The organism is Bradyrhizobium sp. LB8.2 (genome assembly GCF_040548035.1).
Lineage (GTDB): Bacteria > Pseudomonadota > Alphaproteobacteria > Rhizobiales > Xanthobacteraceae > Bradyrhizobium.
On the sequence record NZ_JBEPQV010000026.1, the window covers coordinates 1 to 56,962 of the forward strand.

At 64.1% G+C, this 56,962-nt stretch carries 52 protein-coding genes (1 of these 52 cut by a window edge); 13 read left to right on the forward strand and 39 right to left on the reverse strand.

Annotated features, from left to right (window positions below):
• Positions 1–129: 129 nt before the first annotated feature.
• The 9 genes from ABIB06_RS26965 to ABIB06_RS27005 form a co-directional block, all read right to left on the reverse strand.
• Positions 130–1,299: a Gfo/Idh/MocA family protein gene (locus tag ABIB06_RS26965; protein WP_354051117.1), complete on the reverse strand. Its 1,170-nt coding sequence runs from the start codon at positions 1,297–1,299 to the stop codon at positions 130–132.
• 49 nt (positions 1,300–1,348) lie between these two features.
• The gene (locus ABIB06_RS26970; protein ID WP_247341471.1) at positions 1,349–1,660 is read right to left on the reverse strand and encodes a septal ring lytic transglycosylase RlpA family protein; all 312 of its coding nucleotides are present in this window, start codon (positions 1,658–1,660) and stop codon (positions 1,349–1,351) included.
• Positions 1,661–1,764: 104 nt separating this feature from the next.
• Positions 1,765–2,610, reverse strand: coding sequence for a CmcJ/NvfI family oxidoreductase (locus tag ABIB06_RS26975; protein WP_354069477.1), 846 nt, complete (start codon positions 2,608–2,610; stop codon positions 1,765–1,767).
• A 333-nt stretch (positions 2,611–2,943) separates the two neighbouring features.
• The gene (locus ABIB06_RS26980; protein WP_354051113.1) at positions 2,944–3,882 is read right to left on the reverse strand and encodes an ABC transporter substrate-binding protein; all 939 of its coding nucleotides are present in this window, start codon (positions 3,880–3,882) and stop codon (positions 2,944–2,946) included.
• Positions 3,879–4,979 carry an LLM class flavin-dependent oxidoreductase gene (locus ABIB06_RS26985; RefSeq protein WP_354051111.1) on the reverse strand — a complete coding sequence of 367 codons (1,101 nt, stop codon included), beginning with the start codon at positions 4,977–4,979 and terminating at the stop codon, positions 3,879–3,881. The genes ABIB06_RS26980 and ABIB06_RS26985 overlap by 4 nt, the downstream gene beginning before the upstream one ends.
• 28 nt (positions 4,980–5,007) lie before the next feature.
• Entirely contained in the window at positions 5,008–6,180 is a 1,173-nt protein-coding gene (locus ABIB06_RS26990; protein ID WP_354051110.1) for an acyl-CoA dehydrogenase family protein, read from the reverse strand.
• Positions 6,174–6,974 (reverse strand): ABC transporter ATP-binding protein, encoded by an 801-nt coding sequence (locus ABIB06_RS26995; protein WP_354051108.1) that lies wholly within the window; start codon positions 6,972–6,974, stop codon positions 6,174–6,176. The genes ABIB06_RS26990 and ABIB06_RS26995 overlap by 7 nt, the downstream gene beginning before the upstream one ends.
• On the reverse strand, positions 6,968–7,990 hold the full coding sequence (locus tag ABIB06_RS27000; RefSeq protein ID WP_354051106.1) for an ABC transporter permease: 1,023 nt from the start codon (positions 7,988–7,990) through the stop codon (positions 6,968–6,970). Before ABIB06_RS27000 ends, ABIB06_RS26995 begins: the two co-directional genes overlap by 7 nt.
• A complete protein-coding gene (locus ABIB06_RS27005; RefSeq protein WP_354051104.1) occupies positions 7,968–9,071 on the reverse strand; it encodes an ABC transporter substrate-binding protein in 1,104 nt (367 codons plus the stop codon). The genes ABIB06_RS27000 and ABIB06_RS27005 overlap by 23 nt, the downstream gene beginning before the upstream one ends.
• Positions 9,072–9,546: 475 nt before the next feature.
• On the opposite strand from ABIB06_RS27005, the gene ABIB06_RS27010 reads away from it, so the two are divergent.
• Both ABIB06_RS27010 and ABIB06_RS27015 read left to right on the forward strand, forming a co-directional pair.
• Complete coding sequence (locus tag ABIB06_RS27010; RefSeq protein WP_354051103.1) at positions 9,547–10,527, forward strand: ABC transporter substrate-binding protein; 981 nt, start codon at positions 9,547–9,549, stop codon at positions 10,525–10,527.
• 426 nt (positions 10,528–10,953) lie between these two features.
• Positions 10,954–12,003 (forward strand): catalase family protein, encoded by a 1,050-nt coding sequence (locus ABIB06_RS27015; RefSeq protein WP_354051122.1) that lies wholly within the window; start codon positions 10,954–10,956, stop codon positions 12,001–12,003.
• A 6-nt stretch (positions 12,004–12,009) separates the two neighbouring features.
• Here ABIB06_RS27015 and ABIB06_RS27020 read toward each other — a convergent pair whose 3' ends face one another.
• Positions 12,010–15,081, reverse strand: coding sequence for an ATP-binding protein (locus ABIB06_RS27020; RefSeq protein WP_354051101.1), 3,072 nt, complete (start codon positions 15,079–15,081; stop codon positions 12,010–12,012).
• Between the two features lie 202 nt (positions 15,082–15,283).
• On the opposite strand from ABIB06_RS27020, the gene ABIB06_RS27025 reads away from it, so the two are divergent.
• On the forward strand, positions 15,284–15,463 hold the full coding sequence (locus ABIB06_RS27025) for a hypothetical protein (RefSeq protein ID WP_354051099.1): 180 nt from the start codon (positions 15,284–15,286) through the stop codon (positions 15,461–15,463).
• Positions 15,464–15,667: 204 nt separating this feature from the next.
• Here ABIB06_RS27025 and ABIB06_RS27030 read toward each other — a convergent pair whose 3' ends face one another.
• Entirely contained in the window at positions 15,668–16,144 is a 477-nt protein-coding gene (locus tag ABIB06_RS27030; protein ID WP_354051097.1) for a hypothetical protein, read from the reverse strand.
• Positions 16,145–16,437: 293 nt separating this feature from the next.
• On the opposite strand from ABIB06_RS27030, the gene glgC reads away from it, so the two are divergent.
• The 3 genes from glgC to ABIB06_RS27045 are packed head-to-tail and all read left to right on the forward strand — an operon-like array spanning position 16,438 to position 19,452.
• Positions 16,438–17,700 carry a glucose-1-phosphate adenylyltransferase gene (gene glgC, locus ABIB06_RS27035; RefSeq protein ID WP_354051095.1) on the forward strand — a complete coding sequence of 421 codons (1,263 nt, stop codon included), beginning with the start codon at positions 16,438–16,440 and terminating at the stop codon, positions 17,698–17,700.
• The gene (glgA, locus tag ABIB06_RS27040) at positions 17,697–19,154 is read left to right on the forward strand and encodes a glycogen synthase GlgA (protein WP_354051093.1); all 1,458 of its coding nucleotides are present in this window, start codon (positions 17,697–17,699) and stop codon (positions 19,152–19,154) included. Before glgC ends, glgA begins: the two co-directional genes overlap by 4 nt.
• Positions 19,155–19,191: 37 nt before the next feature.
• Positions 19,192–19,452: a SemiSWEET transporter gene (locus tag ABIB06_RS27045; protein ID WP_247341438.1), complete on the forward strand. Its 261-nt coding sequence runs from the start codon at positions 19,192–19,194 to the stop codon at positions 19,450–19,452.
• Between the two features lie 51 nt (positions 19,453–19,503).
• Here ABIB06_RS27045 and ABIB06_RS27050 read toward each other — a convergent pair whose 3' ends face one another.
• Positions 19,504–20,298: a DODA-type extradiol aromatic ring-opening family dioxygenase gene (locus ABIB06_RS27050; protein ID WP_354051090.1), complete on the reverse strand. Its 795-nt coding sequence runs from the start codon at positions 20,296–20,298 to the stop codon at positions 19,504–19,506.
• Positions 20,299–20,454: 156 nt separating this feature from the next.
• On the opposite strand from ABIB06_RS27050, the gene ABIB06_RS27055 reads away from it, so the two are divergent.
• Positions 20,455–20,634, forward strand: a complete 180-nt coding sequence (locus ABIB06_RS27055; protein ID WP_247329577.1) for a hypothetical protein — start codon at positions 20,455–20,457, stop codon at positions 20,632–20,634.
• Between the two features lie 11 nt (positions 20,635–20,645).
• Here the strand turns inward: ABIB06_RS27055 and ABIB06_RS27060 are convergent, their stop codons facing one another.
• Together ABIB06_RS27060 and ABIB06_RS27065 are read right to left on the reverse strand one after the other, a co-directional pair.
• The gene (locus ABIB06_RS27060; protein WP_354051088.1) at positions 20,646–22,106 is read right to left on the reverse strand and encodes a carboxylesterase/lipase family protein; all 1,461 of its coding nucleotides are present in this window, start codon (positions 22,104–22,106) and stop codon (positions 20,646–20,648) included.
• Between the two features lie 80 nt (positions 22,107–22,186).
• Entirely contained in the window at positions 22,187–22,363 is a 177-nt protein-coding gene (locus ABIB06_RS27065) for a hypothetical protein (RefSeq protein ID WP_247341430.1), read from the reverse strand.
• 261 nt (positions 22,364–22,624) lie between these two features.
• Here ABIB06_RS27065 and ABIB06_RS27070 point away from each other — a divergent pair, with 261 nt between their 5' ends.
• From ABIB06_RS27070 to ABIB06_RS27080, 3 genes are all read left to right on the forward strand, one after another.
• Positions 22,625–25,315 carry a flavin-containing monooxygenase gene (locus ABIB06_RS27070; RefSeq protein ID WP_354051086.1) on the forward strand — a complete coding sequence of 897 codons (2,691 nt, stop codon included), beginning with the start codon at positions 22,625–22,627 and terminating at the stop codon, positions 25,313–25,315.
• Between the two features lie 92 nt (positions 25,316–25,407).
• Positions 25,408–25,680: a hypothetical protein gene (locus ABIB06_RS27075; protein WP_247442320.1), complete on the forward strand. Its 273-nt coding sequence runs from the start codon at positions 25,408–25,410 to the stop codon at positions 25,678–25,680.
• A gap of 112 nt (positions 25,681–25,792) precedes the next feature.
• Positions 25,793–26,098, forward strand: a complete 306-nt coding sequence (locus ABIB06_RS27080) for a hypothetical protein (RefSeq protein ID WP_247341423.1) — start codon at positions 25,793–25,795, stop codon at positions 26,096–26,098.
• A gap of 68 nt (positions 26,099–26,166) precedes the next feature.
• On the opposite strand, the gene ABIB06_RS27085 is transcribed toward ABIB06_RS27080, so the two are convergent.
• From ABIB06_RS27085 to ABIB06_RS27175, 19 genes are all read right to left on the reverse strand, one after another.
• A complete protein-coding gene (locus ABIB06_RS27085; RefSeq protein WP_247341420.1) occupies positions 26,167–26,322 on the reverse strand; it encodes a hypothetical protein in 156 nt (51 codons plus the stop codon).
• A gap of 116 nt (positions 26,323–26,438) precedes the next feature.
• Entirely contained in the window at positions 26,439–26,957 is a 519-nt protein-coding gene (locus ABIB06_RS27090) for a septal ring lytic transglycosylase RlpA family protein (RefSeq protein WP_354051083.1), read from the reverse strand.
• A gap of 93 nt (positions 26,958–27,050) precedes the next feature.
• Complete coding sequence (locus tag ABIB06_RS27095; protein ID WP_247442325.1) at positions 27,051–27,269, reverse strand: hypothetical protein; 219 nt, start codon at positions 27,267–27,269, stop codon at positions 27,051–27,053.
• A 32-nt stretch (positions 27,270–27,301) separates the two neighbouring features.
• Positions 27,302–28,549 carry a DUF1501 domain-containing protein gene (locus ABIB06_RS27100; RefSeq protein WP_354051080.1) on the reverse strand — a complete coding sequence of 416 codons (1,248 nt, stop codon included), beginning with the start codon at positions 28,547–28,549 and terminating at the stop codon, positions 27,302–27,304.
• A gap of 2 nt (positions 28,550–28,551) precedes the next feature.
• A complete protein-coding gene (locus ABIB06_RS27105) occupies positions 28,552–30,015 on the reverse strand; it encodes a DUF1800 domain-containing protein (protein ID WP_354051078.1) in 1,464 nt (487 codons plus the stop codon).
• Positions 30,016–30,176: 161 nt separating this feature from the next.
• Positions 30,177–32,696, reverse strand: a complete 2,520-nt coding sequence (locus tag ABIB06_RS27110; RefSeq protein WP_354051076.1) for a M56 family metallopeptidase — start codon at positions 32,694–32,696, stop codon at positions 30,177–30,179.
• Complete coding sequence (locus ABIB06_RS27115; RefSeq protein WP_354051074.1) at positions 32,693–33,085, reverse strand: BlaI/MecI/CopY family transcriptional regulator; 393 nt, start codon at positions 33,083–33,085, stop codon at positions 32,693–32,695. The genes ABIB06_RS27110 and ABIB06_RS27115 overlap by 4 nt, the downstream gene beginning before the upstream one ends.
• A gap of 304 nt (positions 33,086–33,389) precedes the next feature.
• Positions 33,390–35,042: an NAD-dependent malic enzyme gene (locus ABIB06_RS27120; RefSeq protein ID WP_354051072.1), complete on the reverse strand. Its 1,653-nt coding sequence runs from the start codon at positions 35,040–35,042 to the stop codon at positions 33,390–33,392.
• Between the two features lie 285 nt (positions 35,043–35,327).
• Positions 35,328–36,326, reverse strand: a complete 999-nt coding sequence (locus tag ABIB06_RS27125; protein WP_354051070.1) for a tripartite tricarboxylate transporter substrate-binding protein — start codon at positions 36,324–36,326, stop codon at positions 35,328–35,330.
• A gap of 103 nt (positions 36,327–36,429) precedes the next feature.
• Entirely contained in the window at positions 36,430–38,754 is a 2,325-nt protein-coding gene (locus ABIB06_RS27130; protein ID WP_354051068.1) for a mechanosensitive ion channel domain-containing protein, read from the reverse strand.
• Between the two features lie 931 nt (positions 38,755–39,685).
• Positions 39,686–40,615, reverse strand: a complete 930-nt coding sequence (locus tag ABIB06_RS27135) for a polyphosphate kinase 2 family protein (protein ID WP_354051066.1) — start codon at positions 40,613–40,615, stop codon at positions 39,686–39,688.
• Entirely contained in the window at positions 40,575–41,594 is a 1,020-nt protein-coding gene (locus tag ABIB06_RS27140; protein ID WP_354125682.1) for a branched-chain amino acid ABC transporter permease, read from the reverse strand. The genes ABIB06_RS27135 and ABIB06_RS27140 overlap by 41 nt, the downstream gene beginning before the upstream one ends.
• Positions 41,591–42,472: a branched-chain amino acid ABC transporter permease gene (locus ABIB06_RS27145; RefSeq protein WP_247341396.1), complete on the reverse strand. Its 882-nt coding sequence runs from the start codon at positions 42,470–42,472 to the stop codon at positions 41,591–41,593. Before ABIB06_RS27145 ends, ABIB06_RS27140 begins: the two co-directional genes overlap by 4 nt.
• Before the next feature lie 13 nt (positions 42,473–42,485).
• On the reverse strand, positions 42,486–43,190 hold the full coding sequence (locus ABIB06_RS27150; protein WP_354051062.1) for an ABC transporter ATP-binding protein: 705 nt from the start codon (positions 43,188–43,190) through the stop codon (positions 42,486–42,488).
• 3 nt (positions 43,191–43,193) lie between these two features.
• On the reverse strand, positions 43,194–43,961 hold the full coding sequence (locus ABIB06_RS27155; protein ID WP_354051060.1) for an ABC transporter ATP-binding protein: 768 nt from the start codon (positions 43,959–43,961) through the stop codon (positions 43,194–43,196).
• Positions 43,962–43,992: 31 nt separating this feature from the next.
• Positions 43,993–45,303 carry an ABC transporter substrate-binding protein gene (locus ABIB06_RS27160; RefSeq protein ID WP_354051058.1) on the reverse strand — a complete coding sequence of 437 codons (1,311 nt, stop codon included), beginning with the start codon at positions 45,301–45,303 and terminating at the stop codon, positions 43,993–43,995.
• A 95-nt stretch (positions 45,304–45,398) separates the two neighbouring features.
• Complete coding sequence (locus tag ABIB06_RS27165) at positions 45,399–46,103, reverse strand: NUDIX hydrolase (protein WP_354051057.1); 705 nt, start codon at positions 46,101–46,103, stop codon at positions 45,399–45,401.
• Positions 46,104–46,132: 29 nt separating this feature from the next.
• Positions 46,133–47,158 carry an ABC transporter substrate-binding protein gene (locus ABIB06_RS27170; protein ID WP_354051056.1) on the reverse strand — a complete coding sequence of 342 codons (1,026 nt, stop codon included), beginning with the start codon at positions 47,156–47,158 and terminating at the stop codon, positions 46,133–46,135.
• 77 nt (positions 47,159–47,235) lie between these two features.
• Positions 47,236–50,019, reverse strand: coding sequence for an autotransporter outer membrane beta-barrel domain-containing protein (locus ABIB06_RS27175; RefSeq protein ID WP_354051054.1), 2,784 nt, complete (start codon positions 50,017–50,019; stop codon positions 47,236–47,238).
• A gap of 326 nt (positions 50,020–50,345) precedes the next feature.
• Between ABIB06_RS27175 and ABIB06_RS27180 the strand changes: the two genes are divergently transcribed.
• Positions 50,346–50,795, forward strand: coding sequence for a cupin domain-containing protein (locus ABIB06_RS27180; RefSeq protein ID WP_247341381.1), 450 nt, complete (start codon positions 50,346–50,348; stop codon positions 50,793–50,795).
• A gap of 54 nt (positions 50,796–50,849) precedes the next feature.
• Here ABIB06_RS27180 and ABIB06_RS27185 read toward each other — a convergent pair whose 3' ends face one another.
• The 6 genes from ABIB06_RS27185 to ABIB06_RS27210 all read right to left on the reverse strand — a co-directional run bounded on the left by ABIB06_RS27185 (position 50,850) and on the right by ABIB06_RS27210 (position 55,906).
• On the reverse strand, positions 50,850–51,623 hold the full coding sequence (locus ABIB06_RS27185; protein WP_354051051.1) for an anti-sigma factor family protein: 774 nt from the start codon (positions 51,621–51,623) through the stop codon (positions 50,850–50,852).
• Positions 51,620–52,138, reverse strand: a complete 519-nt coding sequence (locus ABIB06_RS27190) for a sigma-70 family RNA polymerase sigma factor (protein WP_247341376.1) — start codon at positions 52,136–52,138, stop codon at positions 51,620–51,622. Before ABIB06_RS27190 ends, ABIB06_RS27185 begins: the two co-directional genes overlap by 4 nt.
• Positions 52,139–52,178: 40 nt before the next feature.
• The gene (locus ABIB06_RS27195) at positions 52,179–53,648 is read right to left on the reverse strand and encodes a YncE family protein (RefSeq protein WP_354051049.1); all 1,470 of its coding nucleotides are present in this window, start codon (positions 53,646–53,648) and stop codon (positions 52,179–52,181) included.
• A gap of 9 nt (positions 53,649–53,657) precedes the next feature.
• Positions 53,658–54,200 carry a DUF305 domain-containing protein gene (locus ABIB06_RS27200; protein ID WP_247341372.1) on the reverse strand — a complete coding sequence of 181 codons (543 nt, stop codon included), beginning with the start codon at positions 54,198–54,200 and terminating at the stop codon, positions 53,658–53,660.
• 102 nt (positions 54,201–54,302) lie between these two features.
• Positions 54,303–55,088, reverse strand: coding sequence for an ABC transporter permease (locus ABIB06_RS27205; protein ID WP_247341370.1), 786 nt, complete (start codon positions 55,086–55,088; stop codon positions 54,303–54,305).
• The gene (locus ABIB06_RS27210) at positions 55,088–55,906 is read right to left on the reverse strand and encodes an ABC transporter ATP-binding protein (RefSeq protein WP_247341368.1); all 819 of its coding nucleotides are present in this window, start codon (positions 55,904–55,906) and stop codon (positions 55,088–55,090) included. The genes ABIB06_RS27205 and ABIB06_RS27210 overlap by 1 nt, the downstream gene beginning before the upstream one ends.
• Positions 55,907–56,039: 133 nt before the next feature.
• On the opposite strand from ABIB06_RS27210, the gene ABIB06_RS27215 reads away from it, so the two are divergent.
• Both ABIB06_RS27215 and ABIB06_RS27220 read left to right on the forward strand, forming a co-directional pair.
• Positions 56,040–56,822 (forward strand): ATP-binding cassette domain-containing protein, encoded by a 783-nt coding sequence (locus tag ABIB06_RS27215; protein ID WP_247442349.1) that lies wholly within the window; start codon positions 56,040–56,042, stop codon positions 56,820–56,822.
• On the forward strand, positions 56,819–56,962 hold the start of the coding sequence (locus tag ABIB06_RS27220; protein ID WP_247442352.1) for a glycine betaine ABC transporter substrate-binding protein. It continues 1,413 nt past the right edge of the window; only the first 144 of its 1,557 coding nucleotides appear in the window; its start codon is at positions 56,819–56,821; its stop codon lies beyond the right edge, outside the window. Before ABIB06_RS27215 ends, ABIB06_RS27220 begins: the two co-directional genes overlap by 4 nt.

Below are 56,962 nucleotides of genomic sequence, written 5' to 3' on the forward strand. Positions count from 1 at the left end.
GTAATCCATCCCAGACATCGCTCGCTCCCGCGAATCATCACTCAACTCACGGAATCAGCAATCAAATTCCTCCGCAATATGTGTGAATTCGATAGTCCCCTTGTGGGAGAGGGTGGCTCGCCGCTCGCCCTACAACACCACCCTTCGCCCCTCCTCCGCCGCCCAATAGCCGGCGTAGTTCACCTTGATCGTCTCATACGCCAGCGCCAGGTCGGACAGCGGCGGCCTTCCGCTCGCGGCGCATTCCATGAAGTCCTGGATTTCCTGGAGATAGCCGCGCGTCCATTCCTCCTCGAGGCAGACATATTGCCAGCCGGTCTTGCGGTCGACTTTTTCGGTGATGTAGACCGAGGCGAGCTTCTCTTCGGAGGTCTGGTAGCTCATCAGATGCGTGTTCGGCGTGATGTTGGCGAACAGCGAGCCGCCTGACGTATAGGTCTCGATCAGATTGCGCACGCCGCCCATGATCATGTCGCCGGAGAACACGGTGGCCTTGGTGCCGTCCGAGAAGGTGGCGGTGAGTGTGCCCCAATCCTCGACGTCGACGGGATTGGCCTTGATGTAAGTGCGCTCCTCCGGCTTGAGGTTGGCCGTGACATTGCCGACATCGCCGGTGACGCTGGCGACGCGGATAGTCTCGCCACGCGCCTTGGCTTCAACCTGCTTGAGATACAGCACGGCGGAGAGCGGATGGCAGCCCATCCGGATCAACGAGCCGCCGCCGGTCATCGCCCATTGCGCGGCATGGGCCGCATGCGAGCCGGAATGACTCTCCTCGCCCTTCATGAACAGGATTTTGTCTTTCGTCGCCCTGATGATCTCCGCGGTCTTGGTCACCGCGGGTGCGTAGATCCAGTCCTCGGCATACATGAAGAGCTTTCCGGTACGTTCGATCGCAGCCCGTGTCGCGTCCATCTCCTCCAGCACGCGCTCGTACATCAGCGCCTTCGGCACATGCTTGCCGATCGGCTGCTCGTCGCCCGCGCGGCCAAAATAGCCGGCGAAGGGTTTTTCACAGATCACGTGCTTGCCGGCTTGCATGGCGGCCACGATCATTTCGGCATGCAGATTGGGCGGCGTGCAGATGTCGATGACGTCGAGTTCGCGGTCTGCGATCAGCTCAGTGAAGCTGCGATAGACCCGCGGGATCTGGTGGCGGCCGGCGAATTCGACGACGCGGTCGCCGCGCGCAGCGACCGCCGCGACCTCGACATCCACGCCGTAGACGCGCCGGAACGCATACATATGCAGCTCCGACACGAAGCCGCAGCCGACGAGTCCCACCCTGATCTTTGCCATAGCGCCCCCTTACCCATGCTTTGGGCCGCACTATAGCGCGCCGGCAGGTCTATTCCACCGAGACCCGCACCACGCCGGCGCTCATCATGCCGAGCGCACGAGCGGCGGGAACGGAGAGGTCAACGATACGGCCGCGGATGAACGGGCCGCGATCGTTGACGCGGCACTGAATCGAGCGGCTCCCGTAAGACACCCTCAGCACGCTTCCGAAGGGCCGCGTCCGGTGCGCGCAGGTCAGCTCGCCTTTCCCGGCTTTTCCGTATCCGTAATAGGAGGCAAGCCCGCTCTCGGCGTGGGCAAAGGAAACAGCAGAAAGCGAAAAAGTGGCAAGGCAAGAAAATAGCGTGGTCTGCGCTCGCACGGCACCGCTCCCGGTTGGCCCTGGCCCGCGCAGCAAACGTTTGTTGGTTCCCGTGGGTTCCTGAGCCGTTGCCGGGCGACGCCCGGCAGCGCCATCACACATTGTTACCGTTTGTGGAACACGAGCGTCCGGACCTCGATGCTCTCGCGCGGCGCCGCATCCGCCGGCGTGGTCGGATCGACGAAGGCCGTGTGAGGCCCGAAGCGCGTGCGGCCATCGGTTGCGGAATCGTAGCACTTGAGCAGCAGCGCTTCCTCGGCCGTCATCTTGGGGAAATAGAACCAGCGATGGTTCGGATTGTATTTCACCGAATAAGTCTCGCCGCGACGGTTGGGATAGATCAGATCGGAGGCGACGAGATCGTCGGGCGCAACCGTCGTGCCGTCGGCCATCGCCAAGGGTGAATCGCGCAAGGGACCGCGAATCGGCCGCCAGAGGTTGATCACTTGCACGCGTCCCTTCAGCAGCTCTTCGGCTTCGTCGGGCAGATGTTCGCGCACGCGATTGGCGCCGGAGATCGCGGTCTGGTCGACATGGACGCGCGTTGCCGGCTGACGCGGACCGCCGTCGCGAATGTCCGCGGCGCCCTCGACCCGCCTGCGCACGGTATGGTCGAAGATGAAGACGCGGCCGGCTTTCAGCGTTGCGCGCAGAAAGGCCTCGACGACGGGATAGTAGACCGCCCTCACCTCTTCATCGTTGTTGAAATCCTTCACCAGGCTCGGATGCCGCACCAGCGCAAAGCCTTCGCGATCGAGCGAGATATTTTGCGCGATCAGGCGCGCATCGAAGATCGGCACCTGATGCGGCTCCGGCAACGACGTGCTCTTGGGCTCGCCCGGCGGCGGATCGAAGGCGTAGGTGCGCGGTTTGCCCGAAACCGGCGCGAGATAGTTGAGTTCGGCGGTGACGAAGGGAAGCGATTCGATCTTTGTTTCTTGCAGGCCCATGGCCGGTCTCCCGATGTGGTCGTCTGGAAGATTTTTGAGGGGACCGCGCGTGGCGCAAGGGAGACGGTGCAAATAGCAATGGAGGTGTTGTCGGGAGCAAGGAATGCAGAAGGAACGTTTCGAAGAAGGCAATCGGATTAGGAGGTGCTCTCTCCGCTTCACGGACACTTGAGAGGCATGTGAGGTTTCGTGCCCCGGACGCAGCGCAGCGCTTCTTCAGCGGTGCGCTGCTGAGCCGGGGCCCATATCGCCGAGCATTTCTGTGCAACATGGGTCCCGGCTCTGCGGAGCAGCGTTGCACGCTGCGCCGCGTCCGGGACACGAGAGCTGTTCCTACAACCCTGCCTTCGCGATCGCATCCGAGAACGAGCGATCCACGATCTCGGTCGCATCCAGCTTCTGCTTGATCAGGCCCCAGCGAAAATAGAGATCGATCGTGCTCTGCTCGTCCGCGACCACGCCGTCGTCGATCGGCGCGATCCTGATCTTTGCGCGTGACAGCCAATTCTGCGGCACGGCGGTCGGGATGTTCATCAGCCTGCCCCACGTCGCGGCATAGCTCTCGACATTGTTCAGCGACCACGCCCGCGCCGCGGTGAGGCGCCGGATGAAGTCGGTCAGCTCCGCGCGCTTGGCGCGGATGGCATCGGGCCGCGCCACTTGAAAGCTCAGCCCCGGTGTCAGGCCCTCCGAGGTGATGACGCGGCGCGATTTGAACAGCACCTCCTCCTGGCTGACATAAGGCTCCCAGGTCGACCACGCGTCGACGGAGCCTTGCGTGTAGGCGATCTTGGCGTCCGATGGCGCCAGGAAGGCAATCTGCACGTCGGCCGCACTCCAGCCGTTCTTCTCGATCGCGGCCAGGATCAGTTGATGGCCGATCGAGCCACGGCCGGTTGCGATCTTCTTGCCGCGCAGATCGGCGAAACTCTTGATCGGCGAGTTCTCGGGCACGAGAATGGCGAGGCCCTCGCGCGTCTGCCGGATCGCGGCAATCGCTTTCACCGGCGCGCCAGAGGCGGCGGCGAAGGTGAAGGGTGCGTCGCCCACGAGCCCGGTCTCGATCGCGCCAGCGCTCAGCGCTTCCAGCAGTGGCGCGGCCGCCGGAAACTCCTTCCACTCGATCTTGTATGGAACGTCCTTCAGCACGCCGGCCGCTTCCATGACCGCCTGCGAATTGCCCTTCTGGTCGCCGACGCGCAAGGTGGTCTGCGCCGCCGCCAGCTCGAGCGAGCCGAACAGCAGCGCGCCGGCCAGCATGAGGCGGATCATTCCGCCGCCTCGCCGCGAACGGCCTGACGCTTGGCGACCAGCTCGCGCGTCAGCGGGATCAGCTCGCGGCCATATTCGATGGCGTCGATCAGGGGATCGAAGCCGCGGATCAGGAAATGGCTGATGCCGAGGTCGTAATAGTCGCCGAAGACTTCCGCGACCTGCTCCGGCGTACCGACCAGCGCCGTGGTGTTGCTGTTGGCGCCGGTGAGCTTTGCGATCTCCGTCCAGAGCCGTTTGTCGATGCGGCTGCCCTGGTCGGCGAGCGAGAGCAGGCGCCGTGCGCCGGCCGTGGCGTGGCCGTCGGCGGGCTTGCGATAGCCGGTCTTGTCCTGGAGCGCGGTGGCGCGCGCAAGAATCTCTTCCGCCTTTTCCCAGGCCTGCTTCTCGGTCGGGGCAATGATCGGCCGCACCGAGAGGCTGAAGCGTGGCGTCGGACGGCCCTGCCTGACGGCCGCGTTATGGACGCGTGAGGTGACGTCGCGCACCTGCGCATAGGATTCACCCCACAGCGCAAAGGTGTCGGCGTGCTTGCCGGCGACGTCGATCGCCGCATCCGAGGCGCCGCCGAAATAGATCCGGATGCCCTCTGGGCGATACGGCTTCACCTGCGAAAAAGCGTTCTCGACCTGATAGTGCTTGCCCTTGTAGGTGAAGGGCTTGTCGCTGGTCCATTCCAGCTTGAGGACATCAAGAAATTCCGAGGTGCGCGCGTAGCGCTCGTCCTTGTCGTCCAGCGTATTGCCGTCCTGCCGCAGCTCGGTGGCGTTCCCGCCGGTGATGACGTGGAGCGCGACGCGTCCGCGGGAGAACTGGTCGAGCGCCGCAAATTGCCGCGCCAACAAGGTCGGGGCGGTGAAGCCCGGGCGCTGCGCGATCAGCACGTTGAGGCGGCCGGTCGCACCGAGGACGTGCTGGGCGACCTGAAGCGCATCGGGCGTCGTTGAATGAAACGCCAGCAGCGCGCGGTCGAAGCCGGCATTCTCATGCGCCTTCGCCACCGTCTCGATGTGGGTCGGGTTGAGGATCGGTCCCTCGCGAACGACGGTCTCGGACGAATTGTTGTTGCTGATGAAACCGATGAACTCGATCGACATGATCGTCTCCCTGTTTGTTTTCTGAAAGCTAGAATCCCAATGCGGCACGGCCGAGGCCGGTGCGCGTGGAATCGTCCTGCGGCGTGTGCACGCGGCCGCACAGGACGTCGCGATAGTGCCGCTCCACCGGATTGGCGCGGGAGAGGCCATGATTTCCGGTCAGCGACAAGGCGTCCTCGACCGCAGCGACGGCGTTGTTGGTCACCGTCAGCTTGATGACATTGGACTCGGCCGCCGAGAGCGCGATGCCGTCATCGAAATCACCGGCGAAGGATGCGATCAGCCGCGCATTGACCGCGAGCCGTGCCTCGATCGCGCCGAGGATCTCCTGCGCGCGCGGCAAGGTCGCAAGCGGCGCACCGAGGTTGGCCGGCACCCGCTGCTTCAGGAACGCGACCAGCCAGTCGCGTGCAGCCCGAGCCACGCCGTCATAGATCGCAGCGACGAAGATTGTATGCACGGTCGCCTGCGCGACATCAGGTGCGCGCCAGTCCGCCGGCTTGCGCACATCGGCTTCCGCATCGAGGGGGATCACGACGTCGTCGAAGATGACGTCGTGGCTGCCGCTGGCGCGCAGGCCGTGATGATCCCAGGTTTCGACGATGCGGGTGCCCGGCAGGCCCGCCGACACCAAAAACTGTCCGACGCGCGGCTCGGCTTCGTCCGTCCGCGCCCACACCAGATACCATTTCAGGATCGGCGAGCCCGTCGAATAGATCTTGTGGCCGGAAAGCCGCCAGCCGGTTTCGGTGCGACGTGCAATGGTCGCGGGCAGTCCGCCGCGCGCAGGCGAGCCCAGTTCGGGCTCGACGCGAAGCGCGTTGACGAGCGCAAGGCCTTCGACGCTCTCGCGCGCAAGCTTGCGCGACAGTCGCGCCGGCCAGGTCGGGCTCCGTGCCATCACCAGATGATTGATGTAGTGCATCGACAACACCAGCGCGGTCGACGGATCAGCCTTGCCGATGATGCCGAGGACGCGTGCGGCATATTGTGCGCCCGCTCCGGCCCCGCCATGGGCGGCCGGCACCGTCAGCGACAGCAGGCCTGCGTCGGACAGCTCGCGAAAATTCTCGAACGGGAAGCTGCCGGTGCGGTCGTGTTCGGCCGCGCGCGCGGCGAAGGCCCCGGCCAGCGCCTCGGCACGTGCGATGTAGTCGGGCTCGCTATGGCCCACGGGCCCCTTGGCTATCGAACTCACCATGTGGCGTCCAGTCCCAGCAGGCCAAGAATCTGGCGGCGCAGATCGGCCAGATACGGATCGCCGCGATGGCGCGGATAGGGCCGGTCGACACGGATGTCGGCCTTGACCCGCGCCGGGCGGTCGCTGAACACGATGAGGCGGTTGGCGAGCACCAGCGCCTCCTCGGCGTCATGCGTCACCAGCAGCGTGGTAAAACCCTTGCGCTGCCACAACGAGACCAACTCGGCCTGCATGGTGATGCGGGTCAGCGAATCGAGCTTTCCGAGCGGTTCGTCGAGGATGAGGATTTTGGGATCGTTGACCAGCGCGCGGGCCAGCGCGACGCGCTGCGCCATGCCGCCTGAGAGCTGGTGCGGATAGGCATTGCGGAAGGACGATAGCCCCACGAGATCGAGCGCGGCATCGACGCGATGACGCTGGCTCTTCAAGATGCCCTGCGCCTCCAGCCCCAGTGCGACGTTGTCCCACACCGTACGCCAGGGAAACAATGTCGGATCCTGGAACACGACAACGCGCGACGGGTGCGGTCGCGTGATGCGAGCCTTGTCCTCGCGCAGCGTTCCGGACCTGGGCTTGTCGAGGCCTGCGACGAGGCGCAGCAAGGTCGACTTGCCGCAGCCGGAGGGGCCGAGCAGCGCGACGAACTCGCCCGGCTCCACGGAGAGGCTGACGTCGCTGAGCACCGGCAACTCGGCACCGTCGATGTCGAAGGCGTGGCTGACCTGCTCGATGTCGAGCGCGGCACCTGCGGCCGGGTGAGCGTCGATTTCGGCCAGTGCAGTTGCGGCTACCATTTTACGGTTCCCCTCTGCCAGACCAGCAGGCGATCGCGGATCGCGAACAACAGCGTGATCGCGCCGGAGCAGAGCAGCGACATCACGATCAGCGCCGCATACATGTTGGCGTAGGCCGCCCAGCCCTGCGCCCATTGCAGGTACCAGCCGAGCCCGGCCTTGACGCCGATCATCTCGGCGACGACCAATACGGCAAAGGACGAGCCGAGCCCCATGAACAGGCCGACGAAGACATGCGGCAATGCCGCGGGGATCGCGACCTTCAGCACCAGGAAGGACGGCTTTGCGCCGAGTGTCCGCGCGACGTCGTAATAGGCGTTGCTCACACTCGCGACGCCCGACCAGGTCAGCACGGTGACCGGGAAGCCGGTTGCCAGCGCAATCAGAAAGGTCGAGGCGCTCCAGCTCGACGGGAAGGTGAAGAAGGCGATCGGCAGCCAGGCGGTCGCCGGCAGCGGGCCGATGAAGCGCAGCACCGGATGCACCCAATAGCCGACGGCGCGCGACCAACCGATCGAGACGCCGGTCAGGAAGCCGACTGTCGCGCCGATCAGATAGCCGCCGAGCTGGAGCTTGACCGAGGCGAACACGCTGTCGAGCAGTTTTGGCAGATCGTCGGTATAGACCTCGATGATCGACTGTGGCGGCGGGAAGAACGGCAATGGCAGCCAGGCGAATTTCGCGGTCGCGACTTCCCACAGGGTCATCAAAACGCCGAGCACGACGAGCCACGGCGCACGCTGGCGCAAGGCTCGGCCGGCCGAGCCGAGATAGTCGGCGGCGACGGTCCCGAACAGCGCGACGGCCGCGATGACAAAGGCGGCAATGCCGAGCGAATGGGTTCGCGACCAATCGCCGACGTCCTCCCACCACAGGCAGGACAGGCCGAAGGCGATCCACGCCACGCTGGCGAGAATGCCAACGCTGGATTCACGGACCCAGCTCGCAAGCAGCGGCGCGCGAGAGAGAGGCGGCGCGCCGGACGCAAGGCCGTCAGACAGCGAATACGTCGACATAAATGCGCTCCGCGAATTTGGCCGTATCGGTACTCTGTTTGAAGACCTGCACGCTCTTGAGATCGTCGGCATAGGCCTTGAGCTCGCGCTTCAGGACTTCGCCGACGGGGTGATGGTGGTGAGTGTGGTAGCGCACCATGCCTTCGATATCGGCGAGCGATGCCGTCTTGGGCGCGTAGGGCTGGAACGATTTTGCCGCCACTGTCGGGTTCTGCGAGGTGAACATGGCGGCGTCGAGCAGCGCCTGCGTGATGGCGCGCGCGACCTGCGGCTCCTCGCGCACCAGACTGCCGCGCAAGCCGACGATGCAGCAGCTCTTGTCGCGGTATTCGCCGTCGAGATTGGAGGCGACTTCCTTGTACTGGCTGTCCTTGAGCCAGAGATAGCCGAGTGGGTCGGACGACAGGAACGCCTGTACCTCGCCTTTCTCGACGGCTACGTTGAGGAGGTTGCCGGGATAGGCGCGCCAGTCGACGTCCTTGTTGGGATCGATGCCGAGCTTTGCCAGCTGGATCGAAAAGAAATTCTTGTCGGGACCGCCGAGATCGCCGACCGCGACGATCTTGCCCTTGAGGTCGGCCAGCTTGCTCACGTTGGAGTCGGCGCGCGTCAGCACGCGCATGCAGCCGCCATGGGTGCCGGCGGCGATCTTGACGTCAAAGCCCTGCTCGAGCGGCTTCAGCCAGCGCAGCGCCATGCCGAGACCGGCATCGCTCTTTCCCGTTGCGATCGCCTCTAGCAGCTGGTCGGTCGATCCGGAATAGTTGACGAGCTCGACGTCGAGATTCTGCTTCTGGAAGAAACCGTGCTCGATGGCGACCGGCAGCGGTGCAAGGCAGACCGCGCCGGCATTCCACGACAGCTTCAGCTTACGCGGCGCACCGGTGAGCGCGGGCGCATCTGACGCCGTCCGGCACAGCGGAAACTCCGAGAAGTCGACGCCGGACGCAATCCCGCGCGGCACAAAAGCCTGTGCCGCACCGAGGGCGCCGAGCGGCGCCGCGAATGCCGCCGCGAGCCCCGCCTGGAGCAGGTGACGCCGGTCGAGCCTCGATCCGCCGTGCTTGATGTCGTCGTTCATCCGTCCCCACTCCTGCGCTGGCACGGCTCCGCCGTCTGCACAACAATTTGCGTTGCGCCTGTTCCGTGCGGAGCTGCGTTGAGAGAAAATCTTTTCGCCGGCGCCTGCTGCGCCTCGTTGATGCGATGCGCAAATCATGCGGCGTGCTCGCCGCATCGTCAATGAAATGGATTTTCGAATGTTGCGCGAAGCGAAGTCATTCTCTCCATCGGCGCGGCCGGGACGATGAAAGGATTTCTTCCGATGCATCGGTTGGCAGCGTGCTGGCCTACTCCCTCTCTTGCTTCATTCTTGCGCAGCATCAGTGGCGCACACCGCACGTTCTCGAAAGCAGCTCCTCGCTAAAACGTCCTTGCCCATCGCGCGCGCAATACGGTTAGCCATTTCATTGACTGCGCATCGCGCGACCATAGACTTGATCGTCTCGCTGGATCGTTCGCTCACGCGTCGTGAGCAAAGCAACAAGACAGGCAACATGAGCATCAACTCCCTCCACCATTCCGTCACCCGCCGGCTCGCCGCATCGCTGCTTGCTGCCGCCATCACCCTGTCGACGGCCGCGACGTCATTCGCAGCCGACGCAATCGTGCTGCGCGTCGGCGACCAGAAGGGCGGCAATCGCTCGCTGCTCGAGATCTCTGGCTACGCGAAGGATCTGCCTTACAAGATCGAATGGTCGGAATTCCCCGCGGCTGCGCCGATCCTGGAGGCGCTCAACGCCGGCGCACTCGACGTCGGCTACACCGGCGACCTCTCGTTCCTTTCCGTCTACGCGGCCGGCGCGCCGATCAAGGCGATCGGCGGCACAAGGTCGGATGCGAAGACACAAGCCATTCTCGTACGCCAGGATTCGCCGATCAAATCGGCCGCCGACCTCAAGGGAAAACGCCTTGCCGGCACGCGCGGCGGCTGGGGCCAGTTCCTGATCGACGCCACGCTGGAGAAGGCGCAGATCAAGCTGGAGGACGCGACTTTCGCGCCGCTCGGCCCGGTCGACGCCAAGATCGCGTTGGTCGCGGGCTCGATCGATGCCTGGGCAGTGTGGGAGCCCTACGTCTCGTTCGCGACGCTCAAGGACAACGCTCGCGTGATCGCCGATGGTGAGGGCCTGACGCCGACCATCACCTTTATCGTCGCCTCTGACAGCGCCATCACTAGCAAGCGCGCGGCGGTGCAGGACCTCGTGCAGCGGCTGAACAAGGCGCGGCTGTGGTCGCTGGATCATCTCGGCGAATATGCCAAGAGCACGGCCGAACTAACCAAGCTGCCGGAGGACGTGCTGCTCTCGGCCTACACCGCGCAGCGCACCAGCCCGATCGTGATCGACGAGAACGTCGTGAAGGAGGTGCAGGAAGCCTCCGACCGCTCGACGCGCTACGGCATCCTGCCGAAGAAGCTCGACATCAGCAAAGCCGTCGACCGCAGCTTCACCGCTGCGGCCGCAGGATCGAACTAGGAGGCGGCGGGATGCGAAGGCTTCGCCTCAAGGCTGGCCCACTGCATCTCGCCGCGATCGTGCTCGCGCATTTCGCTTGCATGGGCCTGATCGTGTGGCTGTCACTTTAGACGCCGGCCAACGTCGCCGCTCGCTGGCCGGGCCTTAAGGAAAAGATCAGGACAACATAAGGAGCCCATAAGGACTTACGAGACGCCACTGGCCTAGCATCGACCCTGTGATCTCGTCGGTAACAGGATGCCTCATCCCACGGCTTGTCCAGGCAACCGCAGCTCGTTCTCCGATTGCCGATCCCGACTGGACGGGCTTACAGTGGAACTCGCCCTGCGGCCGTCGACGCTTGCAATGGGAAGGCGACCTTCGGGCTGGGAGATCAGCGCCATGTCAGCCGGTTAGTATCTTCGTTACGATCCGTCCGTCGAACAAATCCGGCCGGAGGAAGCGGAGGCCGTCGAGGCGATCGTTGCCTCGATCTCGCGAACGAGCGCTCGCACTTTTCACAACGACAAGCATGGGACCCGGCAGCAGCACGCCAAAGGCGCCGGCTATCTCCGCGGCGAGCTGATCGTCTACGACGATTTGCCGGATCATCTGCGCCAGGGCCTGTTCAAACAGGCTGGCCACTTCCCGATCATCGTCCGCCTCTCCACCGCGTTCAACAGGAGCGATCGCGTACGTTCGCCGCGGGGGTTTGCCATCAAGGTCTTGGACGCGACTGGGCTTAAGGCGCTCGGCGACGACGACTCGACGAACCAGGATCTTCTGCTCGTCAATCACCCCAGCTATTTCGCGGATGCGATGGCCTATATGCGCGCGCAGCACAAGGTCGAGCGCAGCCTGATCCTGCCGGATCTGGCGTATGGACCCATAGGCTTTGTCGCGCGCATCCTGGTCGCCGCATCGGACAGAACAGGCATTCCGATCCCGATAGTCTTGAAAGCACTTGGTGATGCCGGCAGCAACATTCTTGGAGAAACCTTTCACACAGAGGGAGCACTGCGGTTTGGCGATTATATCGCAAGGCTTCGCCTGGTGCCGCTCTCGGCCTCGGTCCGCCGGCTCACCGGCCAGCCCTGCCACGATGCCGATAATGCCGTGCTGAACACTGTCGTTGCCTTCTTCAAGGACAATGCGGCCGAGTACGAACTATTTGCCCAGCTCTGCACCGACCTGGAGCAAACGCCGATCGAAGATGCCTCGATCGACTGGCCCGAAGACGTCGCCCCGCCGCAAGCACTCGGCAAGATCACGCTTCCGCGACAGACCGCCGACAGCCCCGCGCGTCGCGTCTATTCCGACGAGGTGCTTTCGTTCGATCCATGGCGATGTCTCGCGGCGCATCAGCCGCTCGGCTCGATCATGCGATTGCGCAGGGATGCCTACCGTGCCTCCCGCACGCTGCGGCAGCAGCAAAATCAACACACGGTCAAGCAACAACCCGGAGAACCGCGACAGATCGCGGACCTGCCGGATTGAGCCCGATCACCGTTCCGCACTATCGAGCCGGGTGTCCCGGCCTGCGTCGAAAAAGGACGCCGATCGCAGCGGATCGCCGGGATCAAGCGTCGCTGCCAGCGATCCGATCACCTGGCCGGAGCGGTCCCGCCACTTGGCAGCCCTTTGCGTTTGTCCAAGGCCCGCATAAAGCGCTGCGGTCGTGCGATAAACCCGCCAGGTGGCATGCGGCAACCTGGCATGGCGGACGATCGAAATTGCCGTCGACAAATGTTCGCCGGCGAGTTGCACATCCTGCTTCAGGATCGCAATTCTTGCCATGACCTCGTGGCACAGCGCGAGAAACGGGCGGTCGGGTGCCGCGCTCGTCACCTCATGAAACTGGCTGGCCGAACTCTGGGCGCGATCCAGATCGCCGATCGCGATCCAATAGTCGCAGCAAGTCAGCAGATAGTGGGGGATGACCAGCGACTCCATCGGCACGCGATCGACCTCCATTCGCCGCTCCATCGCATCGAGATGCTGCCGCGCCCGAGTCAGGTCGCCCATCCTGACATAAGCTCGCGCCAGCAGGTTCCTGCCAACGAAGAAGGTGAACGGATTGGCCTCGATCATCGGGCCGAGCGCATCCTCCGCACGCCGTGACGCGCTCCCATATTCCTCGGCCTCGGAATACAGCCATCCGATCGCGAGATGACACAGCGCGACGGCCTGCGGATTTGCATTTCGCTCCGAGATGGCCAACGCGGAGACGACGTTTCGTTGCGCCTGCCCCCATTCACCGTGATAAATCTGGGCAAACGCCTCGACCGTTTCATAGAGTACGAACAGATAGACGTCACCGACCAGGCGGGCGAGCTCCTTGCCCCTGGTCGTCGCATCGCAGCAGGCCGGATAATTCGCACGCAAGAACTCCAGCACCATCTCCATCGAGCAGCGTCGCAGCCGCATGCTCAGATCCTGTTCTCCGGTGATCAGTGCTGACGCATGCTCGGCAAGGTCCGCATTCTCGCGATCCCAGCCGCGGAGCATCAGCTTCAAATTGGCAACGTTCCCCTGGACCAGAGCGCTGAACGCGGCGTCGTCGATCGCCCGGCTCTTTACAAGAGCCTGTTCCGCAACAGGCAGGCTCTGGCGTCGATCGACGTAAAGACAGAATCTGCTGAGGTCGACCAGTGCGTTCACCTCTTCGCGCACGTGTCCGTTCTCCGCCGCGTGGGCGACGACTGCGCTGAGATCCTGCAGGGAATTCAGGAAATCTCCACTGGCCCGCCAGGCCCAGGCGCGCTGAAGCAGCAATTTCAGCCGTGCTGTCACCCGAAACTCCGGGGGCAAATGCGGCACCAGTTCCAAAGCACGGGACAGGTAATTGGCGGCCTCGCGTGTGCTGAACCTTCGCGCCGAGCCCTCGGCGGCCGCGCCCAGATAATGCATCGCTTTCGGGAAATCGCGGCCCAGTTCGAAGTGGCGCGCGAGAACGGCGGCGATCTCCGGAGCCTGCGGCCCGTAGCCCTGCTCGAGCCCCGCCCCAAGTAGCGCATGGGTTTTCGTGCGGCGTGCCGGCGCGAGCCGCTGGTACAGGATCTCCTGGTAGAGCGCGTGCTGGAACGCATAGCGACCGGAGACACCTCCGCTCGGCCACTCAGTCATGCCGGCAACGACGATAATGCGATCGGTCCGCGCCAGATCCTCGCACATCTCCTCGACATCCAGCACGGGACGGTCCAGCGCACCGGCGATATGGAGCGCAGAAAACTCAGCTCCCGCCGCACTGGCAACCTCGAGCAGGCTGCGCTCGTCCACGGTGAGGTGATCAATTTGCTGCTTGATCATTCCTTCCAGATCGCGCGGCATGCTGTCCTGCGAGGCCGCGTCTTCGCTGACCAGCCGCCAGCCCAATTCGTGCTCGACAAGCGCGCCTTGCGCCACGAGATGATCGAGGAGAGACGACACGAACAGAGGATGCCCGCCGGTTCTCGCGAAGATGCGCTCGACCAGCTCTCTGGCAAAATCGGCCGAGTTGAAGCGCAGGGAAAGATAACGTTCGACGTCGATGCCGGTTAGTCGATCGAGCGCGAGCTCGGTGGCGTGTCCGTGAATCCGCAAGTCCTGGTGAACGGCACGGATAGGATGTCCGCCGACGGCGACTTCCATCGGCCGATAGGTGGCCAGCACGAGGATAGCCGCCCTCCGATCCCGGCGCGCAAGCCGGGAGAGCACATCCACGGTGGCAACGTCGCTCCAATGCAGATCTTCCAGGATGATCACCCATGGTCGCCTGACGGCGAGATGTTCCATGAGATCGGCAAATTCGCGCAGCATGCGCTCCCGGGTTGCGCCAAAGACTTCATGCTGGAATGCGGCCCGGTCTGCTTCGCCGAGGAATCCGGGCATTTGCGCGAGCCAGGTCGGCGCGTGCTCGCGTATGGAAGTCAGCAGCGATGCTCCATCGGTTCGACGGCAGCACTCGTTCAGCGCTCCGATCAGCGGAAGAAAGGCCTCATGAGTGCCGAACAACTCGTTGCAGCTACAGTGCAGCACGCCCAGCCCCTGCTGGTTCATCCTGTCGAGCGTCATTTGCAAGAGGGTGGTTTTTCCGATCCCGGCCTCGCCGGTGATGAAGACGATCTGACGCTGTCCGGTACGAGCGAGTTGCAACGCCTTGTCCAGCGTCTCGAGTGCCCCAGTGCGGCCTACCCTCCAGTGCCGGCGTCGATCGACGGCGTGCTCCGTGGCGGAAGTCGCCTCCTCTTCGGCTGGCCGCTCGATCGCAGGCAATTCGGCGGTCGCGACCGGCGCAATGAAGCGATAGCCGCGCCGCGTCACCGTCTCGATGTAGTTGGGGGACTGCCTGTCGTCGCCGAGCACGGAGCGCAGCGTGTTCACGGCAACGGCGAGGCTCGACTCGCTGACGTGCAGATCGGACCAGACCGCGTCGAGCAACTCTTCCTTGGTGACGAGCGCACCGGGCCGACCGACAAGATAGCAAAGAACCTCGAACGGCTTCGGCGCCAGCGCGATCCGCTCCCCGCCTCGCCACAATAGCGCGTTGGCCCGGTCGAGGCGGAATTCACCAAAGGCAAGCGCGTCTCTACGCACGGCTCCAACCCCCGGATGCTCCCCGATCTTAAGGGAAAGCTCAGCCAAATGTAAGGGCGCGCTAAAGACCTGCGCCCTGCGCCGGCACTAGCATTGGCCTGTCCACTTCAGAGACGCCGGCAAGGCGTCGGACGGCCTTTTCATCACACTGTCATTTCAGTCGACAGGCAGTCGATGCCTGAATTCCGGCAAGGAGTTGGCCATGAGCATTTTAAAACACCTGGCGATCTCGCCTCTCGCTTTTGCCATTCGCCATTACGACGTCAGGGTCCTATTGAGCGTCACCGTCCTCAGCCGCATCTTTCTCGTCGCCATCTATCTTGCGTGCGGCGGCCCGGGCCTGTCCGGGCCCGATCTCACCAACACCATCGCGCTGCCATGACCTCGGGACCGCTCGAATGGTGCATCGAGATCGCGATCATCGTCGCGATCTGCATCGGGATTGTCGCGGGCGGGCATGGCCGGCTCGTTGTGCCGCATCACCGGGTTCAACGCGCGCAAGCCGATCGGACCGCTTGCGTGCAGCGGCCTTCAAACCTCTTCAGCATCGTCGCGCTGCGGCGAGGCGCTCCGCCTGTTTGATCGATCACCAATATCCGCGATGATAGGCCCGGTACGGCCGGTAGTAGCCGTAGCGCGGACCGTAATATGGACGATAGGCGCGATAGCCGTAGTAGCGTGGACGCGCGTAGTAGCCGCCATAACCGTAACCCGGACCATAAGCATAACCGGATCCGTAGCCGCCGCCATAATAGACGGGCGCATAACCGTAGCCCGGGCCCGGATATCCATAGCCGCCCCCATAGTATGGGCCGCCGCCATATCCATAGCCATAAGGCGCGCTGCTGGCGATGGCGCTGCCGATGATCGCGCCGGCCGCGAGGCCGCCAATACCCCATCCAAAACCTCGGCCGCGCCAGTACACCTGCGTAACATCATCGCCGACCGCGGCCTTCATGGTCGCGACATTGGTCGGCAGCGGAGCTGCTGCCGCCTGCTCGACCTGGCCGGCCATCACCGCACCCGCCAGCGAACAGGCAATTGTCATTTTCCAGATACTCATCGCCTCACTCCCTGTTTGACGTTTCGCTCGGAAGAGGATCGCGGTCGCATGATCGGGCATCCTTGCGCCAAGTCAAAGGCTCAAAAGTCGCGCCTCCGATTGCGTGCACCGCACAAGATGGGATGCCTCAATTGTCATCAGACCGGAGGCCGCAGACCCGGCAAAGCATTAAGCTTCCCGCGCATTCGCAACCAACAACCACCTTCCCGATTGACTATTCGTGCCGTTACTATCGGTTCCGAAGTGCGCGGCCGGGAGGCTTCTGGCGAGCGCCAGAGTTGTGGGAGGATGACATGAGTGCCGCGAGACCCGAGCCGCTTGCCCGTCAGGCCCTGGCGTTCGTCCTGGCCGGCGGACGCGGCAGCCGGCTCCTGGAGCTGACCGACCGGCGCGCCAAGCCTGCGGTCTATTTCGGCGGAAAATCCCGCATCATCGATTTCGCGCTGTCGAACGCGGTGAACTCGGGCATCCGCCGCATCGCAGTCGCCACCCAGTACAAGGCGCACAGCCTGATCCGGCACCTTCAGATGGGTTGGAACTTCTTCCGTCCCGAGCGCAACGAGAGCTTCGACATTCTCCCGGCCAGCCAGCGCGTTTCCGAGAACATGTGGTATGTCGGCACGGCGGATGCGGTCTACCAGAACATCGACATCATCGAATCCCACGCCTGCCGCTTCATCGTGGTTCTCGCCGGCGACCATGTCTATAAAATGGATTACGAGGTGATGCTGCGCCAGCATGTCGAGAGCGGCGCTGACGTCACCGTCGGCTGCCTCGAAATGCCGCGGGCGGAATCCTCCGGCTTCGGCATCATGCATATCGACGAGAATGGCTGGATCAAGTCGTTCCTGGAAAAACCGAAAGATCCGCCGCCGATGCCGGGAAAGCCGGACGTTTCGCTCGCCAGCATGGGCATCTACGTGTTCGACGCGAAACTCCTGTTCGAGGAGCTCAAGCGCGACGCCGAAGATCCGAACTCCAACCACGATTTCGGCAAGGACATCATCCCCTACCTCGTCAAGAACGGCCGCGCCATGGCGCACCAGTACTCGACCTCCTGCGTCCGCTCCGGCAGCGACCCCCGCGCCTATTGGCGCGATGTCGGCACGGTCGACGCCTATTGGGCCGCCAATATCGACCTCACCGACGTGGTACCCGAGCTCGATTTGTTCGACAGCGCCTGGCCGATCTGGTCCTATTCGGAGATCACGCCACCGGCAAAGTTCGTCCACGACGAGGAGAGCCGACGCGGCCAGGCCGTGAGTTCGCTGGTCTCGGGCGGCTGCATCATTTCCGGCGCCTCGCTGCGACGCTCGCTGCTGTTCACCGGCGTACGCGTCAACTCCTACGCCAATGTCGAGAACGCCGTGATCATGCCCTACGTCAATGTCGGCCGCGGCGCGCGCTTGAAGAACGTCGTGATCGACCGCGGCGTCGATATCCCGGAAGGACTCGTCGTCGGCGAGGATCCCGAGTTGGACGCCAGGCGCTTCCGCACCACCGAACAGGGCATTTCGCTCATCACCCAGTCGATGCTGGACAGGCTCAATACATGACGCCTGTTCGCGTCCTCGCGGTCGCCTCTGAAGTCTATCCCATCGTCAAGACCGGCGGCCTCGCGGATGTCGCGGGCGCGCTGCCGCTCGCGCTGAAAGCTCATGGCGTCGAGATGCGCACGCTGATGCCGGGCTATCCCGACGTGATGCGGATGCTCGGGGGAGCCGACGAGATCCGGCGCTGGCCGGATTATTTCGGCGGCCCCGGGCGCCTGCTCGCGGGCTCGCATGACGGGCTCGATCTGTTCGTGCTCGACGTGCCGCATCTCTACGCGCGGCCGGGCAATCCCTACGTCACCGCCGAGGGCGTCGACTGGCCGGACAATGGTGTGCGCTTCGCGGCGCTGTCGCGCATCGCCGCCGATATCGGCCACGGTCTCGTTCCCGCCTTCGTGCCCGACGTCGTGCACGCCCATGACTGGCAGGCCGGGCTCGCGCCGGCCTATCTGCATTATGACAGCCGACCGCGGCCCGGCACCGTGATGACCATCCACAACATGGCCTATCAGGGCAAGTTCGCGCCCGAGCTGATCGGTTCGATTGGCCTGCCCTGGCACGCCCTCGGCATCGACGACCTCGAATATTTCGGCGGCATCAGTTTTTTGAAGGCAGGCCTGCAATTCGCCGATCGCGTCACCACGGTCTCGCCGACCTATGCGCGGGAGATCCAGAGCGACGAGGGCGGCATGGGGTTCGGCGGCTTGCTTCGCTCCCGTGCCAACGTTCTGAGCGGCATTCTCAACGGCATCGACATCGATGTGTGGAATCCGCAGACCGATCCGCACATCGCCTACCGCTTCGGCGCAGAGGATCTCACCTTCCGGGCCGCGAACAAGGCGGTGCTTCAGCAGCAGTTCAATCTCGATTCCTCGGACGAGACGCCATTGCTCGGCGTCATCAGCCGCCTGTCCTGGCAGAAGGGACTTGATCTCCTGCTCGAGGCCATTCCGACCATCCTGAGCGAAGGCATGCAGGTCGCGCTGCTCGGAAGCGGCGACCGCGATCTCCAGGAACGCTATCAGGCCGCCGCACGCGCGAACCCGGGCCGGATCGGGGTCGTGATCGGCTACGACGAGATCATGGCGCATCTGATCCAGGCCGGGTCAGACGCGCTCATCGTTCCGTCACGCTTCGAGCCGTGCGGCCTGACCCAGCTCTGTGCGCTTCGCTATGGCGCCGTGCCGATCGTCTCGCGCGTCGGCGGCCTCGAGGATACCATCGTCGACATCGGCGAGGCCGATAAATCGGGCCACGATGCCACGGGCTTCAAGTTCGGCCCCGTGACCGCGGATGCCCTCGCCGGCACGCTGCGCAAGGCCAACATCGCCTTCCACGACAAGCTGACCTGGCGCCGTCTGCAACTGGGCGGCCTCGCGACCGACGTGTCCTGGCGCAACCGTGCCGGCGACTATGCCGCGCTTTATCGCGGGCTGATGGCGTCCCGCCGCGCCTGAGGCCTGATCGTCCTCGAATCCATGCTATAGAGCCGGCATGGAACCCCTTACGATCAAGCTGATCGGCTTTGCCGCCGCCACCTGCACCACCGTCGCCTACGCGCCGCAGGTCATCAAGGTCTGGAAGACCCGCTCGGCGCGCGACATTTCGCTCGGCATGTTTCTCATCATGGTGCTGGGCCTCGCGCTCTGGCTCGTCTACGGCCTGCTCTCCGGCGACGCGCCGCTGGTCGCGGCCAACGCCATCACCATGCTGCTCGCCGGCGGCATCTTGTTCATGAAGCTGAAATACGGGTGAGGCTAGCGCGATGCCAGGGTGGATTAGCGAAGCGCAATCCGCCCTACGAGTTCACCCGAACACATACGACGCCATCGCAACGTTAGCGACCTCGTCGACGAAGACGCGCTTGCCCGCGTCGCTGCCGGCGGCGCCGGCGGCCACCATCAGCGGCAGCAGATGATCTTCACGCGGATGCGCGAGACGCGCACTCGGCGCGTTCTCCCAGTCAACCAGCATCGCGTTGCGGCGCGCCGCGTCCGGATTGCTGATCGCCTCGTTCAGATAGGCCTCGAAATCATACGAGACCGGCTTGGACTCCGCCCGGCCAAACCCGCGCATGTTGTGATAGGTGAGCCCGCTGCCGACGATCAGAATGCCTTCATCCCGGAGTGATGCAATCGCCTGCCCCACCCTGATGTGCTCGGCCGCGTCATAGCTCGATCTCAGCGACAGCAGCACGATCGGCATGTCGGCATTCGGATACATCAGGCCGAGCGGCACGAAGGTGCCGTGATCGAAACCCTGATTGGGATCCTCCCGGCAATCGAGGCCGGCGCGCGCAAGCAGCGCCTTCACTTCCGCCGCGAGTTCGGGCTTGCCCGGTGCCGGATATTTGAGGTGATAGGTGTGCTCGGGAAAGCCGTGATAGTCGTACACCATCGGCGGATGCGCCGAGGTGGTCACCGTGAAGGTCTCGGCCTCCCAATGGCCGGTGATGACGAGCACGGCCTTCGGGCTTGCCGGCAATAGCTGCGGTAGCCGGCCGAACGCCTCGGCAGTCTTCGCATATTGCACCCGCCTGTCCTCCATGAACGGCCAGGGACCGCCGCCATGCGACAGGAAGAGGGTCGGAAATCGCGTCATGGATGCGGGCTCGTCTCGTTGACAGCATGCGCGTGTAACAGCCGCGCGATCGGCGGCGAGCATAGGCAAACCCGTATGGTTAGCAAGGCGTTAACGATTTGCCGCCCAAAATCCGGGCGTGGCCGAAGGAGTCGGCCAGAAGACCAAGGACGTGAGATGAAGAAGTTTGCGCTGGGGGACGTCGTCAACAGTGACAAGGGCCGCCGCGGTGTGGTTCGCGCCGCCTACAGGTCGAGGGAAGGCCAGCAGTTCTACGCCGTCGAGAGAGATGGCGCGATGGATTATCTGGAAGAAGACCGGCTGAGCCCGGCGCCGCGCGTCGAGCTCGCGGCTTAAGTCCAACTCATCTAACGGCCGAGCCGGTCCAGGCGCTCCGACCAGGGGTCGTCTCCGCTCGCGAGGCGACCATTCGTGATCAGCAGCAGGCGATCGCTGCCTGCCGCAGCGTCCCATTGCGGCAGGTCGGGACCGTTGGGATCGCCGCTCTTGGCGAAGTTGATCCAGTAGGCGCGCATGCGGCTTGCGACCTCGCGATCACCTCGTGACAAGATGCCCGCACCCGGCATGCCTTCTGCGCCGAAGATGAACTGCAATTCCCGCCCGTGACCGCCTTCGGGGTTGGCGCGCCGTGCCTCCGGCACATAGGCGAAGCGATAGCGGAAGGTCGGCGCGCCGCTTGCGGCATGCAGCCGCGCCAGCAGCCGCACCGGCTCCGAGAAAACCTTGTCGGTGTAGAACCTTGCCGCGCGGTCCGAAGGTTTGGCGAGGTCGGGATAGAGCTTGCGCAGTTCGTCGCTGGTGATGCCTGACGATGCCAGCTCCTCCCGGATATCGAGCTCGCTGTCGAAACCCGTCTCGTCATCGTTCGAACCGATGATCATGGGAATGCGGGCCTCACGTCCGGCCGCGAAGCCTGCGGCGATCTCCTCGTTCACCAGACGTCCGTCGATCATCGGCGCAAAACTGCGCGGCGATTTTTCCAGCAGATGTTTTTCGGCGGCAATCAGGCGTCGCGGTTCGGCTGCGCGCAAATCAGCCTGTTGACCAAGCGCCGCGACGAATTGCCGGCCCACAATCTCGGCCTCTTGCGCCGAGCGCAGCCGCGCACGGCCAGGGACCGATTGCAGAATGGCTTTCTGAAAGAGAGCGCGCGATTGCGCACACAGCATCAAGAGCGCGATCGAGGTCGCGCCTGCGCCGCTGCCAAACAAGGTGACGTTGTTCGGATCGCCACCGAAGGCCGCGATGTTGTCGTGCACCCAATGCAATGCGGCTATCTGGTCCATCAGGCCGTAATTGCCGGAGCCGCCTTCCGACAGCGCGGGCTCAGTGAGCCAGCCGAGCGCGCCCAGGCGAAAATTCACGGTCACCACGATGAGGCCGGCCTGCGCCAGCCTGCCGCCGTCGAACAGCGGATCGTTCGCGGTGCCGCGAACGAAAGCGCCGCCATGGATGAACAGCATCACCGGCAGCGGGCCATCGACCCCGAACGGACGGAACACGTTCAGCGTGAGGCAATCCTCGCTCGCGCCCGGCAGCGACGGCTGAAGGCACGGCGCGCCGTACTTGTAGGCCGTGCGCATCTCCGAACTCTCGGCGGTTGCCTGCGGCGGACGCCAACGCAGCGGCCCGATTGGCGCGGCCGCATAGGCCAGCCCCTTGAACGACGCCACCTCGCCTTCGACGGCGCCAAGCATCTGTCCTTCACGCGTCAGCGCGAACGGAAATTGGCCGACCGGCTGGGCCACGGCCGAGCCGTTGCAACAGAGGATGACAGAAGCCGCAAAAAGCGCGAACACGGACCGCATCTTCGGAGCATCTCGATGCGCGGAAGGGTTCGGTCAGGTTATGTCCGTCGTCCATAGTGAGGCAAGCGCCGCGGCGGCGCCTAGCTGCCCTTGGCGATAAGCTCCGCCAGTGCGTGCCGTGCGATGATGCCGAGTTCACCGAGCGTGGAGTGGCCTGACTGCGCCGCCTCGATCAGGCGCTGGGCGATGAACCTGCGGCTGTCGTGATCGCCGCCATGCGGCAGTTGACGGCACGTCTCCTCCAGGACGACGTCCATGTTCGCTCTGGTTCGCTCACTCAACTCTGTCATGACGCCCTGGGTATGCGTGGCTTGTAGCCGCAAGCATACACAGACGGATCATCCATGATTAGCCCGGGTAATCACGGCCATTGTGCATCGCGATGCGTGCATTGAAGCAAGGTTCGCGCGGCCATGATGACGCCGCAAACGGCTACCGAAGATTGCACTTGCTCTGATGACAAGCCGAGCCTGCGGCGATAGCCTGCCGACAAAACAAAACATACGGGAGGAAATACCATGCCTGACGCAGTGGTTGCTGCACGTGCCTCTGACGCGGGTCGCGGAACCAGTCAGCAGGTCGATGTTGCCGTGGTGGGGGCCGGGTTTGCCGGCCTCTATCTTCTCCATCGGCTGCGCAAGGCCGGCCTCACGGCGGTCGCCCTCGAAGAAGCCGGCGATGTCGGCGGCACCTGGTACTGGAACCGTTATCCCGGCGCGCGCTGCGATATCCAGACCATCGATTACAGCTATACGTTCGATCCGGAACTCGACAAGGCCTGGACCTGGTCGGAAAAATACGCTGCCCAGCCCGAGATCCTGCGCTATCTCGGCTTCGTCGCCGACCGCTACGATCTCAGGCGCGACATCCGCTTCAAGACCAAGGTGACCGAAGCCAAATGGGACGAAGCGACCGAACGCTGGCAGCTCACCACCGACAATGGCGCACCGGTCTTCTGCCGCCATTACATCATGGCCACCGGCTGCCTTTCCGCGCCAAAGCCGCCCGAGATCGACGGCGTCAAGGATTTTGGCGGCGAGGTTTATTTCACCGGACGCTGGCCGCATGACGGCGTCAATCTCGCCGGCAAGCGCGTCGCCGTGATCGGCACGGGCTCATCGGCCATCCAGTCGATCCCGCTGATCGCCGAGCAGGCCGCGCATCTGACCGTATTCCAGCGCACGCCGAATTTCGCGCTGCCGGCGGGTAACGGTCCGGCGCCGGAAGATCGCAAGACCTTCTTCGAAAGCGACCGCGCCGCATATCGCGATCAAGCACGCTTGTCGATGACGGGCGTGCCGTATCCGCAGCAGACGGTGGTAAGTTGGCAGTTGAGCGATGCCGAGCGTCGCGAGCGCTTCGAACGCGCCTGGGCCGCGGGCGACCTCGTCCACATCCTGACCCAGCTCTGGGCCGACCAGGGCGTGGATGTCGATGGCAATGCGCTGATCGGCGAGCTGATCCGCGAGAAGATCGGCGCAGCCGTGAAGGATCCGGAGACGGCGGCGGCACTGATGCCCCACGATCATCCCTTCGGCGCAAAACGCCCCTGCCTCGACACCAACTACTACGCGACCTACAACCGGCCGAACGTCACGCTGGTCAATCTGCGCCAGGAGCCGATCAAGGCGATCACCGCAAGCGGCATCACGACGGCCAAGCGCAGCGTCGACGTCGATGTCATCGTGTTCGCGACTGGCTTCGACGCCATGACCGGCGCGATCCGCGCCGTGCATCCGATCACCGGACGTGGCGGCAAATCGCTCACCGATGTCTGGGCACAGGGACCGCAGTCCTATCTCGGGCTCACTGTCGAGGGCTTCCCGAACTTCTTCATGATCACTGGCCCCGGCAGCCCGTCGGTGCTGTCGAACATGGCGGTGTCGATCGAGCAGCATGTGGACTGGGTTGTCGACCGGCTCAAGGCATTGCGCGACGCCGGCTTCACCACGATCGAGCCGACCGAGACGGCGCAGGCCGGCTGGGGCCGGCACATGGCCGACTGCTCGATGGTGACGCTGCACCGGCTCGCCAACACCTGGTACACGGGCGCCAACGTGCCCGGCAAGGTGCAGGGCCTGATGCCCTATACCGGCGGCGTCGGCCCCTATCGCAGCATCTGCGACGAGGTCACGAGCCGCGGCATGCTCGGCTTCAAGCTGACCGGCCCCAACGTTGCCGCGCAATGCAATGACGGCGAAGTGGTGCGCCTGCAGCCGGATGTGCGGCTGGTGCTGAACCTGTTGGCGTCGCTGAATCTGCCGCAGATCGAGTCGATGGGCGCGATCGGTGCCCGTGCCTTCGTCGACGAGTTCAACAAGGGCCGGCCTGCGGGACGGCCGATCGGCGACATCGTCGACGGCACCCTGCCCGGCACCGACGGCCCGCTGTCGTACCGCGTGTACCGGCCGGCGACGCCGGGGCCGCATCCGGTCGTGGTCTATTTCCACGGCGGCGGCTGGGTGCTCGGCGACGAGCAGTCGGACGATCCGTTCTGCCGCGACATGGTGCGGCGGACCGGCATGATGCTCGTCAGCGTCGGCTATCGTCATGCGCCCGAGCATCGTTTCCCGGCCGCAGCCGAAGACGGCTATGCAGCGACGCGCTGGATCGCCGAGCACGCCGCCGAGCTCGGCGGCAAGCCGGGCCCGGTGCTGGTCGCAGGCTGGAGCGCCGGCGGCAACATCGCCGCCGTCACTTGTCAGCTCGCACGCGATCGCGGCGGCCCGGAGATCGCCGGCCAGCTCCTGATCTGCCCGGTCACCGACTGCACCTTCGATCGTCCCTCCTATAACGACAATGCGACCGGCTATTTCCTGACCCGCTCGCTGATGTACTGGTTCTGGGATCTCTACTGTTCGCCAGCCGACCGCACCGATCCGCGCGTCTCGCCGCTCCGCGGCAAGGTAGCGGGCCTGCCGCCGGCCTTCGTCGTCACCTGCGAATTCGATCCCCTGCGCGACGAGGGCATCGCCTACGCCGAGGCAATGGCGGCCGCCGGCGTCCCGGTCGAGCAACTTAGGGCGCGCGGTCATTTCCACTCGTCCTTCGCCATGGTGGACGTGGTGATCACCGGGGTCTCCGGCCGGGTGCAGATGGCTGAGGCGTTGCGGCGCTTCGCCGGGCTTCCGCCAAAGGTCGGTCGCGGCGACGAGATCAGGCACGGTCACGACAGCCCGGGGCCCAGAATCGCGGCGGCCGCGAGCTGACAGCGACAAAGCGGCCGGGAACTTTTTCCCGGCCGCTGCGTTTTGTGGGGCGGCACCCGTGTAATGGAGTGCGTGTTGCGTGAGGTGGGGCGATGGGCGACGTGGTTGCGGATTCAAAGGTTGATTTTGGCGCGGCTGCGGCCCTGTATAAATGGCCTTCGCTTGCGAACCAGCGCCGGCCGGACCGGGATTCCTATCAGGTGAGCCAAGGCACTCTGGACGAATGCATCTCGGCTTTCATGGAGAAGCCGGCGACGACCAGGCATCTCTATGAAATTCACACGGCGGCGCAGCCGTCGCTGGTCACGGATATCCTCTCGCCCGAGCACGTCACCGAGCTATCGCGGCTCAGGGAATATCTCTGATTGCCTGCAGGCGCCGAAGCTGCACGCACACGACAAGCTTCTCACAAAGCAGGAACCTTCTTCCGGTTTTTCCCGTTAGTGGTGATCGGAAGCGAAGGTGTGAGTGCTTCACATGCTTGAAGCCGGCGTGCCAGCCCAGGTCGTGCCCTATGGCGCAGATCAGACCTTGTTCGTGGTGATCGATCGCCTCGACAAGGCGACTGAAATCCGCATCGAGCGAAGCGATCTCGACGCCACCATCGGCGAGCTCGTCGCCGGCTGCTTCAACGATCCCATCCAGGTCATCTCGTTCAACACGCTCGAGCACTGGATGAAAGACATCTCGACCGACGTCGCCGGTGAGATTCGGGCGCGCTGCGACATCGATGGCGTGAGGCTGCCCGATTATCTCAGCGACTTCGTCGAAAGCTATAGCTGAGCGCGCGTTACTTCGATTGCTCAGACGAGGAGGCGAGGCGTATGCGTTTAGCGCATGGATGATGAGAATCAGGCGCGCCGGTACTTGCCGGCGATGACCTCGATCTCGCGGCGGCGTTCGCCCGCGAAGCTCAGGAGCTTTTCGATCGTCACGGTATCCGTGATCCGCTTGGCGAGCCGCTCGGCGCGTGTGGCCTGATCTTCGAGATACTGGATCGTGTTCAAACGCCGCCCCCCAAGAGCCCCGATTTGGAGTCCGGAATTGTTTGGATGTCGATCGTGCGTCAGAGGCGGCTAACAGCCGGTTAAGCACAGCGTAGGAAATCGATGAGAATCGCGCTTTATTGCACGACGTCGAGCCGGACATTGGTGACGCCCTTGTCGACCATGCCGAGCGCCTCAGCCGCAGAGGGAGAGATGTCGACCACGCGTCCGCGAACATAAGGCCCGCGATCGTTGATCCTGACGGTCACGAAGCGACCAGAGGAGACATCGGTGACGCGCAGCTTCGTGCCGAACGGCAGGGAGGGATGGGCCGCGGTCAATTCGTTCTTGTCGAACCTCTCGCCGCTCGCGGTCTCCGTATCCGAATAGAAGCTGGCAACGCCATGCGAGGCGGTTTGCTTTGCGTCTCCGTCGGGGACGCGCACCCGGCTGATCGGCCGTGGATGCAGTGCCGCCACCCTGTGCGGGCGTTCGACCGCGGCCTGCCGGCTGGTGCCCGCCAGATCGGCCTTCTGGCGGCCGACCGGCGATTGCGCACACGCCGCAAGCGACGCCGCACCGGCGATGGCGAGCAGCAACCGGCACGAGGTTGCCAGCGAAATCCGGGTATTTTCGGCACGTGCAAAGCGAGACATGATGCGCCCTCCGAACGGCCCGAGTTTCGGCCGGCAATGAGGGCAGAACCTTGTCGGAACAAAAGCGGGTCGGAGGCCGCAGCCGTTTCGTGTTTAGCTGTGACGATTCCACCACACTGGCTTGCCCTGAATCGAGACAGGCTCGTGGGATAAGTCCGATACAACGTGCCAGACGATGCGCGGCCCCGGCTGAACCTCGGAAGGCTTGGTGTCACCCTTCAGGAGCCGCGCGAGTTCGCGCCGATAGAGCCACTGCCAGCCTGTCTTGAGGCTGGCGAGAAAGTCGAGCTCCCGCTGTGTCAGTGTGCACATCTCGAACCCGATCCGGTTGCAAAGCCGCGCTATCAGCCGACGAGGCCGCCCATCGGTCTGACATCGGCGCTGCCGGGGAAGACCGCATCGGCCAGCACCTTTTCCTCGACGCGCAGATGATCCCTCAGCAGGCCCTTCAACACCGCGCGCAAATCCATGGTCGGCTTGAGATCGCGATCCTCGAAGAGTTGCGCCGGCTTCAGGCCAGGCCAGTCCGCGATCACGCGGCCGCCGGCGAGCGCGCCGCCGATCAGGAAAGCGACCGTGCCGGTGCCGTGATCCGTACCCTGCGTCCCGTTGATGCGCGCGGTGCGCCCGAACTCGGTGACGACGGCGACCACCGTCTCTCGCCAGGCCTCGCCCATGTTGCTCTCGATCGCAGCGAATGCGCCGTCGAGCGCGCCGAGCAGATTGTAGAGCTGGCCCGCGGCCGCGCCTTCGGCGATGTGCGTGTCCCAGCCGACGAAGCCCATGGCGCCGACACGCGGACCATCGGGCTTTGCGAGATAGCGCGCGGCGGTGCCGGCGGCTTCGGCAAAATAGGCGCGCACGCGCGCGATGCCGGGCGCCAGCGTCGGATCGTCGGACATCGGATCGCCCGTGCCCGGTGCGCCGCCGAGCGAGGCGAGCTTCATGCGGGCCTGGAGCACGGTCGCAAGCTTCGGATCGGTGTGCCGGTAGAGATCGAGCAGGCGGTTCTGCGTGTCCTCGCTCGCCGGCAGCAATTTCTGCGGCACCCATGTCATGACAGGCGCCGAGCCGCGCACCACCAGCGGCGTCACCGAGCCAATGCCGAGTGCGCGGCTGCCGCGCGGGTCGACACGCCCGCCCGATTCCAGCGCGAGCAGCGCGCGGTTGAGCCATCCCGAGTTGGTCATGCCGGGCTTGACGAGCCCGCTTTCCAGCACGTCCTGGCCGTCGAAATGCGAGCGCTCGCGATAGGGCGTCGCGGTGGCGTGGACGATCGCAGCCTTGCCGGTCTTGTAGAGCCGATGCAGGTTCGGCATCGCCGGATTGAGCGCGAAGAAAGCATCGAGCGGCAGCGCCGGCGTCTTGCCGTCCAGCACCAGCGCGCGATCGCCGCGCAAGGAGATCCAGTCGGGATCGCCGACCGGTGCGACCGCACCGAGACCATCGAGCGCACCGCGCAGCACGATGACCAGCAGGCGCGGATCGCGCCCTTCGGCGCGCGCAATCCGCGGCATCTGGCTCCATGCGAACAGCGCGCCGGAACCAACGAGAAGCTCGCGCCGCGTGGGCAAATGATTGACGAAGCCCATACTCACCTCCTCAGAAAATCCGCCGACATGAACAGCAGCGCCAGCGCCTGCTGCCGGCTCTCGGCACGCCCGACCGCCTGCTTCACCTCGGGCGCGATCTCGGACGCGAAGACATCCTCGATGATGGCTTGCGGATCCGCAGTGGCCGCCACGCGCTCGGCAAAATTATTGGCGATGTCGAGCCTTCGGCCAACGCCGTCGATCCAGCTTGCCTCGTCATCCGGATATCCCTTGGGCGCCGACGGGCGCCACAGCCCCTCGCCGAGCAGGTCCTGGCCGCCGGTGAAGCGTGTGGGATCGACTTCCCTGATGCCGGTTGCGCGCACCATGCCGACGACCCATTCGCCGGGACGCTTGAGTTTTGACGGCGGCCCGCGCCACGCTTCGTCTGACGAGACCAGCGCGATCGCGACCTGCTTGAGATCGCCCTCGGTGTCGCGAAAGGTTTTTGCCATCTGCGCGACGAGCGCCGGCGGCGGTTCGTCTGCCACGAAATGGCGCGCGAGTTTTGTCGCGACATGGGTCGCGGTTGCCGGATGCGCGGCGAGGTCGCGCAGCACGGCGCGGCCCTGCTCGGCATCGTCCTGCTCGTAGCGCTTGCCGAGCACGGTCTGTCCGCCGGGCTCGTGCAGCCGCGGATTGAAGATGAACTCGCCACCGTGCTCGGGATTGTCTCCGGGCGGAACAAGCGTCCATCCCGTCAGCACATTGGCAAAGCCGATGACGTCGTCCTGGCTGTAGCCGGTACGCACGCCGAGCGTATGCAGCTCCATGATTTCGCGCGCAATGTTCTCGTTCAGGCCGCGGCTGCGGTTGATGCCGGCAATCGAGTTCGCACCCATCGAGCCGAGATTGTCGAGATAGAACAGCATCGCCGGATGGCCCTCGACGGCCTGAAGCAGATCGACGAAGTGACCGAGCGCATTGGCGCGAACGGCCTCACGCTCGTAAGCACCCGACATGCTCTGGATCTTGTAGGCCGAGATGCAGAAATGGTTGGACCAGAACCACACCAGCCGCTCGGCGAAGCCGATGTCGGCGCCGAGCGCGGCTTCGGTCCGCAGCTTGGCTTCCTGCAAATACATGGGACGTCCGGGATCGGGAACGGCTTCAGCAGCCTGCTTGGCTGCCATCTCAGCCCCGTCCTTCTCCTGACTCTGCGCTGGCCCTTGCGTCTGCGTTTGGTTTTCCGACATGACAGGCGCGGACGCCGTCTGCTGCTTCTTCGCCTGCTGCTGGGCCTGCTTGGCGCGGGCCGTTCGCCGCGCATTGGCGTCGGCCACGGTGCGATAGGCTTTCGCACTGGAGGGCAGGCTGGCGGCTGCGGCAAGCGCGAGCGGGCGATCGAGTTCGGCGATCAGCGCGCCGCGCGGGTCGCTGCCGAGAGCGGCGATTGATCCCGGCCGCGGCCCCATCCCGAAGCGACGAAGCGCCAGCGCAGCTTCGGTCTTTGCAGAATTGCTCATGGCGAATGCCCACTTCTTCGAGCCTGCCGACGGTGTCGGCGCGAAGCTACGAAGCGTAATGCTACAAATCGTAGCATTCGCTGAGTAGACTCGCAAGCGGAGATTGAGACGTCGCCCTCAAAGACGTCGGAGACCTCCGGTCCGGCAGACCGGCAGCGGTCCTAGAAATTGGGCCCAAGCGCGATCTTCGTGATCGTGCCGTTCCTGACGCCGATCCGCCATTCCGCCGAACCGTTGGCGAACTGGGCGACATAGATGTCGCTGTCGAGCGCGGTGACGCCGCGGAAGGAGACCGCACGCAACGCACCGAGCCGCGTCAGGATCGCCTGATCGATCGGAAGCTGCTGACGCGTGATATCGGCCACTTCCGACGTCATGCGCTCGTAGTCCGGCTGTCCCTTGCCGACGCCCTCGATGTAGCGGCGCAGCATCTCCTCACCATTGGCGATCGGAACGGCGCGCCGCGCCGCGCGCCCCGGACGCGCGCCGAGGCTCAAGGCATCGACATTGTGGAAGCGCGTTTGCCGGCCCGGCACCAAGACCTCAAGGCATCGCCCCGACTTGTCGGCAATCACCCAGGGATTGTTCACGGTGGTTGTGGAGGCCCATGTCATGTTGGGCCTGACGACACTCTGCGTCTTGCGGTTGCCGTCGGCACCGAGATTGAAGACCTGGATGTCGTCGCCCATCTCGTTGTAGACCAGAATTCTGATCGGCGAGGTGCCGGCACGACCGCGCACATTCGCCTCCTCCGAGCAAGGCACGATGCCGCCGAGTTCGTCATTGCCGTCGGCCCGGAAGATGACGTCGCCGGCCTTGCCGTCGGGGTCGAGCAGCAGGCGGAATTCCGCTGTGCCGTTCTCGAACTTGGCGCCATAGATGTCGTAGCCGCCGGGCCCGACGCCGCGGAAGAAAATCGACTCCAGCCCGCCGAGCGCGACCAACGTCGCGTGCATTTCACTGAGCTGCCGGTGGACCTTGGCCGCGAGCGGCGCGCTCATGCGATCGTAGTTCGGTGTGCCGCCGCGCAGATCTTCGATCCCACGCAAGATCATTTCCTTGCCGCCGGTGGCTGGAACCTGCTCCCTGAATCGGTCAGGCACTTCGGCGAGGCGGCGAGCGAAGTCCGCTTCGACGGCCTGAGCCACCCCCGCATCGACGCGGGCTGCCAGGCGGGCGCCGAAAACCGCACTCTGCACTAGCACGCGCGAGACCTTTGACTGCTCGTCGCGCAGGAAGATCAGGAGATGGTCGCCGCGGAAGGAGAACGCATCGGTGCCCTCGGCAAGGACTTGCGTCGTGCCCTGCCCGGTTTCGTTCAGCCAGAGACGGTCGCCGTCGCGGCGCACGGTGAGCACGCGGTTCGGTGCCAGCCTGTACCAGCCGACATATTGGTCGAGCGATACGGAATCGGCTGCCGCCGTCGGCATCTCCGCGACGCGAACCGCGCTTATGTCGCGGCCGTTCATGCGCAGCATCAGTTCGGCCGAACGACGCTCGGCATCGAGCGGGAACGTGATCTCGCCGGACGAGGCCGCGTAGGACGCGGTACCGTCGCTCCCGACCGTCAGGCGCAATTTGCGCTGCCCGGTGAGCTGGCCGTAAAGCTCGTCACCTTCGCGGAAGATCGCGAACACCGAGGCCGGGCCCATGGCGTAGAAATTGACGAAGGGACGGTAATGCTGGGCCGGCACCTCGCCGGTATCCGCGCCGAGGGGCACCGGGTCCGGCGTGCGATAGGCGATCATGCCGGCGGATACGATCACGGCCGGTACGATCGCGGCCGCAATCCAAAGCCGCTTGCGCCAGCCGACTGGGACGGGCATCGCGGCGGCCGCAATAATGCGCTCGACGCGGGCGCGCACGGTCGAGGCCCGCGCCATCGCAAGCTCGACCGGTCGCGGTCTTACGGTGCTTGCAAAATCAAGCAGGATTTCCGCATAGGACAGCCGGTCGTCGATCACCTCGATCGCCTCGGCGTCGCTGATGATCTCGGCGAGTTCGGCGAGGTGTGCGAGCTGCCACCACGAGAACGGGCTGAACCAGAACACCGCGCGGTTGAGGGACGCGAGTAAGAGAACGTAGAAATCGCGGTTGGCGACGTGCGCGCCCTCATGCGCGAGCACCGCGAGCCGCTTCTTCGCGTCCCAGCCGGAAAATTGCGGCGGCACCAGAATGGTCGAGCCGAAGGTAACGGGACCACCAACGTCGCAGCTGACGCGCACATCCGCGTCGATCATCAGCGGGCCCTTCATCGGCTTCGCGACGCGCGCCAGACGCCAGGTCAGGCAAAGGCCGATAGCGAGCCGCAGCAGCAACAGGCCGGCGACGCCGGCATAGACAATAGTGGCGACCAGCCACCAGTCGATCGAGAATCCGCTCTTGGCCGGTGGAACAATCGCCGGACCGGGCGCGACCGGGAGTGTCGGCTGCGGCATCTCCAGCGTTGACATGTCGGCCGGCAGAAAATCATCCGGCATGGATACCGGCAAGGGCAGCCGGGTAATCGTGAGCGTCGGCCAATGCATCACGAAGGGCATCGCAAGCGACGCAAGCAGCACGACGACCCATGCCGTCATGTGGACGTGCGGATTGCGCACCCGAAAAAGATTGAGGCCGAACCAGACGACGCCCCCCAGCATAAGGGAGCGCAGCGCCGCCTCCGCCAGAGTTGCGATCATTCTTTCTTCACTCCCCTCGCCTTCTTCGCCTTGGCCACCTGATCGGCCAGCGTGCGCAATTGCTGCTGGTCGAGCATCGCATTGTCGACCATGCCGACGAGAACCTCTTCGATCGAGCCGTTGCAGAACCAGTCGACGATGCGCTGCACCGCCTTGGCTGCAACCCGCGAGCGTTCTTCAGCCGCGTGGTAGACATAGGTCCGTCCGTCGACGGTGTGCCGAGCATAGCCTTTTTCTTCCAGCCGGCGCAGCACCGTGCGGACCGTGGATTCCTTCAGACGCCGCGACAGCCGCTCGCGCACGATTTCGGCCGTAACAGGACCATGGGCCCAAACCAATTGCATGACCTCGTGCTCGAGGTCGCCCAGTTCGGGCAAACGATCGTCCATGGCGGCTTACCTTGCTTCGAATTTTCTTGTAGCGCTACAGAGCGTCGCATATACGGCCGCGCCGCGCAACGGCGTTTCCACCTGAAATGGTGTCGCGTGCTGACCTAACGAGGCGCGTTGCGACCCGCGGGGGCGGTGCGCTCCCTCTCCCGCTTGCGGGAGAGGGTTGGGGTGAGGGTGTCTCCGCAGTGGGACTTCCCAAGAGGATAGAGCCCTCACCCGGCGCAAGCGCGCCGACCTCTCCCGCAAGCGGGAGAGGTGACCGGGCCAGCCGCCAGATCGAGTCAATCAAAAGTCATCACGCTCAGTATTTCGGCTCGTACATCTGCGACTGGACCAGGCCTTTCACGTCGTTCGGCGCGGGTCCGTCCGCGAGCCCGCGCTGAAAAGCGACGTCGGCGACGGCGGCGGCGATGCGAACCGAGACCTCGCGGATGCGCGGCAGCGCCGGGTAGAGGCTGCCCTGCGCAAGATCGTCCTTGCCGACGCAATTGGCGAGCGTATGGGCGGCGGCCATGAACATCTCGTCCGTCACCAGCCGTGAACGGCTGGCGATGACGCCGAGGCCGACGCCCGGGAAGATGTAGGAGTTGTTGCCCTGGCGCGGCACGAAGGTGCGGCCGTCGAGCTTGACCGGGTCATACGGGCTGCCGCAGGCAAACAGCGCGCGGCCCGCGGTGTAGCGATAGGCATCTTCCGCAGAACATTCGGCTTTCGAGGTCGGGTTGGAGAGCGCAAACACGATCGGCTGCTCGTTGAGCTCGGCCATTGCCTTCAGCACGTCGGGTGTGAAGGCGCCGCCGACCGCGGCAACGCCGATGATCGCCGTCGGCTTCAGCGTCTTGATCGCGGTAAGGAAGTCGGCGATCGGCGCCTGATCGGCATGGGCATAACGGAGCTTGTGACCGGAGAGGCCTTCGCGGCTGCTAACGACAAGGCCGCGCGAATCCACCAGCCAGTTGTGGCGGAGCGCTTCCGCCTCCGAGGCGCCCTCGGCCATCATGGCGGAGACCACGAGGTCGGCGATGCCGGTCGCGGCCTCGCCTGCGCCAAGGAACAGAATGCGCTGATCCCTGAGCTTGCCGCCGTTGATGCGCAAGGCCGAGAAAAGGCCGGCGAGCGCCACCGCTGCGGTGCCCTGGATGTCGTCGTTGAAGACGCAGGCGTCATCCCGATATTTGTGCAGCAGCTTGAACGCCGAGTGATTGGCGAAATCCTCGAACTGGATCAGCACGCCGGGGAAGGTCTTTCGCGCGGCGACCATGAATTCGTCGACGAAGCTGTCATAAGCCTCGCCGGTGAGCCGCCGCTCGCGCAGGCCGAGGTAATAGGGATCGTTCAGGAGCTCTTCGTTGTTGGTGCCGACATCGAGCACGATCGGCAGGCACAGTTCGGGATGCACGCCGGCGCAGGCCGAATAGAGCGAGAGTTTTCCGACCGGAATGCCCATGCCGTTGGCGCCGAGATCGCCGAGGCCCAGGATACGCTCGCCGTCGGTGACGACGATCAGCTTGGCTGGGTAAGGCCAGTTCTTCAGGATTTCGCCGATCTGGCCCCGATCGCGCGAGGATATGAACATGCCCCGTGGCCGCTGGAAGATCAGGCCGTATTTCTGGCAGGCGAGCCCGACCGTCGGCGTGTAGATGATAGGCTGGATCTCGTCGATATTGTCGACGACGACGCGGAAGAAAAGCGCCTCGTTGCGGTCGTGCAGCGCATTCAGCGCGACGTATTTCTCGAGATCGGTCGGCAGCGTGCGCAGATTGGTGAGCACGCGCTCGACCTGGGTCTCCATCGTCAGCACGCAAGGCGGCAGCAGGCCACGCAAGCCGAGCGCGTCGCGGTCCTGCGCCGTGAAGGCGGTGCCCTTGTTGAGCAAGGGATCGCGCAGCAGCGTCATGCCGTGCGCGGTGTCGGATGACGTCGAATGGGTGCTGACCCGAGCAGGTCTATTCACGAATTCCCCCAGGGAGTTTCTTGTTGAGCCGCAATCATTGTCGGCCACCCCTCACCTGATATCAAGGACGTAGAAACTCAGGCATGGATTGTGATCTCGCACCGCAGCGAGATTTTCGTGAAGACCGGCAGTTGCGCGCGAGAAAAGATTAACGCCGCAAGACTCCCGCTCCTCATGGTGAGGAGCGCGTCTTCGCGCGTCTCGAACCATGCAGGCCCTGCTCTCTCCCGCGGCGCATCCTTCGAGACGCCCGCTCCGCGGGCTCCTCAGGATGAGGAAGTGGTATTATTCCGCCTTGATATCGGCGGCCTTCACGATCGGCCACCATTTCTCGGTCTCGGCCTTCTGGAAGGCTCCGAGCGCCGCGGGCGTTTGCTGATCCGCTGGCGGAATCTCCTGCCCCAGTTCGCCAAAACGCTGCTTGACGGAGGGATCGGCAAGCACGGTCACGATGGCCGCGTTGAGCTTTGTGACGATCTCCTTCGGCGTGCTCTTCGGCGCCCAGATGCCGTGCCAGTAGGAAATGTAGAGGCCGGGCAGGCCCGCCTCGTCGACGGTCGGAATGTCGGGCGCAGACGCGAGCCGTGTCGGCGACGTCACCGCGAACGCCTTGATCGCATTGTTCTTGTATTGTGGCAGAGAATTAGAGGCCTGATCGAACATGATGTCGATCTGCCCGGCCACGAGGTCGATCATGGCAGGCCCTGCGCCGCGATAAGGCACGAACTGAAAATCGGTGCCGGTCCTTCCCTTGAAGAAGACACCGGCGACATGGGCGCCCGTGCCAGCGCCGGCTGTGCCGGCAGTCGCCTTGCCGGGGTTGGCCTTCAGCCAGGCGATCATCTCTTTCAGATTGTTGGCCTCGAGCGACTTCCGGCCGACGATCAGCTGCGTGCCCATCGCAATCGTTGCGACCGGTTCGAAATCGGCGATCACGTCGTAGGGCAGCTTGAAGATCGCGCCGTTGAGCACATGCGTGCCCCAATGACCGATCGCGATCGTGGTGCCGTCAGGCGTTGCGCGCGCGACGCGGGCGCCGGCGATGCTGCCGGAGGCGCCGGCCACGTTTTCGACCACGACCGTCGTGTGCAGTTCGGCGGCGATGCGTTCGGACAGGATGCGCGCCAGCGTGTCGGTCGGACCGCCCGCAGCGAACGGCACCACGAGGGTGATGGGACGCGATGGAAACGGCTGCGCGCTCGCAGGTACGATCCCCGTCGTACATCCAATCAGCGCGCCCACAACCATCGCATGGCCGCGCAATCCGGCCCACAGCCCCCGCATCAGTCTCTCCCACCCTTTTTGCCGCCCGCATGTTGTCAAGGGGCTGGGGCCGGAGTGAACGCTGCCGGACGGGCCGAGGCAAGTCGGAAATTTAGCGGAGCGACTATACGGCCGCCCGCCTTGGCGTCAAATTGGCGGCGCTATCAGCCGGAGGCGCGACGTGCATCAAGATGGTCTGGGTGGGGGATGCGACCTCGATGCCGTTCTGTTGGAAACGCTGTTTCATGCGGCGGTTGAATTCGCGCTGCACCGGCCAGCGTCCGGCCTCTGTGCAGCGGATCTGGCCGACGATCGACACCATGGCGCCGTCGACCTTGTCGATGCCCCAGAGATCGAGATCGCCGCGGATCAACGCGCGGAATTCCACCTCGCGGCGCATCTCGTCGACGATATCCTTGAGGATCTGACCGGCGCGGTCGGTGTCTTCCTTGTAGGCGACGTTGACGCTGACGGACGCATTGCCGGCGCCGCGGCTGGCATTGGTGATGGTCGTCACCGCGCTGAACGGCACGATGTGCACGGCACCGTCGCCGGCACGGAGCCTGATAGTCCGGATCGAGACGTTCTCGACCACGCCTGATAGTCCCGACACGCTGACGCTGTCGCCGACCTGGACGGTGTTCTCCAGCAGCAGGAATAGACCGGTGATCAGATCCTGCACCAGCTTTTGCGAACCGAAACCGATGGCGATGCCGACGATGCCGGCGCCCGCCAGCAGCGGCGCGACGTTGACGCCGATCTCGCTGAGCGCCGTGAGGCCGACGACGGAGGCGATCACGCAGAGCAAGGCCGTCCGCAGCATCGGCTGAAAGGTCCGCAGCCGCGCGGCGCGGGCATAGTGCCCGTCGCGCGACAGCGTATTGATCTGGCGGTCCAGCAGCGCGTTGCTGGCTTCCCAGATCGCCGCCGCGATGAGTACGGCAACGCCGATCGTCATCACCGCCGAGATCAGCCGGCTGCCGATCTGGCCACCATAGAACCAGACGATGGCATCGACGCCCCAGACTTCGAGCACGGCCACCAGGCCGATGAAGGCGATCACGCTGGATACGATCTTGCGCAGCAGCGGCAGGTAGCGGTTGGCGCGGATCTCGAGACCCGGAAAGCGCTGGAGGATCTCCGGCTTGATGCGGAAGCCGCGGTCGATCAAGCCCAGCGTCAGCATGATGGCAACACGCGTGATCAGCACCACCGCGATGGTGCCGACGAAGTATTGCAGCAGCAGCGAATAGCCGTTGCGGATGTTCAGCGCCCACACGGCCCACAGCGCAAGATCGAGTGCGATGGCAAGATAGTGCCAGCCGCCCGCAATGCGGTTGCGCAGTCGCGCCGCGATCCCCTGCCGGTCGGCCGGCGCGCGGATGGCTTCGGCGACCTGGCGGCGGCTTTGCAGGATGATGACGACGACGAAGAGATGCACGACCAGCATCACCATGCGCAGGAGCGCGGCATAGCCGGCGCGATGCAGGCCGAGCAGCAGCGCCACGTTGGCGAAGGCGATGCCGGAGACGCCGACACCGACGATACGACGCGCCCAGATCTCGATATAGGCCGCGGTTTCGGCCCTGACCGGAAACAAGCCGAACGGTCCCGCCAGCGCACGGACCGCACAGATGAGCGCGCGCGAGAACGCGTAAGCATTGACGACCGCGAGGATCACGAGGCGGACGGTGGTGGGCTCGCCGATCTCTGTGCCGAGCAGCGCCGTGGCGGCGCCGACAAAGACCAACACCGGAAGCAACTCGAGCAGGAAGCGTCCCAGCACGAGGGGCAGCCGCAGCATGACCTGCCAGGCCCGCGCCAGGCTGTGGCGGCGCCTGTGCAATTCGGGCGCGGGGGTGACATCGGCCACGGATGACGGCGGATCGGCAATGGGCAACACCTGCACCGGCAGACGCGCCGTTTGCGGCATGCGCACTTCCAGGAACGCGACGGGGCGCCGGATCAGACGGAACATCACCCATTCGGCGCAATAGGCGCAGCCGAACACCAGCGCTAGCTTCCAACCGATCTCGATCAGGAGATTATAGGCCGCAGGATCGTTCGCGGTCCGCACGATCCAGTAGTAGAACGCCGGGAAGTGCGTGAGCGTCCTGGCCATATCGGCGACGTCTCGCGAAATTTCGCCGATCTCCTCAGACACGGTGAGCATGAGCTGCGCACCGAGGCCGTCGGCCGCGAGCGGGATCGGTGATTTCTGCTCGGGCGCGGGTTGCTGCTGACCGGGCGCATTCGCAATCGCGCGCAACGTATCGATCATCTGCGCGCGCTTCTTGTCGTCCTGGAGCGTCTCCAGCGCGCGTTTGGCCTCGTCCGGCGACACTGCAGCAGCACTGTTGGCGGCCGGCGGCTCTGCGCGAGCGCTGGTGAAAGAGGAGATCGCGAGGAAGAGAACGGCGAAGAGCGCCGGGACAAGCTTTTGCGACACGAGGATTCCCTGGAAAAAACAAAAGCGCCGGCGGAATCGGAATCGTCATCACCGAAGCGCATGCGGCATGTCGGAAGGCGTTATTCGCCCGGGTCCTGTGTCGGAAATTTGCCGATGCGGCGACATTCTCTTGGCATTTGCCGCAACGCAGGAAACGGGAACCGCGGTCTCGGAGACACCGGGCGCGTATTAGATGCAGTACGCGCAAAACCTCTCCCGTCATTCCGGGAGTCGGCCCGGAATGACGGCGATGAGGAGGAGAGAGGCAGGATGTCAAAAGCGCCTGTCGCGGCGGCCTCGTCACGGCCATCCGACATGATCGATGTGATGCACAATACAGCGCCGGGCAGGTAGGGGCTTTGCCTTACTGATGCAGCCCACTAAACCTTGACCCGGCGTGCCGTTCGCGGATTCTGCCGCTATGCGATAGTCCGAACGAGCTCCATCGCAATTAACGCGGCTGGGTCTGCGGAGGTGGTGTCATAGACCTCCCCTTGCTCTTGATGTGGACATTGCGCGTCGCTTGTTTGCGACCATTGCGATGCTCCACCCGTGACACAAAACTGTCAAGCGGGATCGACCGCCTGAGGTATCACATTTCAGGACGCGTTCCATCTCACTGCGACAGATAAGCCGCAGCGGACCGCGGAATAAATTCCCTTCGGTAGTGGGCAAATTACGAGGCCGTCCTTCCCACCAATGTCGAGCGCCTCTGCTACTGGTGGGGCCGCGGGTATTGAGGGGACGACGGGGGCGATGGTGACATCCTGCTCCTGTTTTGCCCGACGAGTCAAACGGCTTCGTAAAATCCGCAGCCGTTTATAGTGTCCGTCAAGCCATTGATTTCGCTATCCTCGGCTACTGTGCATGGGGTTGTTTTCGCGTTTTTTGTCCGTGACCACGAGTGGGCGGGCTTCGCGCCAATCGACTGTCACTTCGCTCGCCCCTTGCTTCCCTTGCCCTCTTTCTCCAGCACGTTGCGCACCTCGCCGAATTCCTCCCGCGACACCTTGTCGGCGCGCGGAAAGCGCAAATCGAGCTTTTCGAGCGCTGCGACGATGGCCGACCCGATCACGACGCGGGCGAACCATTTGTGATCGGCCGGCACGACATACCACGGCGCATGCGGCGTTGCCGTGTGGCGCACGATGTCCTGATAGACCGCCTGGTAGCGCGGCCACAGCGCACGTTCCTTGATGTCGTCTATGGAGAACTTCCACTGCTTGGACGGATCCTCCAGCCGGTCGAGGAAGCGCTCGCGCTGCTCGTCCTTGGACAGGTTGAGGAAGAATTTCAGCACCACGGTGCCGTTACGCGAGAGATAGCGCTCGAAGGCGGAGATGTCCTCAAACCGCTCTTTCCAGATGTTCTTGGTGACGAGCTTTTGCGGCAGCTTCTCTTTGGCAAGGATCTCCGGATGCACGCGCGTCACCAGACATTCCTCGTAATGAGAGCGGTTGAAGATGCCGATATGGCCGCGTTCCGGCAGCGCGATCACGTGACGCCAGAGGAAGTCGTGGTCGAGCTCCTTGCTGCTCGGCGCCTTGAAGGCACTGACTTCGCAGCCCTGCGGATTGATGCCCTCGAAGATCGCCTTGATCGCAGAATCCTTGCCGCCGGCGTCCATCGCCTGGAACACGATCAGCACCGACCAGCGGTCCTGGGCGTAGAGCTTCTCCTGAAACGCGATCAGCCGCTTCTTGTTGGCGTCGAGAAGCTCCTGCGCCTTCTCCTTGTCGAGGTCGCCATTCGCGTCGGTCTTGTGGTCCTTGAGATGAAACTTGCCCGATCCATCGTAGCGGAACGGTGTGATGTAGCGGTCAAGTTCCTGGGCGAGCGATTTGGACGGCTTCTTGCTCATGAGCGCGGGACACCTTGCGTTGCGGCTTCAATCGATCGAGCAAGCTACCAAGGATACCCTTGGGAAGGAATATGATGAAAAGCACGAGCAACACGCCGTAGACGAGATTGTCCCAGCCGACCGCCTTGGTGCCGAAATCGATGCGCAAGGTCTCGGCCAGCAGGATCGTGATGACGGCGCCGAAGGTCGGGCCGAGCGAGACGAACAGGCCGCCGACGATGGCGGCGAACACCATCTGGAGCGACACCGCGATGCCGCTGACGGTGTCGGGCGTGATGAACATCTGGTACTGGCAATAGATCGCGCCGGCGAACGCCGTCATCACCGCGCTGAGCAGCGTGATCTTCAGCTTCTCCGCCGTGACGTCGACGCCGGCGGCGGCCGCAGCGTCCTCGTCTTCCGAGATCGCCTCAAGCGCATAGCGGGCCATGCTGCGGTCAACCCAGTGCCAGACCACGATGCCGAACAGCCAGACCCCGAGCGCGATCAGGTACCAGGTGATCTTGTCGTCGAATTGCAGCGCCCAGAGCTTGTTGCCCGGGGCCCGGTTCGGCGTGTAGCCGAGCGAGCCGCCGGTATAGTCGCGCGTCGCCGTGATGACCTGGAGCACGATCCCGGAGAGCGCGAGCGTCACCAGCACGAAATAGTGCCCGGTGATGCGGAAGCGGAAACAGGGATAGCCGACGATCAGCGCCAGCCCGCCGGCCGCGACCATGCCGATGGGGATGCCGATCCAGGGTGACCATCCCAGATGATTCCAGAGCAGTGCGGTGACATAGGCGCCGATACCCATGAAACCGCCATGGCCGAGCGAGACGAGGCCGAACCGCCCCATCATCGACCAGGACGTATAGGCGAACGACCAGATCAGGATCAGCACCAGGATGTGCAGATGATAGGGATCGCGATAGACGAAGGGCAGCGCGACCAGCGCCGCTAATCCTATCGCCCAGGCTGCAAGCCGCCCCTGCCCCATCATCGGCGCCTCGCCAGCAGGCCCGCGGGCCGGATGAACATCATGACGATGAAGAAGGCGAAGGCGAGCACATAGCCCCATTCGAGATCGGAGAACAGGCCGCCAAGCGAGATGATCTCGGCGAACACGAAGGCAGCGATGAAGCCGCCGATGAAATTACCGAGGCCGCCGAGCACGCAGATCAGGAAAGTGATCGGCCCGAACGACAGACCGACGAAGGGATGCACGTCATATTGCAGAACCAGCAGGCAGGCGGCGAGCCCGGCCAGAGCGCCGCCGAGTGCCGAGGTAATGAGATAGATCCGCTTGGTGTCGACGCCCATCAGCGCCATGATCTGCCGGTCCTGCGAGATCGCCCGGATCGCGGTGCCGGTGAAGGTCCGCGTCATGAACAGATAGACCACGACCATGCCGACCAGCGCCGCCAGAAAGGAGAGCAGCCGCGCATAGCTAAAATGCATTTCGCCGAAGGCGAGCACCGGCAGGCGGATGCCGAGGTTGCGAAAGTCGATGCCGAAGGCGACGGTGGCAAAGCTCTGGAGCACGAACAGCACCCCGCCGGTCGCGAGCAATTGGTTGATCGGAGGCGCTGTGAGCAGCGGCGCGATCACGAGGTAATGCAGCGCCGCGCCGAGCACCGCGACCAGCAGGATGGTAAGCGGCGCGGCGACGAAATAGCTGATGCCGTAATGCTGCACCATGAAATACATGGCGTACATGCCGATCATCACCAGCTCTGCGTAGCAGATCCAGGTCACGTCGATGACGCCGAAGATCAGGTTGAGTCCGAGCGCGAGCAGCGCCAGCACGCCGCCGAGCAGGATGCCGTTGATCACGGCCTCCAGCAGGTAGATGTCGAAAATGTCCAAAAATGCTTGCATGCCCGCATGAACCTCACACCCCGAGATACGCTTCCTTGACCGTGTCGCTCGCCAGCATCTCGGCCGAGGTGCCTGAGGACCTGATCGTGCCCGCCTCGATCAGATAGGCACGATCGACCACCCGCAGCACCTGCTGCACATTCTGCTCGACGATCAGCACGGTCAGCCCGCTTGCGCGGATCCGCTTCACCAGCTCGAACACCTGCTGCACCACGACTGGCGCGAGCCCCGCCGACGGCTCGTCGAGCAGCAGCAGCTTTGGATTCGACATTAGCGCGCGGCCGATCGCGCACATCTGCTGCTCGCCGCCGGACATGGTGCCGGCCATCTGGTGGCGGCGCTCCTTCAGGCGCGGAAACAGGTCGAACACGACATCCAGCCGCTCGGCATAATGGCCGTGCGCCTCCTTCATGAAGGCGCCCATCTTGAGATTGTCGTCGACCGAGAGCTGCGGAAACAGCCGCCGGTTCTCCGGCACATGCGCGATCCCGAGACTGACGATCTTGTGCGACGGCGTCGCCACGACGTCGATGCCCTCCATCGCGATCGACCCACGCGCGGGACGGATCAGGCCGGAAATGACGCGCATCAAGGTGGTCTTGCCGGCGCCGTTCGGGCCGATGACGCCGACCGCCTCGCCGGCCTTCACGTCGAGATTGACGTCGAACAGCGCCTGGAAGGTGCCGTAACCGGCATTGACGGCGCGGAGCTCCAGCATCGACTATCCTCCCGCACGGCGGCGCGCTTCGGCGGCCGCCGCCTGCGTGGTCTCGGCATCGGTGCCGAGATAGACCTCGATGACGCGCGGATCGCCGGCAACCGCGCTCGGCAGACCTTCCGAGATCTTTTCGCCGTGGTCGAGCACCATCACGCGATCGACGACGCGCATCAGGACGCCCATGATGTGCTCGACCCAGATGATGGTGATGCCGAGCTCGTCGCGGATGTTGCGCAACATGTCGGCGGCCTGGCCCATCTCGGCTTCGTCGAGCCCGCCGAGGCTCTCGTCGGCGAGCAGCAGTTTTGGCGCAGTCGCGAGTGCTTTCGCCAGCTCGAGCTTTTTCAGGCCGGCTGCGCCGAGGCCATCGACGCTGGCGTGGCGATCGGTCGGCAGGCCGACCATGGCCAGCGATCGCTCGGCCGCCTCCTCGGCCCTGGCACGGCTGTGGCGGCCCTGGCCGTAGAATCCCGCGAGCGCGACGTTCTCGAAAATGGTGAGGCGGCGGAATGGCCGCGGGATCTGGAAGGTGCGCCCTATGCCGCCGTTGATGATCCGATGTGGTGCGAGACCCGCGATCTCGGAGCCGCCAAACAGGATCGATCCCGAGGTCGGCGCCAGCGTGCCGGAGAGCATGTTGAAGATCGTGCTCTTGCCCGAGCCGTTGGGGCCGATCAGGCCGAGGATCTCGCCCTGATCGACTTTGAACGACACGGTGTTGACAGCGGTGAAGCCACCAAACCGCTTCACCAGCCCGCTGACTTCCAGCACCGCTCCGCCCTCCTTACTCCGCGTATTTGCGCTACTGGTTGCTGTAGGTGGTGCCCTTCGGCAGCGGCAGCACGGCCTCGCGCTGCGCCTGGCTCTTGGGCCACACCACCGAGGATTTATCGTCGATGTACTGGATCACGACCGGGAACGAGCGCTCGTTCTGCCCGGCCATCGGCGTGCCCTCGCCGTAGAATTTGACGCCGAAGCCGAGCATGGTGCCGCCCTCTGGGATGTCGGTGTCGAGCGCCGCTTTGCGCAGCGCATCTGGATCGACGCCACCGTACTTCTTGATCGCGCGCGGCAGGACGTCATTCATGAACACATACGTGTTGGACGCGCCGATGCCGACATGAGCCGAGCGGATGGCGACGCCGGGCCGGATCTTGTCGAACTCCTCGCCGACCATCTTGATCACCGCAGGGAGCTTCGGATCCATGGTCTTCTGGTTGGCAAGCCAGATCGAGATGGGGTCGGTGTTGAAGATGTAGGTGGCATCGGCGCCCATGCCTTCCTTCAGCTTCTCATAGACGCCGTAGCCCGCGCCATGCCCCATCAGGGCGCCGAACTTCAGGCCCTGCTCGCGGGCCTGGCGCAACAGCAGCGTAATGTCCGGATTGTAGCCGGTGTGGAAGATCACGTCGGGCTTGGCGCGCTTCAACTTGGTCACCAGCGCGGAGAGGTCAGGTGCGGTGGCCGAATAGCCCTCTTTCATCACGACATTGAAGCCGGCCTTCTTCGCGCCGGCCTCGTTGCCCTTGGACACGTCGACGCCATAGGCGCCGTCCTCGTGGATGATGGCGACGCGCAGATCCTTCGGCTCCTTGTCGAACTTCGCCTTGGCGTTCTGCGCGATGAAATCCATCGTCATCATGCCGAACTGGTCGCCGCTCGCCTGCGGGCGGAAGACGTATTTGTAACCCTTCTCGTTGAACACGGCCGACGAGATGCAGGTCGTCATCCACATGAACTTCTTGAGTTGCTCGACGCGCGCGGCCACCGGCACGCATTGCGCCGACGAGAAGAAGCCGAGCACCATGTCGACCTTCTCCTGCTCGAGCAGGCGGACGGATTCGTTGATGGCGATGTCGGGCTTGCTCTGCGCGTCGGCATAGACCGCCTCGATCTTGTAACCCTCGACGCCGGACCTGGCGAAGTGGTCGAGAATGATCTTTGCGCCGATATAGCCGAGCTCAGAGCCGCCGCCGGCGAGAGGTCCGGTCAAATCGAAAACGACGCCGATCTTGATCTTCTTCTCTTGAGCCTGGGCGGAGACCGCCAAGCCGGTCGCGGATATCGCGACCAACAGCCCACGCACCAAACGGGCAGCCATGCGCACGCGCATCAAAACCTCCCTGGACGATTGTGCATTGCATTCTTTTTGCTTTTACTTTTTTGCCCATCACATGGGCTGAGCGCAGCGATGTCAAGCCTCGCGCATCAGCGCGACGCGAACTGCTGCTCGACGAAGGCCGTGACAAATCGCGGCATGGACGGCGTGAGATCACTCATCCCGTGCACGAGATGGATAGCCGAGAGCTCCGGCTCAGCCTCGCGCGCCAGATTGGCTTCGATCCGCGCACGCGCCACGTCACCCGGCATGTCCAGGTTGATAATTTGCATCATTGCAATCGTGGGCCCCGAGACGACACAATGCCAGTCCGGCTCGGCACGGTAGTCGGCCGCGGTCAGGCCGGTCTCCTCCTCGAGTTCGCGGACAACGCTGCCGGAAATGTCGAGCGTGTCGCCCCTGACGTCGTCAAGGTCGGGCGTGCCCGAGGGGAAATAGATGCGCCCGCCGTTGGCGGTGTGCTGTGCCATCTCGCCCATCACGAAGGCGCCGTCGGAGGTGCGCAGCGCACCCATGCCGAAACCGTTGAACACGGCTTTGTCGGGAATGCCCCAGTCGCGCCAGGCGAGGAAGCTCGCGAAATCGGTCTCGAAATAGGTCGCGGTGAAATGGCCATCCGTAAACACGGGATCACGCCCGAGCAGGACACGGCCGTTCCAAATCTTCGGCCGCTCACGCTGCTTCTCGGCGAAATGCGCGGCGATCTCGGCGCGCCGCTCCTCGGCGAACGGCCAGACGATCGGCCGCACGGCGAGATCAAGGGTGCTGACGCGATGAATGATTGGTGACGTCATGACGCCTGATGACCACGCCTTCGCGTCAGTTATTTGGCGCTCCCCGTGGTCTTCTTGGCCTGCTCGACGTACTTGTTGGTAAAGGTCTTGCTGACGTCGATCTTGGCGTTAGCGACCTCGGGCGAGCCAACGCTGAACACCGCGAGCACGGCGTCAGCGCCCTTCGGATCCATCTTGCCGGTCTCGGAGAACATCGGAATCGTGTTCTTGAGCGCCGCGAGATAGAGGTCCTTGTTCTTTCCGACCGTCTCCTCCGGCATCTTCGCCATGATCTCCTCGGGCGAGTGCGAGTGGATCCAGGCGAGCGTGCCCATGATCGCGTTGGTCAGCGCCTGCGTCTCCTTTTCGTGGCCGGCAACCCAGGCCGCGGTCGAGTACAGCGCACCGCCCGGATATTCGCCACCGAACGTCTCGAGCGTGTCCTTCTGGGTGCGGGTGTCGCTGAGGATGCGAAGATCCTTGTGACTGCCCTGGAGCACGGTGACGGAGGGATCGAGCATCACGGCGGCGTCGATCTGGCCCTGCTCCATCGCGGCGACCGCGGTGGCGCCGAGGCCGACGCCGATGACGGCTGCGCTGGCGGGATCGACCCCATTCTTCTTGAGCATGTATTTGAGGAAGAAGTCCGTGGAGGAGCCGGGCGCGCTGACGCCGACCTTCTTGCCGGCGAGATCCTTGATCGACTTGATCTCGTTGGTGTGCGAGGGCGAAACCACCAGCACGAGGCCGGGATAGCGGTCATAGACCACGAAAGCCTGGAGCTCCTGCTTCTTGGCAGCGAGGTTGACGCAATGGTCGAAATAGCCGGAGACCACATCGGCGCTGCCGCCGAGCACGGCCTTGAGCGCGTCCGAGCCGCCCTTGAGGTCCACCAGTTCGACACTGAGCCCCGCCTTGTCGTATTCGCCGAGCTGCTTGGCCAGCACCGTCGGCAGATAGCACAGGCAGGAGCCGCCGCCGATGGCGATCGTGATCTTGCTTTGCGCCGCGGCAAGACCGATGGTGAGCGTCAGCGCGAGCAACGCGCCGGCGAGCCGGCCAAACAGTTTCTTCATGGTTTCCTCCGGTCTCAATTCGAGGCGCACGATAGAGCAGCGTGCGCCGCCTGAGAAGATGCCGTGCCTACGATAGACTAAAAGCCGATGCGGAGGCCGCCCCGGCCGCTGACGATCGAGCCCGAATTGTTCCACGCGAGATATTCGGCCGCAGCGAAAAGAGACACGTTGCGCGACTGCCATTCCACGCCAAGGCCACCGAAACCACCCCAGACATTGCCCGCGCCCGGTGCGGTGAAGGCGAGCGGCTGCGTGAGCAAGGTGGCGTTGACCGTATCGCCACCGACCCGCTGCAAACCGAGCGCCCCGCCGGACAGGTGGATGGTTAGCAGCGATGCCGGGGATATCTGCGTGGTTCGGATGAACTTCAGCTCGGCCCGCTCCTCGATATTTTGCGTATTGCGGCCGCCGGCCGTCAGCGGCGCGGTGGTACCGGTCTCGGTATAGCCGTCGAAACCGGCATAGAGGTAACGGACCTGCACGTTCGGCGTCAGCGCGTAGTGCGAATCGAGCAGCGTTCCGAGCGCGAAGCGATGGCCCCATGTCAGTTCGGGACTGACGTACCAGCCGGTGTAACCCGCGGTCGCCGTCTCCAACCCATTAGCCACGAGATTGTTGTTGACCAGACGAGACGTCGAACTGTGCAGGGCCCCGCCCTGCAGCGCCGCATTGAGGAACGATGCGCCCGACGTGTAGCGCGCGTAGGCTCCGCCAAATGCGAGATTGCTGTCGGTGGCGTCGCCGTTCAGATCGAGGCGGTTATGGGTGCTGCCCGCGCCGACGAACAGGCCGAGCCGCAAATCCGGCCGCAGCGATTTGTCGATGCCGATCGCACCGCCATACCAGGTCGTGACGTTGCGCGACAGCAGGCCATCGGCAGCCTGCACATGCCGTCCGCCAAACCCTCTGCCCCACACGGCGGTGCCGTCGGCATAAACCGCGGTCGGACTCTTGTAGGCAACCTCGTCCGAGGCATAGGCCGAAAGGCCGGGAATGCCGGCAAAGGCATCGGCGATGCCCGACATGCCGCTATCGGGCGCAGCGAATGCGGACACGCCGCCACCGGATGCCATCACGCTGTCGAATGCCGGCACGATCGCAGAGACGCTGCGCGAGAAATCGGCAAGCACGCTGCCGGCCGTTGCAAACGAGGACGGATCGACCGAGGCGATCCGGTTGCCCGACACCACGTAAGGCACCGTGCCGTTCACCGTTGCGCCGGCCAGCGTATCGAAGGTGAGGTTCTGGTTGACCGCCCGCATGTTGACGGTGTCGCCGCCGCCGCCAAGATTGACGGCGCCGACGATGCGCGATCCCTGCTGCACGGTGAGCGTGTCGGACAATCCCACGAACTGGAGCGCGGCGAGCCGCCCGCTGAGGATCCCGGAATTGGTCAAATTGCTAGAGCCAAAGGCCTGAATGCCGAAGCCGCCGGCCGAGACGGTGCCGGAATTGATCACGGTGGCATTGTGCTGATCGACTAAAATGGCAATGCCGCCCGTACCATTCGCCGAAACGATTCCGGAATTGACGACATGGGCGTTCTGAAGACCGATGATCGCGACGCCGGAGGGTCCATTGGCAGCGATCACGCCCGAATTCGTCACATTGGCATCTCGCACGGCGATGATAGCTGTAGCGGACAGACCGTCAGCCAGAATGGACCCGGAATTGAATACATTTGCATCTCGACCGGCACCGACGCCGGTACCGACGCCCAACGACGAGATGGTGCCGGAATTGACCACGTTGGCGTCTCGGCCCGCAGAAATTCCAACCGTGCCCGCGATCGTGCCCGAAATGACTCCGGAATTGGTGACGTTGGCATCCTGAAAAGCGCGGATCGCGCGCGCGGTGAAGCCGCCGACCGAAATGGTGCCGGAATTGACCACGTTTGCGGTCGTTGCAGAGATGGCGAACAGATTTCCCAGGACGAGCCCTGAGTTGTTGACGTCGGCGATCTGGGTGGCGGCAATGGCGGTGCCGCCGGTATCGTTGGCTCTGATGAGCCCCGAATTGGTCACGGCGGCATTCCGCAGCGCGTGAATGGCGACGCCAGTGCTGGAAGCAGTGATCGTGCCGGTATTGGCTACGGTGGCATCTCGAATCGAAAGGACACCGCGACCGCCGTCCCCGGCCGAGATGATTCCGGAGTTGGTCAAACTGGCGTCTTGATAACTCTTGATACCGATGCCGCTGACGCCGTTCACCGAGATGGTGCCGGAATTGGTCGCAAGGACGGTCTCGCCGGAGACAATGCCGATGCCGCCGCTTCCATTGGCCGAGATGACCCCGAAATTGATAACGGTGGCAGTGTGCAGATCGACGAAAATACCGAAGCCATCGGGGCCGTCGGTCAGGATGCTTCCGGAATTGATCACATAGGCATTTCGACTGGCGATAATACCGGTGCCTTGGGCACCGTTGGCCGAAATCGTGCCGGAGTTAATTACGTTGGCGTCGCGCGTAGCCACAATAGCGTTACTCATACCATCGTCAGCCTGGATGATCCCGGAATTGCTAATGGTGGCATCCCGTCCCACCGCAACGGCGCTGTTGGCAGCACCCGCGGCAGCGACACTTCCTGAATTCGTCAGGTTCAAATCCTGATTGGCGAAGATGCCCAGACTGCTGAAGCCGCTGCTGGAGATCACGCCGGCCGCGGTGTTGGTCAGACTTAGCGTCCCCAGATCCTGCAAGCCGACATTGCCAATGCCCCGAATACTGGTATCAGCGAGCGTCCCGCCATTGGTGCAAGTCTGATTGGTCTGGACCGGGAAACCGACGCACTGCGCATTCGCAGCGTCCATCGGCCAAAGCATCAGCGGCAACATCGCCGCCAAGAACACAGCCCCCGACATTCGGCAGCCACCGAAAGGCATTCCCAGACAAGACCTGAAAATTCGCAAAATATTCCTCAAACGCTCATCAAAAATAACGCCGAAGCGATCCAAGCGTTGGCGGCATGTTATTCAAATCCGGCGACTAAAGTCGATCAGCCCCGCGAATATGGCCGCCTATTTCAAATCCCTGTGGCAAACGCGCAACGCTGGGAACGCCGACCATATCGGCCGATCACCGCAAAGCAGCATGCGGCCCTTGAGACGGCGACTTTCCGACCGCTGGTCAAGCAAGTACCGGCGGCATACCATCGCTCGAATAATAATCAGCACGGGGAGGACTACCCATGAATCGCCTGGCCATCACGCTATCGCTCGTCGCCGCCTTTGCCGCCGGGTGCGGCGCAACCCACCTGATGCGGCCGGCGCTCGCCGCCGAGAACATCGCCCCGCAGATCATTCACACCGCCGAGATGGAGGGCGACGCACTCGGGAATGCCAACGCTGTCGGCTACCGTTCCAAGACGTTCGCAAGCGCCGATGGCGCCACCATCTCGATCCAGGTCGGCAATGTGCCCAAGCACATGCATCCCAACACCAACGAGATCCAGTACATTTTAGAGGGCACCGGCACGATCTGGTTCGGCGACAAGGAAGTCACGGTGAAGCCGGGCGACCTCGTCATCATCCCGAAGGGGACGCCGCATGGCGGCACCAAGCCGATCAGCGGACAGGTCAAGGCGATCGCGATCAAGACACCGCCGCAGGCGCCCGACGACACCAAGCTGCTGGACTGACCCATCGCGCTTCCGGGCTCGCGCCAATGCGCGGGCCCGTTCTTGAAATCCGGGCTAGATCGGGCGCGCCTGCTTCCGGATCTCGTTCGCGATCGGCTTGAGCGTGTCCGCTGGAAGCTGGGCGACGAGCGTATAGCCCATACCCCTGTCCGCCCAGGCGAAGCCCATAATATTGCCGGTCGATTGCGGCAGCATCGGCGTATCCTGCCTGGGATTGCTCATCGGACGCGTCAGCACGACAAGGCGGTCGCCGTGATCGTCGTCGTACATAAACATCGCGGCCGGACCATGCGAGGTCGCAACGAGGCGTCCTCCCATCAGCCGATAGCCGGAGACAGCAAGGTTAGGCACCTTGACCGGCTGTTTCAGCCGATTGGAGACCCATTGCGTCAGCTCGGCACTGTCTGAAGCTCGTATCTCGACCGGCCGTACGCGATCCGGAGCGTAGACTCCGTAGGAGTAAGCCGCCTCCTGCGCCAACGCAGACAGTCCGCTCGAACCATCCTGCAACAGGCTGCGCATGGTCCAGCCGCCGAGACCGCCAATGCTCAAGAGCAACAGCGCCGCTATCGCCGCCCACGCCCGCAAGGGACGCCGCTTCCGGCGCTCAATGATGCGCGACAGGTTCAGCGCGGACGGCAATGGTTCATCGGCGATCGACGCCAGCGCGCCGCGCAACTGCTCGCGCTGGGCGGCGAAAGCGACGACGCGCCCCGCGATGTCAGGGTGATCGTCCAGATAGGATGCGATCTCTGCACGACGCTCGGGCTCGAGCGCCTGGTCCACATAGGCGTGGAGATCATCCTCCGTGATCGGCCGCTGGCTCATTTCATGCTCCGCAATGCCACGACGTTCCCCGGTGCAATGCCGTCCATCTCCTGAAGTAGCCTTTCTCGCGCACGCGACAGGCGCGACATCACGGTCCCGACCGGGATATTCAGCACCGCCGCGGCATCGGCGTAGGAGAGATCCTCGACGGCAACAAGCAGCAATACAGCCCGCTGCTCTTCCGGAAGTTTCGCCAGCCTGTTCAGGACATCCTGATAGATCACCCTGTGCTCCTGCGCGGCAGCGCTGACGAGCTCACTCTCGCCTGCATCGTCGATCGGCATATGCCTGCCCCGCGCTGTTGCTTGACGGAACTGCGTGACCGCCAGATTGTGGAGGATGGTGAACAGCCACGCGCGCACGCTGCCGTCGCGCCGCTGATGCCAGCGGCTGACGGCGCGCTCCAGGCAATCCTGAACCAGATCGTCGGCAGCCGCGCGATCGCGAACGAGCGCCCGCGCATAACGACGGAGCGCGGGGATCAGCGGCTCGACCTGAACCAGCATATCCTTCATGAGGCGCTCCGCCCGAACTTCGTTGCCGCCCTGCGGCGGGTCATTGCGTCTCGATCTGGACCGCTTCGCCGGGCCCGGCCGCGTCTCCGGAAGCAATCACCAGATATCGCTTTCCTGCCACGGCGGACGGGTCGACGATCTGCCGGATCGGGCCGGCCGCGTTGACGATGGCCGATCCGGCCGGATTGGTCATGAAAGCCGCCAGCGGTTGCAGCGGCCCGCTCCCGTCGCTGCGTTCCGCCAGTGCAAGCACATATTTCTGCTTGGGCTGAAGGCCCGTCACCGAGGCCTGCAAAATCTGAATCAGGCCCTGGTCGAACAGCGAGACGCTGGTCGGCGCCTTGCCGTCCTTCGAACTGTCCCTGGAGGCGAGCGACAGATGGGCGACCTGGCCGGCAATGCCGAGGGCCTGCAAGTTCTGACGATCATCCGGGTCGGGCGCCGCTCCCGGAACATAAGCGATCGCCTGCGGCGCCTGGCCGATCGGGATATTCGCCACCACACTGTTGGTCGCGGTGTCGATAGCCGCGAGGGCGTCGGCATTCTCAAGCCCAACATAGATGCGCGTGCCGTCGCCGGAGGGCCAGATGCCATGCGGCAGATTGCCGACCGGGATCGTTGCGACCTGCGAGAAATCGTCGGTGCGGAACACTTTCACCTCGTTCAGTCCGCCAATGGTCACGTAAGCAAAGGTCCCCTTGGCGGTGTGCGCGAAGTTGACGTGATTTGTAATCGGACCGGTGTCGATCGTCTTGATCGGGTTGAACGGCGGCTTGGCATTGAACACCTGGGTCCGGCCGATGTCCTTCAGCGTGAACCACACCTGATTTCCGTCCGGCGTCACCGCGATGTTCGGGCAGAAGGGGCTCTCCTGCTTCACCCTGGCGATGATCTTGTGCTCGGCGACCGCGACGACATCGGTCTCGGGATTGAAGGACGAGCAGATGTAGCCGTATTTGCCGTCGGGGGAGAATACCTGCATGCCCGGCCCGTTCGGGGTGGCGATGCGGGCTTTCTCCGCAAAACTCTTCGCATCGATCACGGAGACATAGTTTTCGCCGCGAATGGTGACCCAGACCTCCTTGCCATCAGGCGTAAAGAACGCCTCGTGCGGCGACCGCCCGATATAGGTCGTGTGCTTGACCGCGTTGGTCGCGGTGTCGATGAACGTCACCGAATTGGAGCCGATCGACACCACGGCAAGCGTCTTGTGATCGGGCGAGAAGCCCATGCCGTGCACGAGGACTTGGCCCTTGTACAGTGGGCTGAAATTGCCGGGCTGCGGGTCGCCCAGCCGGATCACACCAAGCAGCTTGTTGTCGACGGGATCAGTGACCGAGACCGTATTCGAGAACTGCTCCGCCGCGTAGATGCGGTCGTGGTGGCTGATCGGAATATCGGGCGCGGACAGCGCGCCCGGCGCCTGCCCAGCCCATGCGACGGAACCGGTGGCAAGCATGGTGGCTGCCAGAAAAATGCTCTTCATGATGTTGCTTTGCGACGTCGTCATCTGCGGCTCCTACTTCCTCATTTTCATTCCGGCGGACATATCCATCTGCATGCCCGGATGTTGATGAACGTTTGCGGCGGGAACAGCCGACGGCTGCGTCGGAGCCGGCGTCGTCTCCGCCGCCGGCTTGCCGATCGCCAGCTTCATCGCCGCGATCTCCTGCATCTGGTCGACGATGATTTCCTGCGCGATGCGTCGCAGCTGCTCGTTCTTGCCGTAACGCAATTCGATGATCGCCATGTCGATCGCGCCCTGATGATGCGGAATCATCATCGCGGCGAAGTCGCGATCGACATCGCCGGTCGGCTTGGCCGCCATATCGTTCATCATCTTGGTCATCGCGGCTTCGTTCTCTTCCAGGAACGCACGCTCTTCCGCACTCAGCGCAGCCGGTGGGACGGCTGGATGAGATTCATGCGCGAGCACCAGCGAAGGAAGCGCGAATGCGACGAGAATGCGCGCGCAAATGAGCGCCGTACCGAAACCGGGCTTTGGCCTCCGGCATCTGCCTGCGAGCGCCGCAACGACGAGGAGAAACTGTGACCGGGGCATCCTGAACTCCCATGCGGGTGGTTGCATGGGGGTATGACGCGCGGGCGCGCGTTCTATTCCGGCCGGCCCATCACATAAAAGTCAGCAGGCAATCGAGGTAGATTAGCCGCGCTCATCCACGGTCGGCCGCCAGACCAGCAGACGGCGCTCGACCAGCGTGACGCCAAAATCGATCAGGATGACGAAGGCCGACAGCACGAACATGCCGGCGAACACGCCGGCGACGTCGAATACGCCTTCAGCCTGCTGGATCAGATAGCCGAGCCCCGCCGCCGATCCCAGATATTCGCCGACGACCGCGCCGACCACGGCGAAGCCCACCGAAGTGTGCAGCGACGAGAACATCCACGACAGCGCCGACGGCCAATAGACGTGCTGCATCAACTGCCGCTCGCTCATGCCGAGCATGCGACCGTTGTCGAGCACGGTGCGGCTGACCTCCTTCACGCCCTGATAGACGTTGAAGAACACGATGAAGAACACCAGCGTCACGCCGAGCGCGACCTTGGACCAGATACCCAGCCCAAGCCACAGCGCGAAGATCGGCGCCAGCACGACGCGTGGCAACGCATTGACCATCTTCACGTACGGATCGAACACGGCGGCGACCAGCGGCTGGCGCGCGAACCAAAAGCCGACCAGCACGCCGCCGGCCGATCCGATCACGAAGGCCAGGATCGATTCCGTCAGCGTGATGCCGAGATGCCTCCAGATCACACCGGATGAGAACCACTTGACGATCTGGGCGAAGACATCGACCGGGTTGGAGAAGAAGAACGGCGGCAGCAGGATCTTGCCGAACACGGGCACGGTCGTCAGCAATTGCCACAGCACGAGGCAGACGATGGCGACCAGGATTTGCAGCGCAAGCAGCGTGACGCGCGACATCAGACCGCCTCCGCCGCTTGCGTGGACTGCGCATAGCCCTTCATGACCTCGTCCTTGAGCACGCTCCATATCTCGCGATGAAGCGCATGGAACTCCTTGTCCAGCCGGACTTCAAAAATGTCGCGCGGGCGCGGCAGGCTCACGCGCCAGTCGCCGATGATGCGGGAGGACGGCCCCGCCGACATGATCACGACGCGGTCGGCGAGCGCGATCGCCTCTTCCAGATCATGGGTGACGAACAGCACGGCCTTGCGGTCGGCGTTCCAGAGGTCGAGCAGGAGGTTGCCCATCACCTGTCGGGTCTGCGCATCCAGCGGCCCGAACGGCTCGTCCATCAGCAGGATCTTTGGATCGCGGATCAGCACCTGCGCGAGCGCCACGCGCTTGCGCTGGCCGCCCGAGAGCATATGCGGATAGCGGCCGGCGAAGGCGCCCAAGCCGACCGAGGTCAGCCATTTCTGCGCCCGCGGCAGCGCCTCGCTGCGCGGCGTGCCGCTGACTTCGAGCCCGATCGCGACGTTGTCCAGCGCGGTCTTCCATGGGAACAGCGCATCGGCCTGGAACAGATAGCCGGCATCCCGGTTCAGCCCGGCGAGCGGCTGGTTGAATATCTTGACGCTCCCGGCAGCCGGCTTCAGCAGCCCGGCCGCGACGTTGAGCAGCGTCGATTTCCCGCAACCGGTCGGGCCGACGATGGCGACGAACTCGCCCTGCGCGACCGTCAGATGCGCCTTCTCCACCGCCGTATAGACCCGCCCGTCCCCCAGCCGGAACGCGACCTTGGCATCTTCCAGCGCCACTGCCGTGGGCGTTGTCATGTATTCCCTCCGAACTTGGTCCGATGCCTTAGCCGCTCGCGCGGCCAAGTTCAATCAAGCCGCCAAGCGTGGTACGCATAGACCTCGTCATCCCCTCCCTCCCGGGTGGGTCAGCGCAGTGAGCCCCCGCCCGATGCCGTCCATGCCGATGATTCGCTATGCCCATGTCACCAAGAGCTTCGGCGCGCTCAAGGCCGTGGACGATGTGTCACTCGACATCGCCGAAGGCGAGTTTGTGGCCGTCGTCGGCGGCTCGGGTTCGGGCAAGACGACGCTGCTGCGGCTCGCCAACCGCCTGATCGAGGCGGATGGGGGCACGATCACGGTCGAGGGCGACGACGTGCAATCCGCCGATCCGGTCGCGCTTCGGCGCCGCATCGGCTACGTCTTCCAGAGCGGCGGGCTGTTCCCGCATCTGAGCGTCGCCGACAATATCGGGATCACGCCGAAGCTGCTCGGCGTGCCGGCGGGAGATATCGCAACGCGAGTTGATGAGTTGCTCGAACTCGTGCAGCTCGATCGGGCCGCGCATCGCGACCGGCTGCCGGACGCGCTTTCGGGCGGCCAGCGTCAGCGGGTCGGCGTGGCGCGGGCGCTTGCAGCACGGCCCCGCATCGTACTGATGGACGAGCCCTTCGGCGCGCTCGATCCTCTCACCCGCGATGCGCTCGGCGACGATTTTCGTGAGCTGCACCGCAGGCTCGGCCTGACCACCGTGATGATCACCCACGATATGACGGAAGCGATTTTGCTCGCCGACCGCATCGCGGTGATGCGCAGCGGAAAGCTGCTCGCGCAGGGCACGCCAGTGGAGCTCTCGAAAACCAGTGACGCCTACGTGCTGGAGCTGCTGCGGACGCCGCGACGCCAGGTCGAACGGCTGAACGCGCTGCTGCCACAGAGCGGTGCGGCATGAGCCTGTTGTCTGATCCGCGCTGGGGCGAGGCGCTGGCGCATTTGCCCGACTATCTCGGCAACCATGTGCGGGTGAGTTTGGCCGCGCTCGCGCTCGGCCTGATCGTCAGCCTGCCGCTGGCGATCCTGACGCGCAACCGC

Bases quoted from the DNA above. Each gene is read 5' to 3' on its own strand.
- ABIB06_RS26965 (WP_354051117.1), bottom strand. From the start codon at position 1,299: ATGGCAAAGATCAGGGTGGGACTCGTCGGCTGCGGCTTCGTGTCGGAG.
- ABIB06_RS26975 (WP_354069477.1), bottom strand. From the start codon at position 2,610: ATGGGCCTGCAAGAAACAAAGATCGAATCGCTTCCCTTCGTCACCGCC.
- ABIB06_RS26980 (WP_354051113.1), bottom strand. From the start codon at position 3,882: ATGATCCGCCTCATGCTGGCCGGCGCGCTGCTGTTCGGCTCGCTCGAG.
- ABIB06_RS26985 (WP_354051111.1), bottom strand. From the start codon at position 4,979: ATGTCGATCGAGTTCATCGGTTTCATCAGCAACAACAATTCGTCCGAG.
- ABIB06_RS26990 (WP_354051110.1), bottom strand. From the start codon at position 6,180: ATGGTGAGTTCGATAGCCAAGGGGCCCGTGGGCCATAGCGAGCCCGAC.
- ABIB06_RS26995 (WP_354051108.1), bottom strand. From the start codon at position 6,974: ATGGTAGCCGCAACTGCACTGGCCGAAATCGACGCTCACCCGGCCGCA.
- ABIB06_RS27000 (WP_354051106.1), bottom strand. From the start codon at position 7,990: ATGTCGACGTATTCGCTGTCTGACGGCCTTGCGTCCGGCGCGCCGCCT.
- ABIB06_RS27005 (WP_354051104.1), bottom strand. From the start codon at position 9,071: ATGAACGACGACATCAAGCACGGCGGATCGAGGCTCGACCGGCGTCAC.
- ABIB06_RS27010 (WP_354051103.1), top strand. From the start codon at position 9,547: ATGAGCATCAACTCCCTCCACCATTCCGTCACCCGCCGGCTCGCCGCA.
- ABIB06_RS27025 (WP_354051099.1), top strand. From the start codon at position 15,284: ATGAGCATTTTAAAACACCTGGCGATCTCGCCTCTCGCTTTTGCCATT.
- ABIB06_RS27030 (WP_354051097.1), bottom strand. From the start codon at position 16,144: ATGAGTATCTGGAAAATGACAATTGCCTGTTCGCTGGCGGGTGCGGTG.
- glgC (WP_354051095.1), top strand. From the start codon at position 16,438: ATGAGTGCCGCGAGACCCGAGCCGCTTGCCCGTCAGGCCCTGGCGTTC.
- glgA (WP_354051093.1), top strand. From the start codon at position 17,697: ATGACGCCTGTTCGCGTCCTCGCGGTCGCCTCTGAAGTCTATCCCATC.
- ABIB06_RS27045 (WP_247341438.1), top strand. From the start codon at position 19,192: ATGGAACCCCTTACGATCAAGCTGATCGGCTTTGCCGCCGCCACCTGC.
- ABIB06_RS27050 (WP_354051090.1), bottom strand. From the start codon at position 20,298: ATGACGCGATTTCCGACCCTCTTCCTGTCGCATGGCGGCGGTCCCTGG.
- ABIB06_RS27055 (WP_247329577.1), top strand. From the start codon at position 20,455: ATGAAGAAGTTTGCGCTGGGGGACGTCGTCAACAGTGACAAGGGCCGC.
- ABIB06_RS27060 (WP_354051088.1), bottom strand. From the start codon at position 22,106: ATGCGGTCCGTGTTCGCGCTTTTTGCGGCTTCTGTCATCCTCTGTTGC.
- ABIB06_RS27065 (WP_247341430.1), bottom strand. From the start codon at position 22,363: ATGGACGTCGTCCTGGAGGAGACGTGCCGTCAACTGCCGCATGGCGGC.
- ABIB06_RS27070 (WP_354051086.1), top strand. From the start codon at position 22,625: ATGCCTGACGCAGTGGTTGCTGCACGTGCCTCTGACGCGGGTCGCGGA.
- ABIB06_RS27075 (WP_247442320.1), top strand. From the start codon at position 25,408: ATGGGCGACGTGGTTGCGGATTCAAAGGTTGATTTTGGCGCGGCTGCG.
- ABIB06_RS27080 (WP_247341423.1), top strand. From the start codon at position 25,793: ATGCTTGAAGCCGGCGTGCCAGCCCAGGTCGTGCCCTATGGCGCAGAT.
- ABIB06_RS27090 (WP_354051083.1), bottom strand. From the start codon at position 26,957: ATGTCTCGCTTTGCACGTGCCGAAAATACCCGGATTTCGCTGGCAACC.
- ABIB06_RS27095 (WP_247442325.1), bottom strand. From the start codon at position 27,269: ATGTGCACACTGACACAGCGGGAGCTCGACTTTCTCGCCAGCCTCAAG.
- ABIB06_RS27100 (WP_354051080.1), bottom strand. From the start codon at position 28,549: ATGGGCTTCGTCAATCATTTGCCCACGCGGCGCGAGCTTCTCGTTGGT.
- ABIB06_RS27105 (WP_354051078.1), bottom strand. From the start codon at position 30,015: ATGAGCAATTCTGCAAAGACCGAAGCTGCGCTGGCGCTTCGTCGCTTC.
- ABIB06_RS27110 (WP_354051076.1), bottom strand. From the start codon at position 32,696: ATGATCGCAACTCTGGCGGAGGCGGCGCTGCGCTCCCTTATGCTGGGG.
- ABIB06_RS27115 (WP_354051074.1), bottom strand. From the start codon at position 33,085: ATGGACGATCGTTTGCCCGAACTGGGCGACCTCGAGCACGAGGTCATG.
- ABIB06_RS27125 (WP_354051070.1), bottom strand. From the start codon at position 36,326: ATGCGGGGGCTGTGGGCCGGATTGCGCGGCCATGCGATGGTTGTGGGC.
- ABIB06_RS27135 (WP_354051066.1), bottom strand. From the start codon at position 40,615: ATGAGCAAGAAGCCGTCCAAATCGCTCGCCCAGGAACTTGACCGCTAC.
- ABIB06_RS27140 (WP_354125682.1), bottom strand. From the start codon at position 41,594: ATGATGGGGCAGGGGCGGCTTGCAGCCTGGGCGATAGGATTAGCGGCG.
- ABIB06_RS27145 (WP_247341396.1), bottom strand. From the start codon at position 42,472: ATGCAAGCATTTTTGGACATTTTCGACATCTACCTGCTGGAGGCCGTG.
- ABIB06_RS27150 (WP_354051062.1), bottom strand. From the start codon at position 43,190: ATGCTGGAGCTCCGCGCCGTCAATGCCGGTTACGGCACCTTCCAGGCG.
- ABIB06_RS27160 (WP_354051058.1), bottom strand. From the start codon at position 45,303: ATGCGCGTGCGCATGGCTGCCCGTTTGGTGCGTGGGCTGTTGGTCGCG.
- ABIB06_RS27165 (WP_354051057.1), bottom strand. From the start codon at position 46,103: ATGACGTCACCAATCATTCATCGCGTCAGCACCCTTGATCTCGCCGTG.
- ABIB06_RS27170 (WP_354051056.1), bottom strand. From the start codon at position 47,158: ATGAAGAAACTGTTTGGCCGGCTCGCCGGCGCGTTGCTCGCGCTGACG.
- ABIB06_RS27175 (WP_354051054.1), bottom strand. From the start codon at position 50,019: ATGTCGGGGGCTGTGTTCTTGGCGGCGATGTTGCCGCTGATGCTTTGG.
- ABIB06_RS27180 (WP_247341381.1), top strand. From the start codon at position 50,346: ATGAATCGCCTGGCCATCACGCTATCGCTCGTCGCCGCCTTTGCCGCC.
- ABIB06_RS27185 (WP_354051051.1), bottom strand. From the start codon at position 51,623: ATGAGCCAGCGGCCGATCACGGAGGATGATCTCCACGCCTATGTGGAC.
- ABIB06_RS27190 (WP_247341376.1), bottom strand. From the start codon at position 52,138: ATGAAGGATATGCTGGTTCAGGTCGAGCCGCTGATCCCCGCGCTCCGT.
- ABIB06_RS27195 (WP_354051049.1), bottom strand. From the start codon at position 53,648: ATGACGACGTCGCAAAGCAACATCATGAAGAGCATTTTTCTGGCAGCC.
- ABIB06_RS27200 (WP_247341372.1), bottom strand. From the start codon at position 54,200: ATGCCCCGGTCACAGTTTCTCCTCGTCGTTGCGGCGCTCGCAGGCAGA.
- ABIB06_RS27205 (WP_247341370.1), bottom strand. From the start codon at position 55,088: ATGTCGCGCGTCACGCTGCTTGCGCTGCAAATCCTGGTCGCCATCGTC.
- ABIB06_RS27210 (WP_247341368.1), bottom strand. From the start codon at position 55,906: ATGACAACGCCCACGGCAGTGGCGCTGGAAGATGCCAAGGTCGCGTTC.
- ABIB06_RS27215 (WP_247442349.1), top strand. From the start codon at position 56,040: ATGCCGTCCATGCCGATGATTCGCTATGCCCATGTCACCAAGAGCTTC.